Below are 57,671 nucleotides of genomic sequence, written 5' to 3'. Positions count from 1 at the left end.
CGAGAAGTTTTTTGAAAACCACCGATAAACTGCGCTTTTCAGGATATTTCTTTGATAATGAAACTTCTCGGATAATGCTTTTTATTTCAGTTCTGACATAAAGAGTTATACCGAAAAGTGCCTTATCCCGATATTTACGAAAGAGTCTCCAAATACAAGCTGTTCTAAAGAATATTTCGGGATAATATTTATTCATCTGTCTTGAAGTGCTATACAAAAAATTCGGGATAATATTTTTTTAGTTCGCATATATTTATCACATTTTGACGATTTTGATTGCCAGATTCTCATTTAGCTATAAAAATAAAAATTTTGTTCTTGTAGATTGAAACAAGAAAAATCTTATCCCGAATTTTTGTAGGCTAGTTACCGTCTGTAAGAAAAAATCTTATCCCGAGTTTTTGAATGGCGAGTCTCGATTTTCAAGGACATCTGAAGAAAATTCGGTATAATCTACTTTTCGGTATAACTCTTGTTATCCCGAATTCGGGATAAAAAAAGCATTATCCGAGAAGTTTCATTATCAAAGAAACATCGTAAGAAGTGCAGTTTATAGGCGGTTTTCAAAAAACTTCTCAGATAATTACTTAAACCTTATACTGTAGATACAGCGTAAAAATAATGCTGAATGTATAAGGAGGACAACAATGATGTGCCAAAATAACAGTGTGCCGTTTGAGCAGGTAATCCAATCCTTAATGCAGCTTTTGGAAGGGCAGGGATACTGTGTAGCTGTATTAGCAAGGAATCGCCGGATTTCAGATGAGATGAGGGGATTTTTAAGGGAAAACAAATCTGACTTCTATACCGAAGATACCGGTAGGGCTTTTGTTGAGTTTTGCAAAACGCACGATGTGTCATCAGAAACAAAAAATAATGCTGCTCTATTCACCCAACGCCTGAATGCTATTTTAAGGGGAGAAAAACTCCCCATCTGCCTTATGCCGGAAGAAAATTACGTTCTTCCTGATGGTTTAAAGATCCTTTTGGATTATTACCATGCTGACTGTATGGTCAGAGGATTAAAGGAGATTACTGCCAGAATAAACATCCAGCAGAACAGGCGTTTTCTTTATCATCTTTCCTGCAATGGATGTACAGAAGCAGGCCAGATCAATTCAAAAGTGGTTGGAACAGCAATACTTGCTATGGGAAGCGGCTGTTACATTCCGAGGATAAAGACTTTTTTAAGATTCCTTTTTGAGCATGGACATACGGATAAAGATTTCTCTTACATAGTACCTGGCTACAGGATTCCACAGCCAGTTCCTTCTGTCTATTCTGAAGACGAACTGTCAAAAATAGAAGAAGCCGTCCTTTCAGGAAATCCTCTTGGCAGACGGGACTATGCAATCGTGTTGCTTGCCTCCCGTCTGGGTCTCCGCAGTGGCGATATTGCAACGCTCACTTTTGATTCGATTGATTATGACGCAAACCTTATCTGTATTATCCAACAAAAAACAGGTACGGGACTGGAACTTCCACTGCTTCCTGAAATCAGGGAGGCGATTGCTGCATATGCCAGTGAGGAACGCCCCATTTCCGACAGCCCCTATATATTCCTTACGCCGCGCGCACCATACCGGCATATTTCAGCCAAAGCGATAGGGAAACGGATTGCAAAGGCATTAGAGAGAACAGACATTGATATCGGAGGCCGTAAACATGGCGCACATTCTTTACGTGCCTCTCTTGCCAGTTCCATGGTAAATGAGGGCATTCCCTATGAAGCAGTCCGCAAGACCCTCGGGCATTCAGATTTGAACTCCACTAAATGCTATGCCCGTCTTGACTTAGAACAGCTGCGCCCTTATACGCTTTCCCCACCAGAGGCATCGGGGTTTTTCCTCGAATTCCTTATGGGAAGGAGGTGTGTTGAATGATGAAATTCAAGAGTGCTTTCAATCAGGAAATAAATGATTACCTTGCGCTTAGGGAACATACCGTATCCCATGGTACATACAAATGTGATTGCGTTACACTGCATTCTTTTGATGACTATCTCGCTGCAAATGGCATTTGCAACAAAGAAATCTCCAGTAAAGATGTTTACGGATGGATGCAGTTGCTGCACCCGGCTTATGCCAGAAGCACAGTCGTTGGAAAAGTCAGTAACTTAAGGAAGTTCCTTGAATATTTGCGCCATGTTGGATTTTCGGTATTTTTGCCAGACTGTCCGAAACTGCGTGATACATATATGCCATATATTTTCTCAGATGATGAACTGGATAAGATTTTCCGGGCTGCTGATTCAATCCAGATGACAAAAAACAGCATCCCCCATATACAGCTTGAAATCCCCATGCTTCTCAGGCTCCTGTATTGCTGTGGCCTCCGGGTAAATGAAGCGCTGACAATCCGCATAAAAGACATCCATTTTGAAAATGATGCTATTTTGATCCGCAATGCAAAAAACAAGAAGCAGCGGATTGTTCCCATAGGCGGGGAATTAACAGATATGTTGAAAAAATACTGTCTCTCAATAGACCTGTCAGGCAGTCCTGAAAACTTTCTGTTTCCAGGCCGTGTCCCGGAAAAACATATGTCAGAAAACACTGCTATGCGCCGGTTCAAGGCAATCCTGAAAGAAACTGACATTTATATAGAGCCTGTGCCGCATACCCGTGGACAGTGCCTTCATTGTTTCCGCCATCTGTTTGCCATCAGGTCGTTTGCGCAGGCAGAGCGCAACGGCCGGCTTACGGACGATTCTGTGCCATACCTGTCCTTATATCTGGGGCATGACGACATGAACGGCACAGAAAAATATCTGAAATTCAGCAGCGATATGTTCCCTGAATACAACGACCTGTTTGAGTCTTATGCCGGGGATGTTTTTTCGGAGGTGTCGTATGAGGAATAAAACAGAAACATTCATGGAAATATTACAGAGCTTTTTTGATATTTATATGCCCTATTCAGCCGGACTGTCTGACAATACAATCCATTCTTATAAATATGCATTCCGTCTGCTGTTGGAATACATGTTTGTCAAGCGTGGGATTCCAGCAGACAAAGTTACTTTTAAACTTTTGGATTACAATACGGTCAACAGTTTCCTTATCTGGCTGGAAGAAGAAAGGGGATGCACAGCTTCCACCCGCAATCAACGGCTGGCGGCTTTATCATCATTTGCGGCGTATGCACAAAACCAGGATCTTGAGGCTGCGTCCGTATTCATGCATAATTTAAAGAAGATACCAGTAAAAAAGCAAAAATCAGGCCCACGCACGGTATTTTCCTTAAATGAAGTCACTGTCCTGCTACAGATTCCAGACGAAAGGAAATATACTGGCAGACGGGACAAAGTCCTCCTAAACTTCATGTATGCCAGTGGTGCCAGGGCACAGGAGATCTGCGATTTAAGGGTTCGTGACATGCAGAAACAGAAAGATCAGGTTCGGATTACCCTCATCGGAAAAGGGAATAAATCCCGGCGAATTATAATAGCAAAGCAATGTGGAGAGATACTTTGCCAGTATTTGTCATACCGGAAAATTGAAAACAGGCCTAACAGCCATGTTTTCTCAAGTCAAACTCATGAGCAAATGACAATTTCCTGCATTGAAGGGATTTTCAAAAAATACGTCCAGGCAGCAAAACAGCAGAATCCGGACATGTTCCTTGAAGCGCATTATTCGCCGCATACTATGAGGCATACTACCGCTACCCACATGCTAGAAGCTGGCATTCCAATCATCGCAATAAAGAATTTTCTGGGGCATACGTCGGTTGCAACTACTCAACGATATGCGGAGCTTTCACAAGGAACGGTGAACAAGCATATCAAAGAATGGAATGAAAAGTGGTTCCCGAAACAGAATGTTGTCACCCAAAAGTCTGATAATGAAAATATTATGCCTGATTTCTTGAATTAGTACTGTATGAACATACATATATTATCCGAGAAGTTTTTTGAAAACCGCCTATAAACTGCACTTCTTACGATGTTTCTTTGATAATGAAACTTCTCGGATAATGCCCTTTATTTCAGTTCTGACATAAAGGGCAAGTTTCGCCAGAGTAACTCCAAACCCACTTCGTGGATTTTGCTTACCTGACAAACTTGATGGAGGATTCCGCTCCCCATACCCTCGGTTCTGGCATATTTCCCCAATATGCAGGTTGGCTCCTATTGAAAATAGTCGCAGCGTGATTATCCCAATCACGGAGAAACCTAAATATTTCTATAAAAATCTCTCTTTCGTTTCCCATTGACGTTCCCTAATCGGCTTTATTATAAGAACTCTTTTTTATCCTTATAATAAGGGAAGTTCACTTTTACACTTTTAACAGAAAGGAACTATACAATGGCAAGACCAAAGAAGGACAGGGAACTACGACACAAACACCAAATTATGCTCCGCCTTACTGATACGGAATATGAAATCGTTTCTGAAAACGCAAAGGCTACACATCTTCCAACGGCTGAATATGTTCGGAAACAGATTATGAAGCAGAAGGTCACAGCGAATTATGAGATTGTTGCAGACCTGCCGGAGTTGAAAAAGCTGGTTGCAGAGTTTGGGAAAATCGGGAGCAACTTAAACCAAATTGCAAGGCATTTTAACAGCGGCGGCATCCACTCACAAGAAATGCGTAAGGCAATCGACCAGAGCGTGGCCAGAATTTATGAAATGAAGTATGAAGTCTTAAAGATGGCGGGAGATTTCCACTCTGCCGCCGGAGGTAGTTTGGATGGCAATACTGAAACATATAGCAAGTAAAAATGCCGACTATGGGGAAGCACAACGGTATCTCTTATTCCAGTATGATGAAAGTACGAACAAACCGATACTTGATGAAAATGGTGAATTGATCCCACGAAAGGAATATATCATGGACGGCATAAACTGTGATCCGTTCACGTTCGACATGGAGTGCAGGGAACTAAATGCCCTATACCACAAAAATGAATCCTATGATGAAATCAAATCCCACCATTACATCATCAGCTTCGATCCAAAGGACGCAATAGAAAATGGATTGACCGGGGAATGGGCACAGCAGATTGGAATGGAATATGCAAAGAAAAACTTTCCCGGCCATCAGGCTCTTGTCTGTACCCACATGGATGGGCATAATGAAAGCGGCAACATCCATGTGCATATCGTAATCAACAGCTTACGGAAATATGATGTGGAACGTCAGGACTTTATGGAACGGGCCTGCGATTCCCGTGCCGGGTATAAGCATCATGTATCTAAAGATTATCTGATTCACTTAAAGCAGTCACTTATGGATATATGCCGCCGGGAGCATCTGCACCAGGTAGACCTCCTTGCTCCTGCAGAAAAGAAAATCACAGACCGGGAATACCATGCGAAGCGCAGAGGGCAGAAGAAATTGGATGAACGTAACAGACAGCTCCGTGCAGACGGGCTGACACCACGTAAAACAGAATTTCAGACACAGAAAGAATTTCTACGGTCTGCAATCGAAGATGCCGCAGCCGTTTCCTGCAGCCAGGAAGATTTTCAGAACTTGCTTTTGGAAAAATACAATGTCAAATTGAAGGTCAGCCGGGGCAGGTTCAGCTACCTCCACCCGGAACGAAACAAATATATCACCGGAAGGATGCTCGGCACACATTATGTAGAAGATTATCTTCTGGAGCTGTTTAAGGAAAATGCAGAGCATAAGGAAAACAAAAAGCAAACAGTTGATATGGGGAAATATAATATGGAATCGAAGAAATCTGCAACCAGCCCATCCAATCTACTGCAAGAGGAAACTGTATCAGTCCTGTTTATCAAATCAGATCTGCGTCTGGTGGTCGATCTGCAAGCTTGCGTAAAGGCACAGCAGAATGCCGCTTACGCTAACAAAGTAAAACTTTCCAACCTGAAAGAAATGGCTAAAACAGTTGCTTATATACAAGAGCATGGATATAATACAAGGGATTCCCTGGAAGATTCTTTTTCAGAGATTAAGAGCCATGCTTCCATTTCCAGAAAAGAATTGAAGTCTGTAGAAGATAATCTCCGGAAGGTAAATGAGCAGATCCACTATACAGGTCAGTATCTTGCCAATAAATCTGTCTACCAAAAGTTTGTGAAAGCAAAGAATAAAGGGCAGTTCCGGCAGGAGCATCCGATGGAAATCGCACTCTATGAAGCCGCACGGAAATTTCTGAAAGAGCAGTCCGAAAATGGGAAGCTCCCCTCCATGAAGTTATTGAAAGCAGAAAAGGAAAAGCTGCTCCAACAGAAAAAAGAGGCACAGAAAACTTACCATTACTTCCGGGATTACCAAAAAGAATTAAATACCGTCTGCTTCAATGTCGATAAGATTTTAGGACAGACGCACACCCGACAGCCGGAAAAACAGAAAAGCACCGATATTTCTTAATCTTACTGGCAGAAAAACAGCCGCATGATTCCTTTATCAAATCTTTGCGGCTGTTATGATTCCAATGAAACAAATAGGTTTAAAAAATATCTTCCACTTTAGGGATTATTCCGCTAATGCCTTCGCTTTTCTCTCTCATGATACGACACATTTCATCCAGTTTTCTCTCCACATATTTCTGCATTTCCTCCCGTGCCGCTTCTGTTGGTTCAAAGGAAAAATAGAGCGGCTTCTCCCATTCCGCTTGGAACGGGTAGGGGAAAACATATAATTTCTTCACTTCCGGCATATCCGTGAACAACTGGAAAATCTCATAGGGCAGGATTTCCCCGCATACCAGGATGGAGCCTGTATCTACATAATAAACCTGTCCCTGGTACGTCGGCATACCTTGAGCCGCAAGCTGCTTCAAAGCATTCATCCGTATCGGTTCTATCTGGGTTCCTTGCCCCACACGCCATCTTGTCTGTGGGGCAAGCTCCCTGTAAATCCGTTCAGCTTCTTCATCCTTCCGGATATTATCGTCATAGTCATACCTGTAATTTTCTACCTGTATCTGCCCGTATGCAATCAGGCTTGTGAAAAGCGCAAGGGAATCCAGGTCAACATATACTGATTGATGTCCCCTGCCCTGATAAGAGCATAGAATATCCTCTAATGCGTCCATGATTTTCTTCATGGTTTCATACTTTTTTTCAGATTCTTTTTCCATTCCTTCTCCCCATTTTACGCTCCGCTTCTGCTGTCAGAAATATTTACTGGCATATCTTGTGTCTTATCCGATATTTCAGCCTGGTTTGCAGCTGCCGCTTTCTCCATCTTTTCTTTCTTCAACTGCTCTGTCCGTCCTAAATCCACATAGTGTGTCGCATATGCTTTTTCAATCTCCGGATTTCCGCTTTTGCTGAACCGCAGGGGGATTACCGGCTTATGTCCATGCCTTTTCTTCACACCCCACCGCTTGTAATAACAGAAAGACGGTTTCAGGTTCGTTTTCTTTGCATAGGACCGGATCTGTTTCATAATAAAGGAGAGCTTCTTTAAATTACACGTACACACCGCTTCCAGATACCGTACTTTCCCGAATCTCCAGTCCTCATACTTCTGCTTAGGCAGGACACCTATATCAACCAGCACATCAGCAGGGGCGGCATATCCCCTTTGCTGGCACTGGTGGTAGACAGCAGAATGTACTTTCCCTATCAGTTCTGATTCCTTCACTTTATCCTCCATGTGAATAACCCCGGCTGTATTCATTTGCAGCCGGGGATTCTATATACTTTTCTTTTTGTATCTGCCTGCCACCAAGTATTATATCGTTTGGAGCAGCCCTTTTTCAATTTCTCGAATGTCTTCCACAGACAATTCAGGAAAACAGCCTGCAATTTCTTCTGCCGACATTTTCCCCAACTTTAACATATTTTCTACTCCACCCCTTACTGCCTCCTTTGCAGCCTCACGTCTTTCACTTGCTATATGGGTACGCATGATCTTCTCTTCATCAAACAAAGCCATCATAATAGATATAACCTCCTTTTCTCTGCCTGCCAAAAACTTCCGAAGCACATCCCTGTCTTTACAGATACGGATGGTTTCCGTGACAGCCTCCCGGCTCCTTCCATACTGTTTCACCTGTTCATTATATACTTTTGTAAACGCAACATACTGGCTGATAATGTCATTCCCTTTATCTCCGTAAAGCACTTTAACCTTTACTTCAATAGCACATTCTTTCCCGCCGAAAAATTCTTTGGAAAGTGAGATTGTTTCCGGTCTGCTGGCACGCTCTCCTGTAAAAATCATGTATAATTCTGGTTCTGGAACATGAACCTTCTTGCTCCCATATAAATCTGCATCCTGTTCCTCAAAATAGTCATGGTAAATCTGCACTAAATACATCAGCACACGTATAATAATATTCATCGTCCATGAAGATTGATGCTCGACCAGAAACATGACTTTATCCCCAACCCTGAAAGCTAGATCGTTATAAATTCCATTCGTGAGGACGTTCCTTATGGTAATATCCATAAGCGCATCTTCCGTCGTCTCCGTATCCTCCGGATGGAGCGCACGGTATAACTGTATCAGATATTTCTTATCCTGAAAGAGCGTTGAAAAAACACTGTCTTTCGCCGTATATTTTGCAAACGCATTCTTTTTCTCCGCTGTTTTCTCTTTTGGTTCTTCCTGTAATGTTTCACCCTGCATCATATCACCTCGGTTCCAGATTTTGCCAATCAGTCCGGCAAATCGGCTATGCCCTGCCTTATAGTTTTATTATACAGAGAAACTCCCGATTGTTCAAGACATAAAAAGGGAGAAGCATCCGGCAGCATTCGCCAGACACTTCTCCTTTTCTTACTTCCGTCTGCGCTCCATATCCTCTGCCATTTCCATCTGCTGTGCCGGTTTTACACTCCGCTTTGCAATCTCTGCCTGTTTGCGGCGCAGCTTTGCCAGGACGGATACCCTGCCATTTTTCCCTTTTGGGGACATATTATTCCGCCTGCCGTCGATCATGTTGTAATTCTGTTCTTCATCTATCTCGGAACTTCGAAGATACTCCCCATTCTCCATATATTTCTGCCAGTTTTCAAGAGGCGGCTTATCCATAGCATTGCTGGACTGCATCTGGATATGCCCACCGGATATTTCCTGATTTTGCGGCTCTGCGGTAAGCTGTGGCGGATTAAGGTAATCCTTGATCTGCTGCTGCACCGACTGGTCAAATCCATGATATGCATGGTCTACAACCAGCTTCCCTTCTTCATCCAGCACAACCCATGCCACTTCCTTCCCATAAGTTTCATGCTCCATCAGAAAGAACTGCCTGCCTTCTATGATAATGCTGTCAAAGGCAAGCCATTTCCCCTCCTTCCCCTTGATGTGGAAATCTGTTATATCAAGAGACACAAGTGTGCCGGACGAACTTATCCGGATAAACCCAGCTATGACAGTAAACCCATCTTTTTCAACATAGTAAGAAGTCACGACACCGCCCTTATTCAGCACAAGCACATCGCTGACGCTGATCGAATGCCCGTGGAATGTCCTTGGCAGCTTCTCATTGAAACGCTTGCGAATTTCTCCTGGCTCGTCCTCCGGCTGCATCCGTGCCAAATACACCTGCTCATAATCCTCATACTGTATCTGGATTCCCTTCTCCTGCAGCGCACTGTAAGGCCGGAACCGTATCTGCCTGTTTTCCGGGATATTTTTAAGCTGATAAACAGCAAATTGGTTCACATCCATCATTCGTCCTCCACCAGTTCCTCTTTGTACGGTTCCAAATCCATGTTTAAAAATGCTTCATCCGTAAGGAACCACAGCTTTTCCAGTGTGCTGTTAATAAGTGCAAGCATTTCTTCATCCCTGCCTATGTAGGGGATCACATTATATATTTCCTCTATGGTTGCCTGCCTGCTTTCCTTCTGGAACATTGCCATCAGGAAATATTCATTTTCCTCAAACCTCACCATCATAATTCCGGTTCTCCTTTCTTCTTTGCCTGTGCCTTCTGCCCCTGTTTTTCCTGTCCCTGTTTTTCCTTCTCCTGCGCTTTCATTCTTGCCTGCCGTTCCCGGAGGGCATTTAAGACAGACTGCTTCTTGCTGCCGCCGGATATGGCTCTGTCTGTTCTGGGGGCATTTTCAGCCGCTTTTTTCAGTTCTGCAGGCTGCTTTTCCGATACCTCTGTATCTCCAACAGATTTCCGTACCTCTGTGGCTGGATTCCTGTTTTCTTCCATCTGAACAGCTTTTCCTTCCTTTACCTCTGGCATTGTCTGTTGCGGAAGCGCTGCTTTCTCTTCCGGAGCTGATACTTCCTGCCCCGTCCTTTGTTCCAAAAGCATTGCTTCCATATCCGCAATCGCTTTCTGCACCAGCGGGCTTTCTCTGTAATGAGGAATTTCATTGATAAACTCTGTCTGAATTTCACCCGCTACCATAAGGTCATAAGTCGTACCATCATAAATGCTGTCATCTTCTAATTGAATACCAATACTTTTTATGCCATTTAGCCTGTCCGCAGGGATTTTTTCATATAATTCCATTGCTTCCTGCAATGTCTCCAGACGCTCATGAAATTCCCCCAATATATGAAATTCTGAACACTCTGCCACATAAAATGTTATAGACTGTTTCCGGTCTGCCCGCCCATTACTTTCAGGAATCTCCATATAGCCTTGCTTTTCATCCAGATATTTCTCCGCATTTTCCAGATATTCCTCCAATGTCCCCGTCTTTTCCGTAGAGATTGGATTGATGTCAACCGGGATTCCTGCTATCTTTAATCCATCCTCATGGAGCGCACTGAAAAAAGCATCCTCCTTCAGATTGCCGCTGTAAGACACCACAACATCTATATCCGAGCCTTCATGGTACAGCCCTTCTCTGGTTCGGCTCCCATATACCCTTGCACCAAGCAGCTCCACTTCCTCCGACAGCCCCATTTCATCAATCTGCGCCTGGGCATAACAGAGTACGGTTTCCTCAGTCCCTGCCCGGCTCTGACTGTTTAATGCAGGCTCCGGCTCTGTCATATCAGAAACCAGCGGCAGCTTCCCCTTCTCCGTTTCTTTCGCCTGTGCCTTCTGCAGATCTTCCTGTGCGGCTGCTTCTGCCTTCTCCTGCAATTCCTCATAATCCATAACCTTACATGCCGTCATGGAGATTCCTTCATCAGAAAGGATTGCTTCCATCGCTTCACCGATGGATATATCTGGGTTATCATACACGCCTCCGTCAATCTCCCGGAAATCTTTGCCATAAATCGTATAATCATAGCCGTCTGAAACCGTCTGGATGGAAAAATAGCCTTTTCCTGTCTGGTATGCAATTTCAGCATCATAATTGTCGAGATATTCTTTTGCTTTCTGTAATGCCGACATCGTTTCCTCACGCACCCATTTTCCACTCAGGGAATATTTTTCTATGTCTGTGAGTGTTTCGATTCCATTCCTGCACTCAATCAGGGACATCCTGGAGGGCGGCTGCTCGCTGCTCTCCATGCCAAGCCGCTTGTCCACATGGTTTGGGATCTCATGATAAGCAGTAACTGCCGTATCCATATCTGAAAAATACTGATATGCCCTTTCCGCTTTGCCGCCCTCGGCATTCTGTATGACATAGTATTGTGCAATGAATGGCGGTTCCGGCTTCATCTCTATTCCTTTTTCCGAAAAATACTCGCCAATGGCTTCCATTGCCCCCTGGTCAAATCCATGCTCCAAGTCCTCTGCCACCAGCTCCCCATTCTGATTGACGATAATAGAGGCAACGGAATCCCCATATTCCTCATGCTCCATCCGGTAAAACAGCTCGCCGCTGATCTCCTTTGCTTCTACCGTATGCCATGTGCCGAAATGCCCGGTTGCAATAAACCCTTTCGTTTCCTCATTAATCTGCACGTTTTCTTCCATCACTAATTCCTGTTCCCTTATCGCATCCCTTGCCAGCCCGATAAACCCGTCCAGTACCGCCGGGTGGCTGTTTACCACATAGTCAGCGTTCATGTCCATCCCCCGGTTTATGTTTTCCGGTATCCCATATCCCTTTGCCCATGCCTTATTCCCAATAGAAAACCGCCCGTCATATTCCAAATGTTGTACGGTATTCGCAAGGATGAATACCACACGTTCCGCACCGTATTCTTCAATGATCTCCTTAGCGGCGTCATACGCCAGATGCAGCCCGTCAAAGTTCTTCCGGATCGCGTCCTCAATGGCATTTTTGCAGTCCAGGTTCCGTTTTCTTGATTCCAGGTAATCATCCGCCCGGCCATGCTCCATTGCATAGGGAAGCGTATGCGTATAAAGCGGCGGGTAGGCTTCTTCCTCAAAATACTGCGCTGCCTCTTTCCTTATCCTCTGTTCCCTCTGGCTTACAAAATCCGGCAGTTCCGTAAATCCAAAGCTGTCTACAAAGTGCGCCGACACATGCCCTCCACGGTTCAGGACCACAATATCACTCACCGAAAGGGAATGCCCTGTATATCCTTTGGGATGATTGAGATTGAATTTCTCATAAATAGTGTCCAGGTCGTCCTGTTGCCCCAGCCTTCCGCCATAGAGCAGCGCATAATCGCCTCCCTCCACTTCCATCCCGCTTTTCTTTATAAAATCCATATTGAAAAACAGGTATTCCCTGCCTTTCCCCTTTTCATCAATCTGAAAAATGCCATACCAGTCATTGGTATCCGTATAGAGCAGTTCTTCATTGGAACGGATCACCGCATCATGCATCTGTCCTTCCAATACAGAAACATCTAAGCCTGTGAGGGATTGCCGGAATTGCCCCGGCGTAGACATCCCTCCCACAAAATTCAGCTCCTCTCCCAAATTTAAAAATCCCCTTTCCGGGATTGGGATTGGCTGTATGGCAAGGACGGTTCCTGCATGGTTCACGACTACGTGATTCTCCAGCACGGCCGGATCTCCGGGATCATCGCCAGACCCCCGCAAGTCATAGCGGTAAAATCCCTTCGGCACGTCCCCCTCCGCTATCCGTCCGTTAGAAAACAAAGCCGGTACTTCAAATACTTCTACTTCCTGATATTCCTCGTCCATTTCCCTTTCTTCCTTCTCCTTATGCACAGATTCCATCACCAGGTGGCTTTCCCATGCCCTGGCGTCAACGCCGAATATCCCGCCAGTCTCTAAAATGTCCTGTTCCGTATTCATTAATGTGGAACTCCCATCTTCATGCAGACTATATATAGGAAGCCCGGCATTATGTAAGGCAGCCGCCCGTTCTACCGTAAGCGGCAGTACTGAATCATTCCGATAGCCAAAGTCATGCATCTGCAAAAGACCGATCTGGTTATCCGGCAGGAAGTCAATCTCCGCCTGTGCCTCCTCCATAATCCGCCCGATGTCCCGGCTTCCCGGATTTTCTGCCGCTTCTATCATTTCCCCGACCAACCTTTTTGTTTCCCTCAGATCATCCAGTTTATAAGCATAGCGGACAGCCAGGTTATGTCCCTCCCTTCCCAATGCCTCACGCCCATACTCCGCACGGCTGATGATAAGCTCCACTTGTATCAGTGTGGGAGATTTTGACGCATCTATGATATGCCCTGCATCTATATACAGGACATCATAGAAATCCGGCATATTTTCATTCCTTTCCGGATTTTCAGAATCCTTCCATAAATCCAGATGCACGCCATGCTCTTTTAAGAACTGTTCCGGGCTTCCGTTTTCTCCCTTTTGCTCTGCAAATGTCTGTAACAGCCTTAGAAAATCCACCCTGCCTACATTGTCTACAAGGTAAAAGCGCTTTGCGTCCTCACCGGAAAGGGCAACCTGGAATACCAGATCATCCTCCCCCAGCTCCCTCTCAGCCTCTTTTTCTTTCTGAAGCTTCTGGATATTCTCAACCATGCTGTCAATGAAAGAGCCTGCCGTTTTCCGGATAAAATCCATAGAGCTGCGCAACTCTTTCATCTCCATGCTGCTGGCCCATCCCGCCAGATACGGAAAGGAGTAGTCTGACACATCATCTAAACCGAAGAAACTACAGACCGTAAAAGCCACGCTCTCGGCCTCCGTTTCTATGGTCATCTTGTTTTTCTTCTCCCCAAGTTCCTCCATCACGTCCCGGTCATGGCACATGGCATGTGTCACTTCATGGAGGGCTGTTTTCATGGTCTGCTTCTCGCTCATGCCATCCCGGATTACGATTTCTTTATTCACATTGCTGTAATACCCTTTAGTATCCCCTTCAATCTTTGCATAGCGCATAGGGGCCGGGGACACCATCCGGATCGCCTCCATGAAAATGTCAAAGTTCTCCACACTCCCCATCAGTTCCGGCGCATCCAGCTCCGGGAGCGGATCACCTTGCGTTTGCGAAATGTCAAATACCGTAGATACACGGAACCGTGGGATGATATGCTCCACTTCCTCCGTTTCCGGCTGTCCGTCCGGGCGCAGCACTGGCTCGTTTGTCTCCGGGTCAAATTTCTCCACTTCTTCCTTTTCCCTGATCGGCACAGGGGCAATAATCTTGATCCCCTTCTCCCCACGCTTCACCTGACGGTGAAATTTTTTGCTCCATGTGCCGTAGCCTGCCACCAAGGTTGACTCCGGCTTTTGCATCGCTATCAAAAGCGTGTTGTTAAAGCTGTAATTATGGAACTGCGACATCGTTTTCAGGTATTCCGTGTATTTTTCCGAAGTAAATAAATCCTTCACGCCCTGTTCCAGCCGTTCCGTAATCTCCTTTAACTGTTCTTCCCGTTTTCCGGCCATAAATTTCCTCCATTCCCTGCCGGGACACCTATGTGGAATCCCGGCAGATACGATATAAATAGAAAACGCCATCCCATCATCTGCTGACAGTATGGCCTCCTGCTTATAATTCCTGTTCTTTTTTCTTTGCTAATTTCTGACTGCCCTTATGGTTTCCGGCAAGCCTGTCTTTTGCCTCTTTCAACTTTCCAAGCACGGAAGGCTTTCTTGCCCCATCTGCAATCCGGGAAGCATCCGACACCCGGCCTGCATAGCTGACAGCTTTCCTCGGACGGTCTGCCACTTCCTGTACATCTTCCTCCATGCCAAGCGCCTCTGACGGCCCTTTGTCGTCCATGTTAAGCAAAGCATTTAATTCTGACAGCCGTTCAATCTTCTCTGCCAGTTCGTCCTCCTTTGCAAACGGCTTCTCCACTTCCTCCCTTGCCGTGGCAAGCTGCTGTTGCACGGTTTCCAGTTTCACTTCCGATTCCGTCAGTTTTTTCTCAATCCCGGAAAGTGCATTGCTGATACGCTGCAGGTTCCCTAACGGGTCTTTCCCCACTTCAATCTGGTAGCTGCACTGCCGTTTGATGGTAAGCTGGTAGGTCTGATTAAAGCTGTCAAAATTAGCGGAAAGGGTAAAGCCGTGGAACTCCCCAATCTGACCGGCTGTTTTCACTGCTTTCAATCCGGCGCAGGCGGCAATCAGCGCCGTTCCTGCTTCTTTCCGGTCTGTGTACGCTTTCCCGCCGATGACCATAGAAAAATCATCTTTTTCCTTATCTTTCTCCAAAAGCGGCTTCACTGCCTCCGCATCTGCTTTTAAGCCTGCAATCCGCTCTTTCAGCGCTGTGATCTTCACTGGGTAATTCCTTGCGATCTCCGTTTCCAGGCGGTACTTTTGGCTGGTATGGTTTGCCTTCAAAAGTTTCAGCTTGCTCACCTGGATGTCGAGATCCATCTTCTCTTTGATGTAGGGATTGCCCGTAGCCAGGGCTTTGATCTCTGCATAACTTAACGCCGTATCGTCCACGTCCTCACAGGCTCGTACCGGGGATTTACTGGTCATGATCTGGCTGATGAACTTCTGCTTGTTCTCCAAAATCTGCCACATGTACGCATCGAATGTATTTTCGGTAACGTACCGGTAGATCTGTACCTTGTCATTCTGGTTCCCTTGCCTAAGAATACGGCCCTCCTGCTGCTCCAAATCGGCCGGTTTCCAAGGCGCATCCAGGTGGTGTAGGGCAACAAGCCTGTCTTGGATATTTGTCCCTGCGCCTAACTTCGGTGTAGAACCGAGCAGAATACGCACCTGCCCGGAGCGCACCTTTGAAAATAATTCCGCTTTTTTCGTTTCCGTCCCGGCTTCATGGATAAACGCCACTTCCTCTCTGGGGATTCCTTTTGCCACCAGCTTTTCCCGCACATCGTCATAGACATTGAACGTGCCGTCGTTTTTCGGCGTAGACAGGTCGCAAAAAATTAATTGTGTCCCTTTGTCTGCAGAAGTCTTTTCCCAAATGCCAAACGCATTATCCACACAGCGGTTGACCTTGCTTTCCTCCGCATCCGGCAGCATATCGTTAATCAGACGCTGATCCAGGGCGCATTTCCTCCCGTCGTTGGTGATTTTCAGCATGTTATCCCTTGACGGGTCTACATTCCCGGAACGGACAGCCTCTGCCCGTTCCGCAAAGGAGCTGACCAAATCCTGCTGTTCCTCGCTCGGTTTCAGCACTTCGTTGATATATTCCGCTTCGGGAACTGGAAGGTCAAGCATATCCGCTGTCTGGATGTCGGCGCTCTCCTTAAATAATGCGATCAGTTCTGGGAGATTAAAAAACCGGGCAAACCTTGTCTTTGCCCGGTATCCTGTGCCTTCAGGACTTAACTCTATACTTGTGACAGTCTCGCCAAAAGCTGCCGCCCAGGAATCAAAATGCCCCAGACCCATCCTCTGTATGGTGTCATACTGCAGATAGCGCATGATCGTATATAGCTCTACCATGCTATTCGATACGGGAGTCCCGGTTGCAAAAGTGACGCCCTTCCCTCCGGTAATCTCGTCCAGGTACTGGCACTTCATGAACATATCGGAGCTTTTCTGTGCGTCCGTCTGGGAAATCCCGGCAACATTGCGCATCTTTGTGTATAAAAACATATTTTTATAGTTGTGGCTCTCATCTACGAACAGCCGATCCACGCCTAACTGCTCGAACGTCACAACATCATCCTTCCGGCTCTGGTCATTCAGCTTTGCAAGCCTTGTTTCCAGTGTTTTCCTCGTCTTTTCCATCTGTTTAATGGTGTAGCGTGTGCCATCTTCCGCCGCAAGCTCTTCAATGGCTGACGTGATGTCGTTCATCTGCCGCTCTATGGCTGCAATCTGCCGTTCCCTGGAAAGGGGAATGCGCTCAAACTGGCTGTGCCCGATAATGATGGCGTCATAATCCCCGGTTGCGATACGGGAGCAGAACTTCTTCCGGTTGGCAGGCTCAAAATCCTTCTTCGTTGCGACTAAGACATTTGCGCCCGGATACAGGCGCAGGAAATCGCTGCCCCACTGTTCGGTCAGATGGTTCGGCACGACATAGAGGTTCTTCTGTGCCAGCCCAAGCCTCCGGCTCTCCATCCCGGCCGCAATCATCTGGAAGGTCTTGCCGGCCCCCACACAATGCGCAAGCAGCGTGTTGTTTCCATATAATATATGCGCCACCGCATTTTTCTGGTGTGGCATCAGGGTAATTTCTGGCGTCATGCCTGCAAACTGGATATGGCTCCCATCATATTCACGGGGACGGATGCTGTTAAATAAATCGTTATATTTCCTGCACAAATCCTCCCTGCGGTCAATGTCCCGGAAGATCCACTCCTTGAAGGCTTCCTTTATCATCTCCTGCTTTTGTTGTGCGATCATGGTTTCTTTTTTGTTCAGGACACGCTTTTCCTTGCCGTCCTCCACAACCGTATCAAAGATTTTTGTGTCTTTGAGATTCAGCGCATCTTCTAACAGACGGTAGCCGCTTGCCCTTGGTGTCCCGTAAGTGGCTGTGACAAGGGAATTTCCACGGGAATCCGCACCTTTCCCGGAAATGTTCCACTGGCCGTTGACTTTCGCATACTTCACGTCAATCTGGTTCCCCAATAAATGGCCCGGCGTATGGAACAGCTCCCCCATGAACTCTGTGATATAAGCCGGGTCTACCCAGGTTGCCCCAAGACGCACCTCAATCTCCGATGCCTCCAGGTCTTTCGGCTGCACACGCTCCAATGCCTGCACATTGATCCCGTATTCCGGATTATTTTCTGCAAATTGTTTTGCGACCGTAAGTTTCTCCCGGACATTGCCGGATAAATACTCATCCGAAGATTCCCACTGGTCTGTCAAAGGATTTTTAAAGATCACCCCCGCCAGTTCCTCCGTAACTTCGGATTCTGCCCTGCCGGATAACTCTGCCATAAACGGCACGTCCACCTTTGCCCGCTCCCCGATGGAAACGGCCAGGGCTTCACTGGCGGTATCCACGCTTGTCACCGGCACAGCCTTTCGGATGGTACGTTTCGTAAAAATATCCGCCTTCCGTTTCAGCTTCCCTTCCTCGTCCACCAATTCCAACGACGATAACAGGCAATAGCTGCTGTCCTGGGAAAATGCCCTCCGGTTGGCATTGCTGCTGATCAGTCCATACTGTGCGGTAAAACGATCATACTGCGTGTTCAATTCCTTCTGCAGCACGGCAACTTCCGCATCGCTGCCGTCCTCCATCTGGCACTGCAGAAGTGTCTGCGTCAAATTCCGCAGTTCAATCATCCCCAGCACACGCTCTGTTGTTAAAGCGGGAAGCTCCATCAAATTCATAACGGAATTTTCCCGGTAATACACTTTCCCATCCACATTTGCAAAACTGAAATTCTTGATGGAAGGGTCTGCCGGGATGGATGATGCCGTTTCCTCTAGTTCTGAATCTTCCAGCTCCATTTCCGTAATCGTCCCCTGGATGTGCTTCACCGCTTCTTTCAGCTGCTCCGAAAGGACTGCTCCCTCTATCGGCTTCACCGTGGTTTCCTGCTTGCCATACTGTGTACTTTCCGTGGTAAACTCCCCAAGCACCATCTCAGGGTGGTTTGCAAAATAGGAATTGACCGTATGGCCTTCTGGCGTTGTGCCAAGTTCCACCCAATCCGGCTGCTCCAAAGACGCCCGGTCACGCTTCTGAAAAAACAGAATATCCGCAACAACGCCCGTCCCGGCATTTCTTTGGAACGCATTATTGGGGAGACGGATCGCCCCAATCAGGTCTGCACGGTTGGCGATGTACTGGCGCACGGATGCGCTTTGCTTATCCATCGTGCCGCTTGACGTCACCACCGCCACCACACCGCCTGGACGCACCAGGTCTAAGGATTTTGCGATGAAATAATCATGTATCATAAAGTTATGGCGGTCATACCTGCGGTCTGCCACCTTATAAGCGCCGAACGGCACATTGCCGATTACGCAGTCAAAGAAGCTGTCCGGGTATGCAGCGGTTTCAAACCCCTGCACGGAGATATTATTTTTCTGGTAAAGCTGTTTCGCTATCTTCCCGGAAATGCTGTCAAGCTCCACGCCGTACATATTCAGCCCGTCCATAGGCTCCGGCACTAATCCCATAAAATTTCCGATTCCGCAGGACGGCTCCAGCACATTCCCCCGCTGTAACCCCATGTTTCCCAGGGCTTCATACATCGCTTTAATTACCGTAGGGGAAGTATAGAACGCATTTAAGGTAGATGCCCTTGCCTCCCGGTATTCCTCCGGCGTCAGCGCCGCTTTCAGTTCCGCATATTCTGCCGCCCACGCTTCATTCTTATCGTCAAACGCCGCAGGGATGCCGCCCCATCCGACGAAATGTGATAAGGTTTCCTGTTCCTCCGGCGTGGCAAGGCGGTTTTCATACTCCAATGCTTTCAGGATGAGGATTGCGTCCATGTTGGCACGGAACTTCTGCTTTGGGCCTCCTGCGCCCAGGTCATCGTCGGTGATATGAAAATTTATCTTCTCCCGGCGTTCCAGCCCCGGTGACGGTTCTCCTGTCCCGTTATCCCTTCTGGACTGCCCGGAAGCCTGCCGGGTACTGCCGTTTCCGATCCCTCCAGCTCCCTCTATCCCATCTGCGGCAACAGGCTCTAAGGGGAGCCTGCGGTCTTTGCGGATATAGTTGATTTCCTCCGGATTCATCACGTGGCTTGTCAATAGATTGATCTCATTCCCAAATGCAGCCTGTTCATTGGCTGCCATCCGCTCCATCACGTCAGCAATCAGCTGCATCTGCTCCGGAGGGAACTCCGGGTTCAGCATAGGCACAAGGTTCAAACCTTTTTCAGCAGCTTCATAGATAACATCCACCTGCTCCGGTGAAAAATCATCCAGATATACGTCTGCTTCCTCCATTGCAAGGAACAGCCTGTTTTCAATCAGACCGTATTCCTCAGTGTCCGGTTCCTCCTGCAATTCTTCCAGATTAGGAGCCGCTGCGCCCGTCTGAGGCAGCTCCGCTTCTTCTTCCTGCGTCTCCTGCTGTATAAAAGGGATAAATTCCCCCACATACTCAAACAGCTCATTCTCCCCTGGGAGATAATTCTTCCCCGTTTCCACGCACCGGAAAACATCTGCGGTTTTGTCTGTGCTTGCTTCATAAAAGCTGCTGTGCGAATACGGATGCTGCCCATCTTCATAATCAGATATGCCAAGTTCGTTATGCGATCTGGTATTCAGGATAATGTCCTGTGCGTTGAAGTTTTCCTGCAGTTTCCCAACAGCTTCAAAATGGAATCCCCCATACTCAAATATGCCGGGTTCTCTTTGCATAAGATCCGGTTCTGCGGATTTTGCGAAATCTACGGTTTCTGCTTCTGCCGCCGTTTCCGCTTCCCGCAAATTTTCCTTTGCTTCTTCTGGAAATGCCGCAATCTCCTGTAACTCTGCATCCACCGCCATGCCTTTTGCCCACTCCGGCGCATCCGGGTCATTTTCATGCAAGGCAATGGCGTCCCGGCTGTCCACAAGGTAATCCTGGTACGTCCTCTGGAAAATATCTTCCGCCATCCAGTCCCGGAAGTTATCCCAGTTCCCATAGGCTTCTGCCATAACGGGGGCGTTTTCCCTGTTGCGCACCATTAAATTGTCCAATTCTTCCTGGACAATATCATACGCCATATCTTCATCTACGTCCCTGGAACGGATGACATCATAGACTGCGCTGCTTTTAATGGCGGCAAGCGCAGTATACAGACATTCTTTGTAAATAGCCCGGCTGTCCCTCCCTAATGCATTTCCGCCAATCAGCAGATGCCGGTTCAGTTCCGGGCAGACATCTAATCTCCCATCATACGAATCAAGAAAGATTATACTTTCTTGATGGTCTGGATGTTCCATATCCTTTACCGATATGTGCTGATTCTTAATTTCTGTAATACGGTGTAACTTATCCGTATCCAGATATATAAAGTTCCCTACTGCGTAAGTGTACTTCCCGGTTTCGCCGGAGCCGCTGCTATCTTCTATCGGTTCCGCACTCTTAATTCCTGATTCTTCCTTTTTTTGCGGTTCTTTTGTTTCTTCCTGCTTTTCTGGCGTCATTTCTGGAGCCATGAAATCAAAGAGGGATAACTGTCCTCCATTTTCAATCTGTACTTCTTCCCTTTTCCTTTCCGGGAAAATCGTATATGTCCCTTCCACATATCCGTGAAGATCGGTAAGGATTTGTACCTTTTTCTCATAATCTTCAAAATCTAATGGCAATTCCGCTATTGCTTCATCCATATGCCGCAATAAGCCTTCCTGACCTTCTGGATTGTTCAGAAGACTCACCACATCGTCCCGGTGGGTAAACATATCTGGATTTCCCGCCCAGGGACGTATCATATGGTCTGGAAGATGATGATAGAAATTGGCAACACGCCCCGCCATCCTTTCCCGTTCATAAACAGGCATACGGGAATAATCGGACGGTTTCAGGTAATTGCCGTTTTCAATCAAAGCCGCTACCCGTTTTGCCACTTTCGGCCATCTCAATAAGAGTTCCACATCCGGCTCACTATAAGAGCCTCTCGCTAGCTTCAACCCCTTCCCGCTGTAATCTGCATGGGAATTGTCAGCGCCGGACAGCGCATGGCTCCGTCCGCCTATCCCATAGCTTTCCTTAATAAAATCCGTTTTTTCCTTATCAGTCTTATCCTGTATAAAAAATGCGTAAGTGGAAAGCCGCCCGTCCGAATATGCGCCCCCTCCCTGCAGAAATGCGTCAATCTCATCCTCTGTGATGAAAACCGGATGTTCTTCCCATGCAAACCCTTCTCTTGCCTGGTAAGGTACCGCCTCCTTTGCAAACTTCTGGAACTGTGCAAGAATCCGTGTAGGATTATATAATTGGAATCGCATGACCCCATGATCTTCTTCATACGCTTCCGCAAGCCCTTCCAGCCGTTCTATCAGGTCATAGAGATATTCCGGCTGTGCGATCAGCTCTGACAGCCGTTCCACTTTATCAGGGAATCCGCCATAGAATACCTCCACATCTTCAAATACAAGCTCCGCAACGCCCTCTGCCATATCCTGATACATATAGGCAAGTGCGTTGGCGTGTTCCTTCAAAGCGTTATCCCTTGCGGCATCCAATACCACCTGCGGCGCATACTCCCCCTGTTTTAAAAGCTGGTGGATACGTCCGCACACATCTTCCCAGGATAAAAATACCTTATCCAGAATCCGGTCTGTCACCGTATGTCCTACGGCAATCTGCATCCCCAGCTCATCATACCAGACAGAATATTCCTTGCCGTCTATGATAAGCCCGATGCCGCCTTTGCCATACTCCCTCCGGACAAATTCCGTATATTCCTCCGGCATCTGGTCTATCATAAAATTATAGATGATCCGGAGCTGGCTCCCATTCCTGTTGCCGCCGCTGCGCAGGACTTCATCTATCACCTCTGGAGAAATCGCAACCTCCCCGGCATAGAGCGCCTGCATCCGTCCCTCAATCTCCCTCTTCTGCTGTTCCACAGTCGGAAAATCGGGCAAAGATAAAGCAGAGGCTTCTTTCTCCTCTGCTTCACTCAAATCCTGTTCTGTTGTTTCCTCATTTAGCTGTATACCAATTCCTTCAAGATGCTCTCTTCCGCCATTGCCGTCAGTCCATTCATGTGCGCCGCCCACGCCATCTGGTCTTTCTCCTTGTCCGGGGCCGGGTATTTCAGAAGCAGCCCTTTCATCAGGACTTCCATCCTCTCCGTCGCTGCCTGCTCGATCTCCATCAAGTGCCTGTCCAGTTTCCCCGACAGCATCATGCTCTGATACCATCCCTTCCGGTTCTCTTTCAGGTATGTCCGGCGCAGCATCCCGTACTTCCCGATTGCCGCCTCTGGTTTCTCTATGGTCAGGTTCGGGAACAGGTAATCCCCTTTGCGGTGGTAAGTCAGTTCCATGCTCATTTCCTCCTTCTTTGTTTTTGCTTTCGCGCTTTAAAGCGTTAAATTCATTATAGCTGATTCCATTCTCTTTTGCAACCGTTTTCTGGGATTCTTCTATGAGAATCTTACGCACTGTCCGTCCAATATCCACAAGGACAGGCTCCACAAGCTGGCTTGTGGCATTTCCCAGGAAGGTAAGCACAGGCAGCGCATTGTAATCGGTGATTGCCGAAAAATCTTCTTCCTCCAGATACTCCATCGGGTCAAGGCCGCAGCGGACAGCCAGCGTATAAAAAGCGCTGTTCATCAAAAGCCGCCGGAACTCCACACGGATCGTGTCCTCGTCCAGCCCCTCTAAAAATGTCCCCTCTGTTTCATACAGAAGGCCGTCCATCACTTCCTCTAAGTTTTCTTCCGTCAACTGCCGGGAAATTTCGGATAAGGCAGACGGCAGGTCTGCGCTGTCTGTCTCTGACAGTCCGTAAGCGTCCGCCAGATGGTCAAGGATATCCTTTTTCTGTGCATCCTCAATCTTCCACAGGTTTGGCGTCCTGCCGCCACGCACCATATGCGTGTCGGAAATATCGAATACATACCGCAGCCTCCGTGTCGGCCCGGTATCGTCAATCAGTGCAATCCCCTTTGCCCCACGGTTCACCCACCGGTTCATCTTCCCATTCCACAGCTCCAGCGACGCACAGGCAGTCGCATCCGGGCGCTGTGCATGGATCAAAAGCGTATCTGGGAAGGAATAACGGTACAGCTTCGCCGCCGTGTCCAGATATCCCATCCAGTCCCGTGGGGAACTGGTGACAGCCTTTGCCTCATACTCCGCAAGCCCACGGATTTCATTTAACATTGCCATATAAAACCTCCATATAAAATACCGCCCCTGTGCCTGAAAGTTTTTTATCCAACAATACTTTTCCAGACACAAAAGCGGCATGTACCCTTATTCTGCTTTTTATTTCTGTTTTCCACTGCCTTTGCCGGATTTCCCGCTTCCCTTTTTCTTCGGAAATTCCAGGCTGAAATTCGCACGTCCATCCTCTGCCGTCATCAACAGGTCTGCCGCAAAGGTTCTCCCTGTTTTCTGTGAATAGAGATCCTTCACATGGGTACGCCCCTTCTCCAGCAGCTCTGCCGCCATCTTCTTATCCACCAGTTTTTTCATACCGGATAGATAGCGGTTCTCCTTCCACAAGGAGAAAGCACATTCCCGGTTACTGCAGTAAAAGTTCTTCTTTCCCTCATACACAGGATTCCCGCATACCGGGCAGATTCCAACACTTTCCCTCTGATGGAAACGGCCCTGTTCTTCCCCGGATATGGCGCTGCAGCCTGCAATCATCGTATCAATCAAATCTGTAATCTCCCGCAAAAACTCCCGGCTGTCCATCTGCCCTTTCTCCATCAGGAGCAGTTTATTTTCCCATTCCGCAGTCATAGATGCAGACTTTAGGTAATCCGGCAGCACCGCAATCAGTTCCTTCCCGTCTGCAGTCGGGAGGATCTGCTTCCCGTTCCGCTTTGCATAGCCGGAGGAAACCAGCTTTTCCAGAATGGATGCCCTGGTTGCAGGCGTGCCAAGTCCCTTTTTCTCTGTATCTTCATCAAAATCCTGATTCCCGGCCCGTTCCATCGCTAAAAGCAGTGTGTCCTCGCTGTACGGCTTCGGAGCTGATGTGAAATGCCTGCTCTTCTCTGCACGGACTTCTGCAATCTCCATCCCTTCCCGCAATCCTCCCGGAATGGAGAATGTGTCATCTGTTTTGCCTTTATCCGCTGGCTTTCCTTTTTGCACAGCATTACGGAAGGCTTCTTCAATGCCTTTAAACCCTGGCTGGACTGTTGCCTTCCCTTTTGCGGAGAACTCATGCCCCTCACACAATGCTGTGACTGTTGTTTCCTCATAAATGCATTCTTCGGATACTGCCTGTGCCAGACGCTGCCCGATCAGACGGAAGATATTCCGCTGCCGTTCTGATAATTCTTCAAAATCCTGCCCTAGCGCCTCTTTTGTCGGTAACAGTGCATGGTGGTCGGAAACTTTATCATTATTGATAATGCGCCCTATATTCTCCCCGATAGATTCTCCCTGTAAGAAAGGCAGTAACTCAGGTAACAGCTCTAACAATTCTAAAGCTGTCTGCTCCATATCTGCTGTAATGTACTGGCTGTCCGTCCGGGGATAGGTGACTAACTTTGCTTCATACAGTTCCTGCAGCTCCCTTAATGTTTCCTGCGCCGTATATCCAAAGAAACGGTTTGCCTCCCTCTGCAGCGTGGTAAGGTCATAGAGTTTCGGCGGCTGGCTCTTCTTCTGGATTTTCTCCACTTTGCGGATAACTGCGGATTTCCCATTGCATTTTTCAGCCAGGGCAATGCTTTCCGCTTCATCCTTAATAGATTCTGATATGACACGAATCCCATCCCCCTCAACCGCCACCTTGTAATAGGCTTCCTTCACAAACCCGTCAATGGCATCCTGCCGCTCCACCAGCATTGCCAGCGTGGGTGTCTGGACACGCCCCACCGTCAATCGCTTATAATATTTTGTGGTAAATGCCCTGGTTGCGTTCATCCCGATCAGCCAGTCCGCTTTTGCCCTGCATATGGAGGCTTCGCAAAGGTTCTTGTATTCCGCCCCATCTTTCAGATTGGCAAACCCTTCCTGAATTGCGCTGTCCTCCATAGAGCTAATCCACAGCCGCCTGACCGGGATTTTGCTGCCCGACAGGTCATAGACACGCTTGAAAATCAGTTCCCCTTCCCGGCCTGCGTCACAGGCATTGACAACGTAATCCAGGTCATTCCGGTTCAGCAGTTTTTTTAAGACCGCAAACTGTTTTTTCTTATCTTTTGCAACGTCTAACTCCCACTGCCCTGGCACAATGGGTAGGTCTGCAAACTCCCATTTCCCATATCTGGAATCATAATAATCAGGGGAAGCATACTCGGCCAGATGCCCCAGGCACCAGCTTACAATACAGTCTTCCCCTGACAGATAGCCGTCCTCCCGTTCCGTAACGGAAAGAATCCTGGCCAGGCTCTGTGATACGCTCGGTTTTTCGGCAATGACCAAAAACATTATTCATCATCCTCCTCTTCTTCCTCAGAATCGTCCTGCTCCTCATTGACATATGCACCGCCGTAAAATTCCAAATCCTCATTGTCCTCTTCATCCTCTTCCTGCCTTGGTTTCACCACTTTAAAATAATAATATCCGCCGATGCCGCCAGCCAAAAGCACAATCACCGCAAGCAGGGCGCCCGTATTCGTGCCGCCTTCCTTTTCTTCCGGCTCTGTCTCCATTTCTGGTTCTTCCGGTACAGACGGCTTTTCTGTTTCCGGGATGATTACGGAAGGCTGCTCCTGCTTTGGGTCTTCCTTTGTGTCCCCAATAAATTCTGCCAGGTCATTTTCATCAATCATGGACAGCATATAGACATTCTCTGTATTGTTGGAGCGGTCTAACACCATGAAAAAGGTATTGCCGTTCTTAGTCTGCACAGTTAAAAACTGCTTGCTTTCATCGTCTGCCATATCGTCCACCAACTGCCCGTTCCCAGGCACAGAAAACGGCGTCCCCTGCACCCTGCCCTGTGATTCTTCCTCTTCTGGTTCTTCTGTGTCTGACGGTTCCTCTGCAATCGGCGCATCCTCCGGATCTCCGTTTTCCACGCTGCTATTTCCTGTCGCTGTCCCAACATTTGTGGTGTCGGCTTCCGTCTGCCCTGCACTGCCCGTATAGGCAAATGCAGGCATGGCCGCAGAGAACATCATCCCCACGACCATCGTAATTACCATCAGATATTTTTTAATCTTATCTTTCATTATATAAATCCTCCCTCCGTTGCCGCATCCTCCGGCAGTCCCTGTCCTGCAGATAACTCCCCTGCTATGTTTTCTGTTGTTTCTGCCGCATTCTCCGTTGTTTCCGTCATGCTTTCTGCTGATCCGGCCAGTTTCTCCGATTCCATGCTTTCTTCGCTACCAGAATCCATATCTGTTCCCGGCTTCTCGGAAAATACCACCGTCCCCTGCTGTATGCCCTCCAGGACAGACAGCAGTTCCCAGCTTCCAAGCCGCATGGAATGGACGCTCTTTAATATCTCCGCATCCTCCAGCATTTCCCTCTGGACGTTCAGCTCTCCCAAATGCTCCTGCCATGCGGCAATCTTCTTTTCCGTTTTCTGGATTTCGTCCAGGACACGCCGCAGCTTTTTGTTCATATCGCCACCCCATTTTCTTTATCAAATATAATTGTCATTGTTCATGCGTTTTTATCAAACTTTATTGTCTCTCCAAAACTGTATTTTTAAGGCAGCCTTCCAAATCCGAGTAGATGTTGCTGCCAGTATGCAGAACTTATGTTTGTATATTGGATTGGGTCGCCGCAGTGGATCATCATGTTGTTGCCAACATAAATCCCCACATGGCTTGCTCCAGATGTCGGGTAGGTGTTCTGAAAGAATATCAGATCCCCCGGTTTTGCCTGTGAAGATGGTACATGGGCACAGCACCCACGCAATCCTTCCGCCGTCTGCCTCCCTACGTTCCATCCATTCCCACAGTTATTGATGACCCAACTGACAAACCCGGAACAGTCAAACCCGGTACTTGGCGAAGCTCCGCCCCAAACATAAGGACGGCCTAAATATTTTTCCGCCTCATGGATCATCCTTGCAAACTTTTCATCCGACAATGCTTCGGATGGAATCTCATAACCATATCCATCCGCACCGCCGCCACCGGGCAGGCTCCCCACGTCAAATAAGTAATTCCGGTTGCCGTAAGTCCCGTTGTAAAGGTCATACCGCTTTTCCTCATTTTCATCCATACGGCTCCGCAGGACGACATCCAGATTGTGGTTCGTAAGCGTCACTTCCAGGCGGTTGATTACTTCCGTCGTGGTCACTTCCACTTCCTGATTGCCGTTATCGTCCGCAATAAACGCTTCCCAGGTCTGATGCCCATGTGCGGACGCAGCGGAATGGCTGTCATAATAAACATCAAACTGCACCCCATACCGGGCAAACGCCCCTGTGTCCTCCACCACATACTCCACGCCGTTCATCACGACCTTCGTACCCATCGGCACAAAGGGATTGGCGGCATCCACCGCTATCGTATGGTTTGCCGTTGGATATACGCCGCTGGCCGTCGGCCCTCCTGACCATACACCGCAACAGATGGAACAGTTACAATACCCACTCGTCACCACCTGTCCCAGGGATTCCCCGACACGCACGGTTTTTGTCTCCGTCACCGTATCGTTGACTTCGTCCACATACAGGCTGTACTGTTCCCGGAAAATCTCTTCCACCTCGTCTTTTACCTGTTCATAAGTAAACTCCCCGTATTTCGCAGTGAAATAGGAAATCAGATGGTAGGGATTGTGGGAAAGCTCGTCTACCTGGTACCAGTATTCGTCATATCCCGGATGTGTGGATTCCATGTTGTTAATCTGTCTGTTTAAGCCAGCTTCCAATGCCGCATACGCATTTTCCGTCTCATAAATATCTTCATCCGTGCTTGGATAGGTAGAGCCAATAATACTGGAAGATGTTCCCTCAATCATAGCGCTGCAGCTTGACAAGCCTGCAGAAAGCATCAAAAAAAGCAGCCCTAAGACTGCCGCTGCCCCAAATATCCCTTTATTATTTTTTAAGACGGACGTCGCCTTACTTTTTATTTTGTCAAATACGGATTGTGTGGCTTTTGCCGCCTCCGCTGTTGTTTTCTCACCCCTCTTTGCCGCCTGGTAGGATTTTTTAATCCGCTGTTTCTGCCAGAATTTTTTTCGGATTGTTTTCTCTGCCTGCCCCGTTTCTGCCAACTGCTTCCCCGCCGATTCTGCCGTTTCCTGTGAAGCTTCAAACTGCAGGCGGATTTTCACCCCTTCCCCTTCCGGGGATTCCCTCCACCGGGAGAGCTTCCGCTGCACCATCCGGCGGGAGGTACGCATGGCATTCCGCAAAGAATGTTCCGCCATGACCTCTGCCCGGTGTGCCCCCTCTGCCGCAGAATTATCCTGCTCCGCTTCATGCACCTTCCCGTGTGCATAGGCTGACATGGAATGTGATGCCGCAGACGCAGCTTTTCTACCGATCCCCATACCTGCACCATGCACCATAACGCTTTCATCGTCACCGAAGGAAATCCTGGATTCCTGCTTTTTCTGCTCATTATGCAGCCGCTCCCGCTTCTGCTTTTTCTTAATATTTTCACGGACAGACTCTAAGGTTTTCCCTGCATCTTCCGGCGTCTCCCTGTAATGGGCATCATTTTTCCGAGAATCCTTACTGCCTGCTTCGCCGCCTGCCTGCTGTCCATCCCCTTTACGGAACTGCGCCTGCACCTGCTTTTTCTTCCGGCTGTGGCTTGTCTCTGCCACAGCTTCCACATAGTTCCTTCCGCTGGACGGATGCCCCCGGATACTCTCCATGCGTGAGGAATGTCCCGATAATCCCCTGGCTGATTCTGTCTCCGGGATTTCCGGTTCTGTATCTCCGTTGCCGTCCGGCTCCTGTGCGAAATATGTATGGTTTTCCGGCTGCACGGGCAATCCGGATAACGGATCGCCTGCCTGCTCAGACAAAGGATTCTTTGTATGTGCTTCATACAGCCGCCGCTTTTTTGCGGACTGCCTTTGCTGCCTGCTTGCCTTTGAGGGATTTTCCGCACTGGAAGAAATGCTGTCCTTCTGCCCCCGTCCAATAGAATACGCTTTTTCCCTTTGGAAATTGACAGAATCTGCCGCCTGCCCCGGCAGTGTCAGATTATCCAATTCCCTCTGGCTTATCCGGACAGAATCTTTCTTCTGCAGATTTTCCTCAACCAAACCGTCACGGCTCATTTTATTGACTGTCTTATCTCTTGCTTTAAACTCTTGTTCCCGCATATCGCTGTTCCTTTCACCATCCAAGTTTGCGACACGGTGTCGCAAAGTATCAGGATCTACCAATCTGTTTCTTACTGGCTGATTTTTTTCGCCATTACCACAACCCTTCCGTTCCTCTGGGAATACTCACAGGTGGATAACGTCAGCAGCTTATCCCCGAAAACTGCTGAAATTCCTGTATCGTACAACGCACGTTCCTTAACTTCTTTGATATATTCCCGATAATCTGCCGCATCCTCCGCCTTTGTAAATGTATAATAGGGAAAATCATTTCCTGTATATACCGGCGTACAGAATACAGCGAAAACCTGATACGTTTCACTGCCATGCAATGTGTCATAGGAAATCAATGGATGTTCCAGATAAAATGCGCTGTCCTTGTACTGTTCCAGTGCCGCAAACATCTTCCCGCTGTTCATATGGTGTCCGTAGATAATCAAGTTATCACTTGTAGCTGGATTGCACAGCTCGGAAAGAAACAGACAGCCGTTTGCAGAATACTCCCCATTAAAATCCCGATGGAGATAATAGTTTTCTTCCGATGGACGGTACATAACCGGATAATCAATCACTGTACCCTCTATCTGAATCCATCCGATACAATCTGGATTTTCCCTGTGCAGCGCAAGCAGGCCCGGATGAACCGGAGAAGAATCTCCCCCGGTATCCCTACCTCCATCATTTGTTTCTTCCTCTGATAACCCTTCCGTCTCCCCATTGCCAGACTTTTCATATATTTCTTTCAACTGCTCTTGCAATGCATCATCCTTCCTCTCCTGCATAAGCATATCTGCGAGAAAATACCCACTGATGCTTAGCAGGAGCAGGGAGCAGAGCAATATTTTTCTTGCAATCCATTGTTTCATGCTTCGCCTTTCTGATCTCTGGCAGGCCGTTTTTCCCGGCTTTCCTCCAAATCCGACAATTTTGTTGTCATCAAAGCATAGAGGCGTAACGACTTATCGAATTTATCTTTAAAAGGGATTATGGTACTCCCGTAAAAAATCAGTCCTTCACCTTCTCCACTGTTCGTCACATAAGATAACTGATGTGGGGAAATATTGAGCTGCTTCGCCAGTATCTGCCTGTCCCCCGCCGCCTGGTTCAACATATAAATAAAGTCCGAGTTTTCAAAAATGTTCTCAATTTCCCGGCTTGACAGCAAATCTTTTATGTTCTGTGTTATTCCCGTCGGAATGCCGCCCCATTTCCTAAAACGCTTCCAGATCTCCACTGAATAAGCCGCCGTCTGTTCTTCTTTTAAAAGCAGATGGAATTCGTCAACATAGTATCTGGTGGATTTTCGTGCAGCACGGTTGACCGTCACCCGGTTCCACACCTGATCCTGGACAATGAGCATCCCCAGCTTCTTCAACTGTTTCCCCAAGTCCTTAATGTCAAAGCAGATGATGCGGTTCTCCAATTCCACGTTTGTCCTATGGTTGAATACTTTCAGGGAACCGTTCACATAGATTTCAAGCGCTGTTGCAATCCGCTGTGCCTGCACTTCCTTCTGTTCCCGGAGACACTGGTATAAATCCCCAAGTACCGGCATATTCTCCGGCACGGGATGTTCAAAATATTTCTGGTACACGATTGGCAGACAGCGGTCAATCACCGATTTTTCCTCCGCTTCAATGCCGTTCCTTGCCCCCATGATCAGCTCACACAAGGATAAGATAAAATCACTCTTTACGCCTAGTGGGTTATCATCATCCGAATAGTCCATATTGATGTCCATCGGATTAATATAGTCCCGGCTTGTGGCTGAAATATGGATCACCTGCCCGCCTAACGCATGGACAAGTGGATAATACTCGCCCTCCGGATCTCCAATAATGATGTCGTCCTGGGTGGCAAAGAAAGCATTGGTAATTTCCCGTTTCGCTGAAAAAGATTTTCCAGAGCCGGGCGTACCAAGTATCAGCCCATTCGGGTTTTTCAGCTTCTTCCGGTCTACCATAATCATGTTGTTGCTCAGCGCATTTAAGCCATAATATAACGATTCCCCTGCCATAAATAATTCCTGTGTGGTGAACGGGACAAAAATTGCCGTGGATGTGGTAGTCAACGCACGTTTGATAGGGATTAGATTCAATCCCAGTGGGACGCTGCTCATCAATCCCTGCTCCTGCATATAATCTAACCGGCGTAATGAGCAATTGTATTTCTGTGCAATACCTGCCGTCTGGAATACGGCATTATCTAATTCCTGCTTTGTCTTTGCTGTATTTAAAAACAGCACGGTCACAAGGAACATCCTTTCATTCCTGGACTGCAGATCCTCCAACAGCCGCTTCGCTTCCCCGCCATAGGTATTGAGGTCGGAAGGGATAATGTCCATATCGTACCCAGAACGCACTGCCTTCTTCTGCTCCTCAATCTTCATCCGGTTAATGTCCGTTACCTTGCTTTTCACCAGCTTGATTGCCTTCATCTGGTCTAAGGACTGGATATGCAGATTCACCATCAGGTTCCTGTCCATATCCAGAAATTCCGCAAGCATCTTGTCCGTCAGCTCCGGGGCAAGTATCTGTAAGTAGGATGCCACCCCAAGGGTATCCCCCATCTGGAAGTCCTTCCCATTCTTAAATACGAAGCTGGTGGGCGCAATGAAATCCTTCGTCCCCATCCCGGTACGCAGCACGTTATCATAAGAAAATTGAAACGGCGTTTTTTCCTCCGGGTTAAAAGTTTCATACAGCACCTGCAGGCGTTCCTCCCCATTCAGGGGATAGGCCGATACGCCAAGCACCTTAAAGTTATTCAGAATATCCGCTTCAATCCGTTCCAGCTTTGGCTTTGCTTCCCGGATGTTGTCCGCTTCAATCCCAAACGTAATATACTTCGTGCGGACAAGCCCGTTGTTGCCCTTCGCAAGCTGGTTTTTCAGCATCTGCGCATACTCCATCCGTACATCGTCAAAATCGTCGTTTTGCGGCTTGATCTGGATAATGGATTCAAACTCTTTCATGTTGCTGTAATGGTTCACGAACGACAACTGAAAATGGATGGTACTGTCGAAGTAGTTGAGGAAGTCGCACCAGTTCTCAAAAATAGCGTTCTTGTCCTCATTCTGCGCCAACTGGTAATTGATGTCATAGAAACGGATGGTTTTGGAATAATATTTATCCTGCACTCGGCAGATCCCGTCCTTCGCCATCTCCCGGTAGGGGATTGACTGCTGTGCAGAAATCTGTTTCTCTTTTGCTTTTTTCGCTTTTGCCGTATCCCTGCCTTTATGTGCTGCCGTATTTCCTGTACTGGATTTCTGTGCCGACGATGCCGGATGTGGTTTTTTCTTAGAAGCGGCTTTCTTTTTCTCCGCTTTCTGCCTTGCCGCCTCCCTCTTTGCCTCTTTCTCTGCTTCACGGGCGGCTTTCAATTCTGCTTTCCGGTCTGCTTCCTCCTGGATCTTCCTTAACTTCTCTGCCTCCTTCGCCGCTTTCTCCATCGCCTTTTTCTCACGTCGGGTGAGTTTCCTGTTGATTCCTGTGCTGCCGCCCGTCCCGGTATAAGCGGGATTGTTCTCAAAATCTATGTAATCATCCTCCGGCTCGTCCAGCCAGTCATCCAGATTGATTGCATCCTCCTTACCCGTCACCCGGACCGGCTGCCTATTTTCTCTTTTTCTTCCCATGCGTCCCTCCCCCTTTCTTTTGTTTTGTCCCTATTTTTCTTTCCTCCATCTCGTAGATATTTTTTGTTTCATACCTCCGGACTGCCGGCTTTTTCAGCTTCACATTGATGATATTCAAAAGAACCTTCTCCAGCGGCATCCCGTCTTTCTCATACATGGCGAACAAAAATGCCGGGAGCATGAAAAGCACCATGCCCGTTGCCGCATTACTTGTCCCGATATAATTTTTCGTGAGGAAATAAAAAGGCAGCCCTACAGCCGCCGCAGCCACAAGGCAGACAAGCTGCCTCTTTGTAAGGTTTAAGACCACTTTATTCTTAATCTTCGTCAAATCTTTCGGCACACTGACAAATGCCATCTAAACAGCCTCCTTCCTGCCTGCGGCATAATCCGCAAAATCCTTTACTGTATAAAATATCCGCTTGTTGTTCACCCAGCGCTGAAGCTGACGGGTAATTTTCGGCGCACTTGGACGGTCATAAACCATCACATATGGCGAAAATCCCATATCACGCAAGGTTTCCACACGGTATAAATCCTGCTCATGGCTGCTCCCATAATTCGTAAGCACGTAGACCTGCCGCTTCCGTTTATCCTTCACTGCCGTCAGTTCCAAAAATCTCTGGAAATATCCTGTCAGATCCTCGTCCGGGTTATCCCATGCAAAATGCACCATCTTTGTGCGTACTTGATTCAGCAGGGAAACATTGTCCGGGTTTATCAGGCGGATGTCCAGCCCCTGGGAGAAATCCACCCAGGCACGGCTTTCTGCAAGCTGCTGTATCAGCTTTTCATGTTCCGGGCAGGCCAGGAGGTTCGCATCCATCAGTTTTATCTCTTTCTGCCCATCCCAAAATTCAGAAAGATCAGCGACCTGTACACTCCTTCTCCCTTCCTTGCCGCTGACAATACAAAATCCGCAGTTCCGGGGGCATCCACGGCTTAAAAAGCCATACGCCGTATCGGGAAACTGCGGATATAAACTGTAATCCGGGTAACTATGCTCGACAGCATCCGGCAGATTTTCTTTCAAACCATAGCCTGTGCCGCCCCTGATTACTTCCCCGGCGTTTTCAACCATAAATGTATCTTTGGAATATATGTCTGTAAATACCCTGCTTTTATAAACCACATCATACCAGCCTTCGGGCTTCCACCATTCCACAGAATCTCCCTGCGCCTTATGGTAAGCCGATAACTTCATCAGACACAGGTTCGGCCAGTTATGGGAATCCACGTCTATCAGTCCAATCTTCAAAAAATCCTCCTTCCTGCTGTCTAATGCGCATTGAACACTGCCTTGCTTAGTCCGCTTGTTTTCATCAGGCTGAAGCATAGGATTACGGTATATGCCGCCACCCCGAACAGCGCCGAGTGCATGTTGTCTGAAATCTGAATGGTTGACACCAGCACCGCATAAATGCCGACGCACACCATCATAAAGAACCCCTGGAACCCAAGCGCCAGAAGCCCACGGAAATAGTTGTTCCCCACCTGCCCCCATTCCCGGTTGGAGAAGGTGGCAAAAGGGATTGGCGCAACCGAAGTGTAAAGGTAGATCTCTATCATACGCCCATACAGAAGCACCGTGATAAGCACGGACATAATCTTCATGCACAGGCTGACCAGCATGGTTTCCAGGGCCAGCACTACAAGCTCCCCGATCTCCATAGATTCCATCGCCGTTTCCATTGCCTCTATCATGGTATCTATGTTGATGGCGGTCTGTGCGTTGATGGCGCCGCCTGCGGCGCTCACCACATGCTGCCCCACGTCAAAGACCGCCATCGCTATGGTAAAGGTATTGCTGACCAGATACACAGCCACCCACATCTTGAAAAAATACTTGAAAAACATCCATGTATCTATTTCATGCATACTGTTTTTCTCCGTCAGCATGGAGATCAGCTCATAGCAGAGGACAAACGTGATAATCATGCCTGCAATCGGCACGATCACCGAATTTGAAAGATTCTGTATCAGGCTGAAAATACTCCCGTTCCATCCCTGCGGCGTCTGTCCAACCTGTGCGGCAATCTCCCCGGTTTTCTCATTGACATCCGAAAACATTTCCGTCAAGTTGGACGTTACCATCCCGGTCAAAAGCTCCCTCATCCACTCCTCGATTGCCTCAAAAATGCCATCGAACATGAATGAATCCCCTTTCCTTTATTAGCTGAACAGATTTCCAAGAAGAGGGATCAACTGTGTACCAATGAGGACAACCCCGCCTCCGGCCATAAGTTGCTTGATCCCTTGCGATTTTGCGCCAGGGTTATCATTACCATAACCTTCCAGAAGGTTAATCACGCCCCAAACTGCAAGCCCGGCTCCGATCGCCACGACCAATGTTTTTAAGATTCCGATTGCTGATGTAAAAAATGCCATATTATACCTGAAACCAAAATCAGAATTTCACGGATTTTACCGTTTTGCACAAACAAAAAAACCGCCAGTATCTCCTGACGGTTCGCCCTTTCCAATTTGGTTTATCCTTTCTTTTTTATTGTTGTATTATTTTCTTTGTGCAATGGGCTGTTTTCCCCAATCATAGGCTCTGCCCGGATTGGCTGCAGGATATGTTCCTGACCTACTGCCTTAATAGTAAAAACCATTATCTCCCCTTTCTGACTTTGCGACACGATGTCGCAAACTTTCTCTTCTGGATATGCTTCATACCTGCGCCTTACAAAATCCACTTTACGACACCGTGTCGTAAACTTTTTTGTATGCTTCAAAATCTACCTTGCGACATCGTGTCGTAAAGTTTTCTTCTGCCAAGTTTCAAACGAATATTTCTGCATGGAACCCACTTTGCGACATCGTGTCGCAAAGTTCAAGCCTAACATACAGCAAAAAGAATAGCTTCCCTGTCTATGCCCCCTGCCGATCCCCGTCTGCTGGCTCCGTTGTTCCCTCTGCAGTTTCCTCACTTCCGTCTACTTCATATAGATCAAATTCCTCCTTCATCCTGATTTTTAACTGGTGTTTCATATACGCCTCCACATCAAAGGCATTCTTCTTGTCATAATCCGATAACTGCTTGTACCGCTTATGCCTGGTAATATCGAACTTGTCACTCAGGAACGGGCGCACCCCACGCAGCTGTAGGATGCACTTATTCCCGTCCATAACGGCAAGCTCATCTCTGCTCATCAATTCTTTTCCTGTTTTTTGATAATTTAATCCATAAGAACGGCTCTGCCCACGGGTATCCGAGGTGTTGTAAAGGTCTATCGTCTCCTTCCCTAAATTTTCAGAAATCTCCTTTAAGGTAGAGCCTTCCTTGCCCCCAAGGAATAACATGGTGTCGCAATTACCTAAAATTGTCTCGGCTGCATCTTTATAGATGGTTTTCAACTGGCTCTGCGACTGTAAAATAATAGACGCTGATATTTCCCTGCTCCTTATCGTTGCGATCAGCTTGTCAAACTTTGGGATCTGCCCGATATTGCTGAACTCATCCAACAACAGCCTTACATGGTAAGGAAGCCTGCCGCCATGCACATCGTCCGCCCTGTCACACAATAAATTAAATAGCTGGGTATACATGATTGCCACAAGGAAATTGAAGGTATCGTCCGTGTCGGAGATGATAATAAACATTGCCGTGCGCTGATCCCCGATCATATCCAGTTCCATTTCATCATAAGAAGTCAGCTCCCGCAGTTCCGCAATGTCAAATGGTGCTAATCTGGCTCCGCACGAAATAAGTATGCTTTTTGAGGTTTTGCCCGCCGCAAGCTTGAATTTCTTATATTGCCGTACCGCAAAGTGTTCCGGCTTCTCCTGTTCCAGTTCCTCAAACAGTTCGTCCACAGCATTTTTAAATTCTTCATCGTCCTCCCTCGTCTCCGAAGCATTGATAAACTCCAGTAACGTAGAGAAGTTCTGTTCTTCCTCTGGCGCTTCATAATAGATGTAGCCAATCAATGCACAGTACAAAAGCCGCTCTGCTTTCGTCCAGAAATCTTCGGAAGATTTTTCTCCTTCCCCCTTCGTATTTGCAATAATAGTGTTCACCAACTTCAAAATATCTTTCTCCGAGCGGATATACCGGAACGGATTGTAATGCATACTTTTGTTGAAATTGATGGTATTTAAAACCTTGATCTTATACGGTTCATAAACAACTTTTCCATCCTTATCCCGTACCGCTTTCCCGTCTTTCATTTTCGGTGTGCCACGCCTCAGCATCTCCCCACATTCGACCAGGATTGTGCCTTTTGGATCAGTGACACAATAGCTGACATTCGGCGTCATCTGCATGAGCTGCGGCTTCACATAGAACCGTGTCTTGCCGCTTCCACTTCCTCCGATAATGATTACATTTTTATTCCTGGCATACTTTGGCTGCTTCGGCCTGCTGTTCATGGTAAGGCGTTCCGTCTGCGTTAAAAGGATGTTATTCTCAAAGACCGGATCTATATATGGGGCAATGTCTTTCGGCGTTCCCCATCTTGCAGATCCATACTCCACTCCCTGCCGGTACTTCTTTGCATTTCTGCCTTTCAGATATACCATGACCTTTACTGCCACAGCTCCGATTACTCCGGCCAGCAGATCACCCCCATGAATACTCGGAACCGGATTCTCAAACGCCAGTTGAAAATTTAAGAACAGCGCCATCGACTTTTCTATCAGGGAATCCCCTACACAATGGCGGTACAGCCACGCTAATTTATCCACCAGATAAAACACAATTCCATAGGGGATATTCAGCATTACCAGACGTTTCGTATCTACAGGCGGCATTTTCTCCCAGATCATGCTTTTTAATTTTCCGGACAACAGCACAGATTTTTTCTCTGCTGCAGGTTTCTTTTTCTGTCTCCCACTCAATGCTCCGGCCCCCGTTCCTTCTGTTTCGTCTTTTCGCGCTCCCTGTGCTTTGCCGTCCGCTCCTTCGCCAGCTCCAGCTTCCTGCGGACGGATGGTTTCTTGCTTTTATTCAGCGACTTCCCGGTATACTCCTTAAATGCCGCCGTCATGACATCCACATCCTTTGCCTTGAAAAATACAAAATAACGGGGCGGGGAGATGGATGTGTCTTTTTTCAAGCTGAAATCAATGCTGTATTTCCGGGCACATTTCTCAAAGGATTTGATATTGCCGTCCGTCACTTCAATATTGGAAAGCTGGCATCCCTGATTCATCAGCTTCTCCATGCTCTGCTTCCCGTGGCTTTTAGCGGCTCCCTTTTCCGCCTTCTGCACTGCCTGTTTCTCCATTTTTTTCTGCTTCCCGTTCCGCTTCTCCTGTTCCATCTTTGCTAACGCTTTCAGCATGGCGGCTTTCAGAATCCTTGCGGAGATCTTGCCGCCATTGACGCACAGCGATACGGTTTTCTCATTTACCTCGTCCTGCAAGGCGTTCCCCCTCCTTTCCTGCGGATTGTTTTTTCTCCCCCATCTCCCGTAAAATTTTTTTCAGACAGTAACCGATGCATGGGGAATGCCTGCCGTATGGACATCCTTGACAGCCGCCACCGCCATTTCCGCTAAATTCCTGTGGCAGAGGATTTTCGGAAACATCCGCTGATCCCGAACCTTCCTCCAGAAGAAGGTAATAACATTCCTCCTGGCTGCAGCCTTTCCGCTTTCCTTTCCAGAAATAGCAGTGCTTACAGTCACCCGGCCTGTCTGCCGCATATCTCCTGTTATCTCTCGCCCGGTTCCGGCTGTCTGCCTTTCCTGCCTGCATCCCATTCCCCTCTCCGCCTCATTTCCTCCATCCGCCTGTCTTCCTGCGCCCCTGCCCGGATGCATGAGTACAGCGTAACCGCCGCAAATACGCCTGCGGCGGCAATGATTCCTTTCATTCTGCTTCACTCCTTTCCATATGGGGAACTGCCATACATCATTTTCTGTTTGGATACATTCCCATTTAAACCCCGCAATGGACGGCTCCCCATATACAGGCAAAAAAACGCTTACAGATTCTTTCTGCAAACGCTCATATGCCTTATTAAATTATTATTGTGTTGCAATGAGCGTTTTCCTGGATTGCTCCAAACGCTGTCAGTCTTTTTTCCTTTTTCTGCAGAATATAATCACAGAGCTTGCTATCCCGCAGACTGCAATCCCGGCTAATGCAAGCCATAACCAGAACGGCCTGTCGTCCCCGGTTTTCGGTGTCCCGGCAGACGGTGTTTCCGGTTTCGGCGTTTCCTTCGGCTGATCCGGCTTTGCCTCATCCTTCATCACAACCTTCTGGATTTCCTTGGTATCCTTGACTTCAAACTCCACATCCTCCGCCACAAGATAGCCATCCGGGGCGCTTTCCTCATGCAGCGTGTATTCCCCGATTGGCAGCATTTCTATATAATGCGGCTTATTCCCGGAAGTCCAGCTCTCCACTGTTTTCCCGTCTTTATCCAGGATAGTCAACTTCGCTCCCGGCAGTTCCTTCCCAGCTATGTCCGTTTTGGAAATCTCCACCTTTGTCACATCATCCTTCATTTCCACCTTCTGAACTTCGCCTGTATTCTCCACGGTAAACTCAATGCTTTCTGCAGTTACATAGCCGTCTGCAGGCTGTGTCTCTGTCATGGTATACTTCTTGCCGACAACTAATTCTTTTATGATGTGCGGTTCTTTGCCGGAAACCCATTCATCCACAAGATTTCCATCCTCATCCGTCACCTTAAGCTTCGCGCCCTCTACCTCTTTTCCATCTGTAAGGGATGTTTTGGTAAACTCAAATACCGTAGGCACGTTTTCAAAAGCAAACTCATAGGAAATGCTTTGTTGTTCCGCATCTTCATAGGTGAAGTCAAATTCCTGTGTTTCGCCCTCACTGGTAAATCCCGGAGCCGGGGCGGTTTCCTTCACATAATAAGGGAACCCGATCGGAAGGTCAGCCGCAAATGACAGCTTGCCGTCTTTGTCCGTGGCTTTTTCTTCGATTACCGTATCCGCTTCGATGATCACCTCGCCGTCTTTATTGGTGATGTCCTCTTTCGCACAAAGGGCAAATACCGTCCCTTCCACCGCACGGTCAGAATCCTTCTCGGTTTTAACTACATTGACTTCCGCTTTCTGGCGGTTATTCTGCCAGTCCGTAGAGAAGGTGACAACCGATGTGTCCTGGTCGCGGTAAGTCAGGTCAATCTCCCGGATTTCCCCATCCAGGACATAACCCTCCGCCGTTTCCTTCTCCTTCACATAATATTTCCCAAGAGGTAAATTTTCCAGTTTTGCTATCCCGGTATCGTCCGTAATGATCGTGTCTACCAGTTCATCTTTTTTGTAGTAATCGTCACTCTCACCGTCTGCCGCCTTTATATCCTCTAAGGCATACACTTCAAAGGCAACGTCTTTCAGTGAACCAGTGACATATTCAAACAGATGCGTGATCCATCCGCCGATGCTGTCCAGCAAAGATACATTTTCTAAAAATTCCCCCTCTTTGTTAATCAGGAGCGTGCCTGTCGGCACATCATCCTTCATCTCCACTTTCTGAATTTCAGCGGTATCCTCCACAGTAAACGTGATTTCCTCCGCTTTCAAATATCCATAAGGCGCTGATTCCTCCCGGAGCGTATAAATTTCTCCGACGGTCAGTCGCTTAATGATATGTTCCTCTCCTTTGACGGATTTCCATGTGTCTACGGTATTCCCGTCTTTATCAAGAACAGTCAGTGTTGCCCCTTCCAGTTCCACGCCTGTTGCAAGGTCTGTCTTTTTGATGGAAACGGCAGTCGGCTCATTCTCAAATTCAGAAACATATTCTGCCACTTTCACATCCTGCCCCTGGTATGCTGCAGATACTCCGATGGTTTCATCCGAAGATACATAACCTGCTGGGGCTTGTTCTTCCCGGATATAATATTCCCCAAAAGGTAAGTCCAGATTAAAGACTGCCTTTCCATCTTCCCCGGTCATGGCTTCCCCAAGCAGCGTATCCGCTTTTACAATCACTTCCCCATGTGCCGGAATGTCAGCTTTGGCATACAGCCCAAAGACTGCGCCTTCCACTGTTGCGCCATTCTCTGCATCTTCTTTCACCACTGCAATCTCCACCTTCTGGCGGTCATTTTCAAATGTGGCTGTCTGTTCAATGATTGGCGTATTCTGGTCTGCGTAAGCAAAGGTAATGGCCTGCGCCTCCCCATTCAGCACAAATCCTTCCGGGGCTTTTGTTTCTTCCACCCGGTACGTGCCAAGCGGTAAATCCTGAATGTTTGCCTTACCTTCCTTATCCGTCACCAGTGTTTCTACCAATGCGCCGGAAGCATATTCAAGAATCCGGTTCCCGTTTTCATCTTTCTGAAAATCTGCGGTATAAATGTCCTCTGCCGCATAGACTTTGAACTCTGCGCCCTCCAGGTTCTCAGTTTCATATCGGAAATCTTTATCATCATACCGGTTCAACACTTCGCCCTTTTTCACGATATGCAGTTCGCCTTTTACCGGATGGTTTTCATAAACAGCATCAATGATAACGTCCCCCGACACATCGTCCATCTGGTACAGCGTATCGGAATCCACGGACACTTCATAATAATTCTCATTCAGCGTATAGCCGAATGGGGCGTTGACTTCCTCAATGCGGTAATGCCCAATTTTCAGGTTCTGCGGCAAAATCAGATAACCTTCGCTGTCCGTAAAATAAGACTTATGCGTTACCACGGTCGGGTAGGTTGTCACCTGCTCCACATATTTTTCATTGTCCAGGTCATATACCTTGAACTCTGTATTCTTTGCTAGCACAGCCTTTTTCGTTTCATCGTCCTGCTTCACGATCTTCAGCTTCGCCTCAAATTCATCATCCAGAAGCACCCGCCACACCTGCGGCGTATTTGGCTTATTCTCTGTGACATGCACAAGGAAGTCCTTGACCGGCGTGTAATTATGCGGCGTAGTTGTTTCTCTGACAATGTACGTCCCAAACGGTAGCGGGATGCTGCAGGCATAGCCCCTTTCATCAGTGAAGATTTCTGTTGCCCCGTTTTCCCCGATTGCCACAGGTTCAGCGGAATCAAAATCATATCCGCCATTTTCCTTTGTGTCCAGGGAAGATACCAGCCATGCCGTAAACCCTGCGCCGGACAATAAATCTGCATCGGTCTTCCCATTGTCTGCCGCCTTGATGATCTGGAACGGCTGCTTTTTCACCTGTTCCGGGGATGTGCAGTCATGCTCTACCGTAGCAACTAAATCTCCCTCATAGTTACAAACTAAGTCATACTCCGTTTCATCTGCCAGATAACCCGCAGGCGGCGTGACCTCCTTCACAAAATACTCCCCAAGGTATAAATCTGTGATCTCCGCCTTGCCCTCTTTATCCGTGGTCAGCGTCCCCACCTGCTCCCCGGCTTTATAAAGGACGCCTGTCTTTTTATCCGGGTGTAGGATGTCATTCCTTGCATATAAGCCGTAAACGGCATGTTCCAGCGTTGCGTCCCCCTGCGGGATATTTTTATTAGTTTCCTTATCCTTCTTCTGCAGTCGGATCGTGGCATTGACACGCTCATTGGCAAAGGTATGGGAAAACGTCACTTTCGCCTCCCGGTCATTGGTGTAACCAAACCGGAAAGAATACACATCTTCCGTATTCCTAAGATACCCCTCCGGAGCCTGGATTTCTTTTATCTCATACCCAGACCCAACTGGAAGGTCTGCCGAAAATGCCGCATTGCCATCACCATCCGTCATGGCTTTGTCTATCAATGCGCCTTTTGATACGACAACATTCCCATCTGCATTGGTGATATTTTCTGAAGCATACAGCCCGAAAATTCCTCCTGCAAGGCCATTTCCCGTATCCTTATCGTTCTTTACCACACGCACATCCGCTTTCTGCCTGTCATTTAAGAATGTGATATCGGAAAATGCCGCCTCTGCCATCTGCCCTGCATAGGCAATCGCCACATCCTTTGTTTCCCCTTTATTATAGAAATTCTTCGGGGCCTGCATTTCTTTTACCCGGTACGTGCCAAGATGCAGATTTTTCAGCGTTACAGAGCCGTTATCCCCGGTCACAAGGTTTTCCGCCACCAGCTCCCCGGCTTTATAGACTACCGAGCCATACGGCGTGGTAATATCCTTTGCCGCATAGACATTAAATACCGCCCCTTTTTGCCTACGGCTCTCGTAGCGGAATGTTGTGCCGTTTTCATTGGAATCCGCACCCGTCAAAACCTCTCCTTCCTTATAGATAGTAAGGTTCCCAAGCTGTTCCACATCCGGGACAGTCGTGGAAGCCGTCTGATTCGCTGCCAGCGTTACTCGGTAAGCAGTCGCATTATAGCGGTATCCTGCCGGGGCAGTAATCTCCTTTAAATACACCGTATCCTGCGTCATGACAATCTCTGCTTCCGATGCACCGTTACTGTCTGTTGCAGGCATCCGGGTAATCAGATCCGTACACTCTTTATCCCGGTAAACGCCGAATACGGCTCCGGAAAGTTTTGCGTTGGCAATGGAATCCACCTTTACCACTTTCACCCTTGCCCGTTCCAGCCAATCCACGGAAAGGCTCACGGAATTGCCGCTTTCTTCCTCATAATAACTTCCAATATCCTGTGTGGCGCTCCCTGTCGGAACGACGAGCGCCTTCCATATCACCCGGATGCTGCCTTTCATCGCTCCGGTATTCCAGTCCCCATTGACCGTCACAGGGGCGGTAAAATAAAAACTTGTCCCACCGGAAACATGGACGTTTCCACCAGTCTGCTTGCTCCCGTCTGTCTTATTATGGAACGTCACATCTTTTGGCAGCTCGATGGTGATGGAATTTCTGGAATCGCCGTTCAGCTTCGTTGTCCCTGTCACCTGCTTTGAGCCATCATAGGTTGCTTTCAAATCAGTCTTGCTCAAACTGATCTGCGGATCAGGCGGCGCAGGCAGGTTTTCCAGATAATTGATCCATCCAAGCACCCCGCACTCCCGTAAATCATCCATCGTGCATCCGGCAAACCCATCCATGCCGCAGTAAAAATAACTGGCTGCAATGTGGGTAAACACATATTTTAAATCCTCCCCAAAGGACGGCATATAGCTTGCGGTCACATCCCCTGTGCCGCCGTAGCCATAATAAAGCGCTTTCTGCAGGTTCGGATTCCCATCTATGATCTGGGCGGCGTAGCTCCCTGTATCCGGGGAACCCTTTGCAGACTCCAGGCAGTATGCGATCTTCCCATTTACCGTGAAATAACAGGTAGAGTAATTTCCCAGGTTGCCGGGATAATAAATTTTCCTTCCCTTTACCATTGTTGCAGAACCGGAAGCCCTTGCCGCCTGCCTGTTCTCAGCAAACAGAAGGATGCCTTCCTCCTCTGCGATCATTTCCGCATCCTGTCTTGTACCTTCTGCCTGTTCCATGCCCTCTATGACCGCTTCCATCTCGGCATCTGTCATGGATTCCTTTGGGATTTCTTCCACATCTGCCGTCTGCCCCGGCAAATCTCCTTCCCCATCTGCTTCCGTTCCTTCTGAATCATCAGAATGGCTGTTTTCGCTTCCTTCTCCATCTGCCGCCTGCTTACCAGAAGATGGTGAAGACGCTTTTTCCTTTACAATGATGTTCCTGCTGACATGGTAGGATGGACTTTTACTGGCCGGCTCTACAAAATAAACCGCTTTATAAGTCCCCGCCTTCCCGATATCAAACTTTCCCCCGCCTTTATCCTTTGCCTCATGAAATGTGATTTTTACTTTATCCGGCGAGAACTCTATGCCGGAGAAATCATGTTCCACGTCAAAGCTGCTGTCAATCTCCACAGTATGATCTCCTGCAGCCGCAATTTCATCCGCATCCAGTTTTTCTTTCACCTTCTCCAAAGCCGGGTACTCCGCTTCATAAGCCGCAGGCTCCGGCTCCGCCGCATAAGTCCCCACTGGCTGTAAGAAAGCCGACAAGACCGTGACCGCCGACAGCAGGCCGGATACAATCCTCTTTACGTTTCCTTTCAATATAGTTTTTCCCTCGCTTTCTTCGTTGCGCAGCTTCATAACTGCCATCATCCTGTCTTTTCCGCTTATTTCCTATCTTCCCATATGCCTGTCTCCCTTCGTTTTATTTGCACTGCCAGCCGATAACAGCACATCAATACAGGAAAACCCCTGCCCCGGCATATTCAAACACACCGGAACAAAAAGGCTTCCCTGCATGGCATCTGCTGTTATCCAGCCCGGTTCCCCGGACTGGTCATATTTATTGAGCGTTTTCCTGTGTTCCTCCCAGACCCGTTCCCTGTCCCGGCTTCTCTTTCCTGGGGCGTTTTCTCCGGCAAGGCGCGCTAAGATGCACACTCAATGCCGGGTATCAATCTGGGCAGGCTATGAAATTTTCAAGGTACGAGTGAAAGGGAAATCTTTGAATTGTGATAGTTGGAAATTTTTCAGAAATGTTACCCTTTCACTAATAGCAGACTGGAGAGGGCAAAAAGTAAGTAGTTTTGGAAAAATTTTTAAAAATTTGCAGGAAAATCATATAAAATAGAAATGTTAGTTAGATTATGGTAAGATAATCCATAGAAAAACCAACAGAGGGCAGTTCCATCAAAATCAGGCTCTTAAAACATGGTAAAGGTTCGTTTTATGATTTGCCATTGATACGAAAAGAGGTGGAAGGGATGGATGATATGAAATGGCATAAATACAGCTCTATCATTATGTTCGTCAGTGCTTTAGTCTGTATTTATTCCGGGCATAAGATAGCTAAAAGAAAAAACAGAAAATAAAAAGCAGGAGGCACCCGGCAGCCTTTAAACCGCCCGTATGCTTCCTGCGTCCTTCCATGCAGGCGTTCCCTATGCCTGCATAGACAGCTCTTTCAATAAAGAAAACAGATCCAGCGCCCCTTGCCGATAAGCCATCTTCCCATACTCCGCAGCATTGTCATTGTTTTCCGCAAGCGCTGCATCTATGGCTTCCCATTGCTCCGGCGTGAAATCCTTCCTGTCCAGCCGTTTTTCAATCCTACTGTTTTTAGGATTCTGTTTCTGGAATTTTTCATCTTTCCTCAACGCCTCTTCCAGCGCAGTCCCCATCCTGGTCTGTATGAACTGGTGTAAAACAGATTCTTCTGGCTGGCTGCTGTCCATCCCATCCTTACCGATAAAAAAATCCCCTGGATGGAACCCCCTGCCTTTGCCGTACGCCGGTTCTAAGTTTTTCATTAGCTGGATTCCTGTAAAGAAACCCACCTCAAAATACACATCATCATGGATTTCCGCAAAATCTGAAACAATGTCAAAAAAGCGGTTGTCTTCCCCGTCAACCTCCCCATACAGAGTTTTCAGCTTTTCGGTAAATACCTCAAAAGAATTTTTAATCTTTTCCCCATAATCTTCCGCTGTATCTTTCAGTGAATCCCCGCCATACATAAGCGTATGGATAAGCCTTTCCAGTTTCAGCTTGCTTAATAATTCTATCGAACCCGTCATTGTTCCTCCCCCTTTGGCTCTGTTTTAGCATCTCCCAGCCGTCCCAAAATCTCACACGCCTTTTTTATGTCCGCATCCCCTGCGGATTCCCTACTCAAAATCTCCAGCGCCTTCTTTATCTCCTTCTCCATAATGCGGCTCTTTATAATATCTTCGTCATCCGCATCCCCCCTGCATTCGCACTGGATGTTTTTCATCATGTCGGCAATCAGAAGGAAACCAGCCTGTATGCCAATCTCCAAGTATACACAGGCATTCTCGCAGGTCATATCATTTGCTGTTGACAATAAATCGGAGGCATTGTCAGGATCATACTTTAAGGCAATCCGTTCAAATGCGTCATACGTTTCATCCAGGCGCGCTTTATAGTCTCTTTCATCAGGTTCCGGCGGCAGGCCGTAGATCAGATAATCCGCCAGTCCCCTTACCGTCGCTTTTTCAAATATTTTTGCTGCAATCTTCATAAGCAACCTTCCTTTCCTATATGCTCGGTTTTCCGTACACATAGAATTATACTCGGATATTCGTACATTTTCAATATCCGACCATAATATTACACTGATAAAAACGACAGGAGTACAGAACATGATCAGCTATGAGCCGCTTTTCAGGACTATGAAGGAGAAACAGACCACATCATACGCACTTTTTAAGCAAGGTTTCCCAAAAGCAACCTATTATTCCATACGCCAGGGGAACAGCGTCAGCACAAACACCATCAACCACTTATGCAGGCTATTGAAATGCCCCGTTTCAGATGTGATGGAATATATTGAAGATGAAACTGAATCATTCTCTTAGGTATGTGTGGGTTTTCGTACATACCCAATATCCGACCATACTGGTATGATAGCAGCAAGAGGTGTGTGCATGATTAGTTATGATCCATTATTCCAAACCATGAAAGAAAAACATATCAGCTCCTACGGATTAGAAAAACGTGGTTTCCCACGTTCCACTTATTATGCAATCAAACATGGAAAGGGCATCACCACAAATTCCATCAACCAGCTCTGCTCCATCCTCCGCTGCGGCGTATCCGATGTGGTGGAATATATTGAGGACAGCCAGGACCCCTCCTCTAAAGGGAAATAGTGAAAAGCTATACAGAAAGCTGTCCGCTGACAGCTGTTTTGCATACTATTACATTTTTGCTGTGGCTGTTCCCACTTTGCGACACGATGTCGCAAAGTGAAAGCAGTCTTTTATTGGCTTAAAAATATCCCCCTTGTATGCCTTGTCCCCGTAAAATACAGCCTAATTCCTCCAATATCCGTCTGCGGCGGTTCTGTACGGTCTTTCTGCTGCAATTACACATCTTTGCTGCATCTGTCACAGTGGCTTCCTTAAAATATAACAGGTCGATCAGCCGGGCATCCTGCTCTGGCAGTTTCCCTAATGCCTCCCTTACTTTATCCCGGAAGATATTCCGCAGAGCCGTTTCCTCCAATCCGTCACGGACACAGAACGGCATCCCCCGGCAGTCCCCCTTTTCCTCCATCTCATCCAGGCTGTAAACGCCATGTTTCCGGTTTTTCTCTTTCTGGTAACGCTCCCGCCTCCGGGACTGATACCATTCCAGATAGACCTCCCGGCCCACCTCAACCAGCGTCCCGTCCTCCATCCGCAGCACATAGCCATCCCTTTCCTTTGGTTTCCGTCCCCTCATTGCGCCGCCCCGCTTCCTGCTATGCCGTAACTAAAGCCGGGACTGCTTAACGGATACTTTTTTCGGATTTTGCTGACCGCATGGAAAAGGGAATCCCTCACTGCATGGCGGCTGATCCCTAATTCTTCCGCAATCTGCCCCTGCGTTTTTTCCTGCAGATAATACCCACAGATCACCCTTTTCTGCTTTTCCGTAAGCATCTGCATGATCTCTTCCACGGTTTCCTGCCTTGCCAGCTGCTCTATAGCAGGTTCCGCCAAATCTTCCATCACTGCCCATTCCTCGGATACTGCGCTGTAAGAGACATTCCAGCACCGCTCCCTTTCCTCACAGTTCCGGTTCAGCCTGTCCTCCCCCTCCAGCACAAGCCGCAGATACCATTTCTCCCTTTCAAAAAACTGCTCCGACAAATGTACGGTATTCCCGTCCGATATGTAAAAATAATCCCCGCATGAATGTATAGGGAATACCGTAGAATATTTTCCTGTCTGGTAAATCACAAAACCATCCTGGTACACAGATATTTCTGTCTCCCCTCCAAACCGCTCCTTTGTGATTACCACCCCTGATTCCCGGAGTTGTCTTGCAGTTGGAAGTTTCCCCTGGTTCCCCGGTATATCCGTAATCTGTTTCAATTCCTGCAATGTCAGCATTTATGGCCGCCTTTCTGCCCGAAGGCTGCGGGCGGCCTGGAAAGCTGGCATCACAGAAATTGTCCGATACAGCAGGAAGGCAGTAAAAGAACGCTCCCGGCTCGCCCGTTTTTTTTAACGGGAGCCTGAAACTCCTTTTACTGCCCTTGCCAGCCCATATCTTTATCCCTGCATTTTCCTGATAATTCTGGCTTTTTTAGCTGCTTAACTTCTATCCCCCTTCCATCACCGTTTTTCCTGTGGCTGCTTTCTTTTGATGTATCCAGTGTAACAGCCGGCTCTTCCATTTACCCCAACATATATGTGGAGATTTTTGGAAAAGTCAACATATTTGTGGAACTTCAAGAACTGTGGTAAATCACATCACCTGCATTGCCGCAGTCCATCGACCAGTGTCTCCATCGTCTGTAAAACCACCGTCTGCTCACTCTGCTTCAGATGCCGGATGCGGCAGAACATCTCCCGGCACTGCCCATCCTCCTTCGCCTGGCCGCTTACGCCAAGAAGCTCGTTCGCATCCACGCCGAGTATCTGCACCATTTTTATAAATATCTCTATGGACATCGCAGACTGCCCGCCCTCAATGCGGCTGACGGTGTTGGCGCTGATCCCTGCCTGTTCCGCTACCTTCTCCTGTGACATGCTGATCTCATTCCTCCGTTCACGGATACGGTTGCCTAATTCAATCAAGTCCTGCGACCCTGCACGGTTGCCCAATCTGCACCTCCTTCCCGGTCAGAATCTTCTCCCGGAACTTTGCGGCATCGTGCCGTAAAGTGCAGAATCCACTTTACGCCCGCCATTCCGTTAAGCCCTATCCCCCGGCTTTGCGACACCGTGTCGCAAAGCCGGGCAACAAAAAAACAGCCGTGTATCAAGCTGTTTTTACGGATTGTTATTCATTTTACGCCTGTATTGCCTGCCTTTTTTTGTTTCACCCATTAGCTCGTCATGCCCTGCAGGGCTTTCCAGCCAGCTTTCTCACTGTCCGGTTGACTATCGCCGCCATCGTTTTCACCAAATATGCTGCCGCTGCTAACAGCCTCCATGCAAGAACGGTTCCCCCGATCACGCCGCCCACAAGGACATTGAGAAACAGGATGCCCACCGTACTGCCAATATCATGGCCTTTTGGGATAATCCAGAAAAACATCCGGTGAATCCCGAATGGAATCCCCATAAACCACCAAAGGCTTAGATAATCGCACTCCCCATTCTCCATGCACAGCGGACGGAACAAAGCCGCCAAAAACACTGCCGATGCAGCCGGAATTACCACACACTTTATAAATTCACTTGCTTTCATGCCTGCCTCCATTCTGTGCGTGGTTCGTATACCACGCCTTTCTGCCAAATAATTTCATACACTGTAATTTCTTAATTTCCCTCACCCACTCCCATACAGGTCATGGTTCACCTCTGCCGTATAATAATTGCTTATGGTCATCGGAGCATTATACAGCGTTGTCAGAAGATACGCCTTGATATTGCCCACTTTCGTTGTGTTAGCGCCAAGGCAGGTAAGGATATACTCGATATGCTCATGGTTCAGCTTCATAAACCGGTTTTTGACAACCGCCACTGGCTTTTCTACCCCCGCAATCCGCACTGTGCCATTGTCCGGCAGCATCATCACTTCCACCATCAGCTCAACAAGCTCATCCACATCCTCCCTCCGGTGGCAGCGTCCATCCTGAAAACACTCGTAAGATATGTGTTCCCGGATAATGTCACGGTATGCATCCATCTCATCAATCACATCCGGCGCTATGTCGGAGATAGATGGATTAGACTGGATGGGATTGGGATGGATTGGAGCAGACACACCAGATTCAGTATCGTTAAGATCTGTCTTGCTATATTCTGTTTCACTAAATTCAGTATCACTAAAATCAGTATTGTTAATATCAATATCATTAGATTTTGAAAATCGAAGTTCTTGTCTTTTGATTTTCACTATTCTTGAATTATGATTTTCAAAATCCTTGTTTTTTGATTCTGGAAATTCTGGATTTTCGATTTTCAAAACTCCTGATTTTTGATTTTCAAAATTCTGGATTTTTGATTCTGGAAACTCTGGATTTTCGATTTTCAAAATTCTTGAATTTTGATTTTGGAAAGACTGTGTGCTTCCGCCTGTTTCTTCTATTCCCTGTTCTGGTTTTGTCCCGGTTTCTTGCAGATTTTCTGGTAATTCATCGAACTCTGGCGATGGCTCAACCTCTTTAATCAAAAAATTCTTCACATAAATAACATTTGGTTTTCCAAGTCCTAAGCGCTTCTTTTCTATCAATCCTATCCCACCGTCAGAATCTAATTCTTTCATCAGCTTTACCGCTTTCTGTGTTTTGCAGCACATGAGTTCCATAATCTCTTCTACTGTGAAAATAATATACACTCTGTCCTCCTCGTCAAACCAACGGTTCTTTATGCTAAGGCTCATACGGTCTAACAATAGACCGTATAAAACCTTTGCTTCACAAGAGAGGGACTTAAAGCATTCTGCAGTGAACAGAACCTTTGGAATCCGGTAGAACGTGTACTGCTCCGCTTCCATGCCCCGGTAATAATCAAACTGTAATTCCTGCATCTGTTGTCCCTCCCTCCTTCTGCTTCCATTCCTCCAGAAGCGTGTAGATCACATCCTCAATCTGTTCTTTGGAATACTCTTTCGGGAAATAATTGCTGATTTTCTTTGCGGAGATTGTAACATTGACATTTTCCTTCTCTTTCCGCACTAAAACCGCATATACCTTTCCTTCCGTCAATTCCCCTGCCTCACTGCCTGCTTTTAACTGCTCTGCCTGCGCCTTTGATGGGAATATGCCGCTGTTGCCGATGGCATCCACAACCCATGCCTGTTCTTCCGTTTTCAGGTAAGACAATTTCTCCCCAGCCACCATAGGGATTTTATTTTCATCCACATAATCCATCAGTTCTTCCACCAGTTCCGACAGCCGGATATAACGCTGCACTGTCCTCCCGCTGTCCCCGGCGGCTTCCCCGATGGCATCCGCGGTATATTTCTCCCCTTTGCTGCCTTGGTGCTTCATTGCTTCGTATTTCATCCGGTATGCCTTCGCCTTCTCACTTGGCAGGATGTCCTCCCTCTGGATATTCGTATCCACCATCAGGACTACCGCTGTATCATCATCCATTTCCCGGATAATGACAGGCATTTCCATAAGCCCGGCAAGCTCGCAGGCCCGCCACCGTCTATGCCCTGCAATAACCTCATAGCCGCCTTCCGGATGCGGGCGCACAATCCCCGGCATCAACACGCCGTACTGCTTTACGCTTTCCACTGTCTCCTGCATCTTTTCATCGTCCTGCACCCGGAATGGATGGCCTTTAAACGTATGCAGTTCACTTAGGGGAACGGAAGTGACCGTTTCCCCCGTTTCATCTATGCCAAATAAATCATCAAAGCTGTTCAGCCTTACCTTCTCTGCGCTCTTACTTTTCATCCGCAAGCACCTCCTGTGTCAGTGAATGGTAGCCGCCTGCCACAATCCCCTTCGGATCATGGAGATAGATGCTTTTCCCCTCTGCCGTGGTTTCCGCAGCCTTTACGGACAATGGGATGCAGTTCTCAAAAATATGTACCCGGTTCCCATAAACCTCCCGGATCTGCGCTGAAATGTCCCTCGCGAAGTTTGTCCTGCGGTCTACCTTTGTCAGCAGAATCCCCATAATGTCAAGCGCCGGATTCAGCTTTCTGTGAACCCTTCCAATCGTCTTTATAAGCTGCTGTAACCCCTTGACCGGAAGATATGCCGCCTCTACCGGGATTAGTACGCTGTCGGCCGCTACAAGGGCATTTATCGTAATCATGCCAAGCGAGGGCATACAATCAATAATTGCAAAGTCATACTCCCCTTTTATGCTGTTCAGATACTGGCGCAATATCATTTCCCTGCTCATAACATTTACCAGAGCCGTTTCCAGTCCTGCTAGTTCAATATTTGCCGGAATAAAATCAATCCCTTCCTCATGGTGGATGATCCCCTCACCAGGCTCAACATCTTCATCATTGATGACCTTTTCCATGATGTTCACCAATGTCACATCCAGCTCATCCGGCTCTGTTATCCCCAGGCTCACCGCCATGCTTCCCTGTGCGTCTGCCTCCACCAACAATACTTTTTTGCCTGCCCTTGCAAGCCCAATCCCTAAATTCACACACGTTGTTGTTTTTCCGACTCCGCCTTTCTGGTTTGCCACTGCAATCACTCTGCACATAGATACTTTCCTCCTGATTCTCTAATCTATTTCTCTGTTCTTTCCACTTCCGTATATACACGGAAATATTTATTAGTCCCTTTATTTGCAAACGGTTCCGACACCGATTTTACATCCACGTCTTCCTGACGCTCCAAAAGCCGCCGGAACCAGTGAAGGTCTTTCTTTGTTCCCTGCATCCTAATCTTAAGCATATAAATCCTCCATATCCACGTAAAAACAGTATTCCGGATAACGAATCTTCACAGCTTCCCAAAAATATCTGGCATAGCCGCAGCAGAATAAATCTTCCACCGTATAACAACGGAACTCCTTTAATTGTTCCTCCACATCCTCTGTGTCATAAACACTTGGCGTTCCATTACAATAAAGGTTAAATGCCATCCGTACAATCCTTGCGCTGCCACTGGTCTGCCAGCCTTCATGCAGGCACTCTGTTTTTACGCATCCTGTTTTAAAATCATAAATCCTATTCACATTTATCCTTGTATCCCGGTCAATCCCCAAGCAGTATACTAATGCTTTGTGGTACACATCCTGGTATCCGCATTTCTGCAGATACTCTTTATAAAAATCTTTATGTTTATCGTTCTTGAAAGTAATTGTGCGAGTATCTTTGTTTCCTGCACCTTTCGCTGTATTTGCTGCCATAACTTGTCCTCCTTATCTTATCTGCTTAATATTTTTTATATTCTTGGGAGCTACACTCCCAAACCCTTGTGGATTCGTGCTGCCAGTTACCCAAAATACGGCTAACTGTCAACCCGAATTTGCTTTCGCCCCGGAGAACGGTTTTTCACTCCTGACCTTAACGCTGTGTCTGCCATTTCCTTTTCCTCCAATTCAAATTTATTTTTTGACCATAACAAAAAAGGACACTTCCCTAAAATTTCTTTTAGAAAAATGTCCTTAAAGTGCTTACTGTATTAAGTTGACTCATGTACCAATCAACGCATTATCAGGCATTATCCCGCATTATGCGTTGCAAATTTGTTGCAATTTTGTTGCAAAATCTGAATCGAAGTACCGCAAACCCTTGAAAACACTGGCTTTATTTGTCTAATGACTTCATCGTCGGGAATAGCAAAACATCCCGAATCGCCGCTGAATCCGTCAGCAGCATACACATCCTGTCAATCCCGAATCCAATCCCCCCAGTCGGAGGCATACCAATCTCCAGGGCATTCAGGAAATCTTCATCCGTCGTATTCGCCTCTTCATCTCCCTGCGCCAGCAATTCCTCCTGCGCCTTGAAACGCTCCCTCTGGTCAATCGGGTCATTCAGCTCAGAATACGCATTCGCCATCTCCCAGCCATTCATGAACAACTCGAACCGCTCCACATATTCCGGATTCTCCGGCTTCTTCTTCGTAAGCGGGGAAATCTCAATCGGGTGATCCATCACGAACGTAGGCTGAATCAAATGCTCCTCAACAAACTCCTCAAAGAACAAGCTCAGAATATCGCCCTTCTTATGCCTGTCCTCAAACTCCACATGATGCTCCTTCGCAAGCTCCCTCGCCTGCTCAAGAGTCTTCACCTCATTCCAGTCAACGCCTGTATATTTCTTCACGGCATCCACCATCGTAATCCGCACGAACGGCTTGCCAAGATCCATCTCTACGCCATTATAAGCAATCACAGCCGTCCCAAGAACCTCCTGCGCCACATGGCGGTACAGATCCTCCGTCAGATCCATCATCCCATTATAATCCGTATACGCCTGATACAGCTCCATCAGTGTAAACTCCGGATTATGCCTGGTATCCAGCCCCTCATTCCGGAACACACGTCCAATCTCATACACTCGTTCCAGTCCGCCCACAATCAGACGCTTCAGATACAGCTCCAGAGAAATGCGCAGCTTAAAATCCTCATTCAATGCATTGAAATGAGTCTCAAAGGGTCTTGCCGCCGCCCCGCCCGCATTGCTCACCAGCATCGGCGTCTCCACCTCAAGGAAGCCTTGCTCATCCAGATGCCTCCGGATAGCGCTGATAATCTTAGAACGCTTGATAAATGTATCCCTTACCTCCGGGTTCATAATCAAATCCACATATCTCTGACGGTAACGCATATCCGTATTCGTCAGGCCATGGAACTTCTCCGGCAAAATCTGAAGACTCTTGGATAATAATTTTACAGAAGAAGCATGGACGGAAATCTCACCCGTCTTTGTCTTGAACACTTCTCCCTCCACGCCGACGATATCTCCGATATCCATCTTCTTGAAATCCTTGTATGCCTCCTCGCCGATGCTGTCCCTAGCCACATAAGACTGGATATCCCCGCTCTGGTCGAGAACATTACAGAAAGATGCCTTCCCCATGACACGCTTCTGCATAATACGCCCCGCCAGCGTGACCTGCGCCCCTTCCAGTTCCTCAAAATGCTCTTTAATATCCATGGCATGGCATGTCACGTCAAACTTTGTAATCTCAAACGGATTTTTCCCGTTGCTTTGTAAATCTGCCAGTTTCTCACGGCGGACCTTCCTTAACTGGTTAATGTCCTGATCCTGTACTTTCTCCTGCTGCTTTGCCACGTTTTCCTCTCCTTTCCTTTTGCAAGGAACTGTATCGGTTTCTCCACACAATTCCTTCTACAATGACCGGCTGATATGCAATACCTCATATTCCATAACCCCGGCCTGAGTCTCCACCTGTACCTGGTCGCCAACTTTACAGCCAATAAGCGCCTGTCCGACCGGAGACTCGTTGGAAATCTTCCCTTCCAGGCTGTTCGCCTCTGTAGAACCGACCAGTTTGAACTCCATTTCCTCGTCAAATGTCTTGTCGTAGACCTTTACCGTACAACCTACGTTAATCTTATCAAAATCTACCTCATCCTCAACTACGACTTCCGCATTTTTCAGGATGCCTTCCAGCTCTTCAATACGCGCCTCGATATCCCGCTGCTCATCCTTTGCAGCGTCATACTCCGCATTCTCTGACAAGTCTCCCTGCTCCCTCGCCTCTTTAATCTTGCCGGCAACCTCTTTCCGCTTTACGACTTTCAAATGTTCCAGCTCGTCCTCCAGTGCTTTCAAGCCTGCATAAGTAAGTAATTTCTTCTTTGCTTCCATGTGTCTTACTTCCTTTCCTATTACTCTCTTCACTATCTTCAAAAAATCTATTTGTTATTTAAAAGATTAAAGAAACTTTCACAATTTCATTATTATACCCAAATGGAAAAGTTATGTCAATAATTTTGGCCTTGAAATTCGCCCGTTACAGTATATGCACAATCCTTGTCTTTCATACAGCCAATTCTTCACATATGGGCATCCAAAAGTTTCTCCAATTCCGCATACGACTCCACCCGGTTAATCGCCTCCCTAAGCTTCGCCGCGCCTTCCATCCCCTTCGTATACCATGCCACATGCTTACGCATTTCACGGATACCGATAAAATCCCCCTTGAACTCCATCTGCAGTCTTGCATGCCGCAGCATCGCGGCCTTTACCGTTTCCGCACAAGGACGCTTTGGTTTTATTCCCGTCCCGCCATATTCTGCAAGTTCACGGAATATCCATGGGTTTCCTTGCGCGCCGCGCCCAATCATCACGCCGTCGCATCCCGTCTGCCGCATCATAGCCAGCGCCGTTTCCTCGGAAATCACATCGCCGTTCCCAATCACAGGAATTGACACCGCCTCCTTCACCTGCCTGATAATCTCCCAGTCCGCCTTCCCGGAATAATACTGCTCCCGTGTCCTTCCATGTACGGCAATTGCCGCCGCGCCTGACGCTTCCACTACCTTCGCAATCTCCACAGCATTGACATGGGCGTCGTCAAACCCCTTCCGTATCTTCACAGTGACCGGTTTCTGGATTGCCCGCACAGTCTTGCTGACAATCTCCCCCACCAACTGAGGATCCTTCATCAGCGCAGAACCCTCCCCATTCCTTACCACCTTAGGAACCGGACAGCCCATGTTGATATCCAGGATCTGGAAGGGAAGCTCTTCAATCTGTTTCGCCATCTCGCTGATAATATCCGGCTCCGCTCCAAATAGCTGCAGCGACACGGGATATTCCTCAGGATGGATGGCAAGCAGCGCCTTCGTGTTCTTATTCTTATACTGTAACGCCTTCGCGCTGATCATCTCCATACATAAA

At 47.6% G+C, this 57,671-nt stretch carries 45 protein-coding genes and 1 pseudogene (1 of these 46 running past the window's edge); 7 read left to right on the top strand and 39 right to left on the bottom strand.

The window, feature by feature from the left end; translation table 11 throughout:
* Positions 1–647 precede the first annotated feature (647 nt).
* From AC6I3O_RS01680 to AC6I3O_RS01660, 5 genes are all read left to right on the top strand, one after another.
* The gene (locus AC6I3O_RS01680; RefSeq protein ID WP_290451271.1) at positions 648–1,883 is read left to right on the top strand and encodes a site-specific integrase; all 1,236 of its coding nucleotides are present in this window, start codon (positions 648–650) and stop codon (positions 1,881–1,883) included.
* A complete protein-coding gene (locus AC6I3O_RS01675) occupies positions 1,880–2,863 on the top strand; it encodes a tyrosine-type recombinase/integrase (protein ID WP_004074395.1) in 984 nt (327 codons plus the stop codon). The genes AC6I3O_RS01680 and AC6I3O_RS01675 overlap by 4 nt, the downstream gene beginning before the upstream one ends.
* Positions 2,853–3,878, top strand: a complete 1,026-nt coding sequence (locus AC6I3O_RS01670) for a tyrosine-type recombinase/integrase (protein ID WP_172538080.1) — start codon at positions 2,853–2,855, stop codon at positions 3,876–3,878. The genes AC6I3O_RS01675 and AC6I3O_RS01670 overlap by 11 nt, the downstream gene beginning before the upstream one ends.
* A 432-nt stretch (positions 3,879–4,310) precedes the next feature.
* The gene (locus tag AC6I3O_RS01665) at positions 4,311–4,727 is read left to right on the top strand and encodes a plasmid mobilization protein (protein WP_004074407.1); all 417 of its coding nucleotides are present in this window, start codon (positions 4,311–4,313) and stop codon (positions 4,725–4,727) included.
* The gene (locus AC6I3O_RS01660) at positions 4,699–6,351 is read left to right on the top strand and encodes a relaxase/mobilization nuclease domain-containing protein (protein ID WP_135975719.1); all 1,653 of its coding nucleotides are present in this window, start codon (positions 4,699–4,701) and stop codon (positions 6,349–6,351) included. Before AC6I3O_RS01665 ends, AC6I3O_RS01660 begins: the two co-directional genes overlap by 29 nt.
* 79 nt (positions 6,352–6,430) lie before the next feature.
* On the opposite strand, the gene AC6I3O_RS01655 is transcribed toward AC6I3O_RS01660, so the two are convergent.
* The 26 genes from AC6I3O_RS01655 to AC6I3O_RS01530 form a co-directional block, all read right to left on the bottom strand.
* Positions 6,431–7,063 carry a hypothetical protein gene (locus tag AC6I3O_RS01655; protein WP_004083166.1) on the bottom strand — a complete coding sequence of 211 codons (633 nt, stop codon included), beginning with the start codon at positions 7,061–7,063 and terminating at the stop codon, positions 6,431–6,433.
* A gap of 14 nt (positions 7,064–7,077) precedes the next feature.
* Positions 7,078–7,572, bottom strand: coding sequence for a hypothetical protein (locus AC6I3O_RS01650; RefSeq protein ID WP_330571583.1), 495 nt, complete (start codon positions 7,570–7,572; stop codon positions 7,078–7,080).
* A 90-nt stretch (positions 7,573–7,662) separates the two neighbouring features.
* Positions 7,663–8,562 (bottom strand): RpnC/YadD family protein, encoded by a 900-nt coding sequence (locus tag AC6I3O_RS01645; RefSeq protein ID WP_016221413.1) that lies wholly within the window; start codon positions 8,560–8,562, stop codon positions 7,663–7,665.
* Positions 8,563–8,712: 150 nt separating this feature from the next.
* Positions 8,713–9,606 carry a YodL domain-containing protein gene (locus tag AC6I3O_RS01640; protein WP_065547587.1) on the bottom strand — a complete coding sequence of 298 codons (894 nt, stop codon included), beginning with the start codon at positions 9,604–9,606 and terminating at the stop codon, positions 8,713–8,715.
* Positions 9,606–9,836, bottom strand: coding sequence for a transposon-transfer assisting family protein (locus AC6I3O_RS01635; protein ID WP_004083174.1), 231 nt, complete (start codon positions 9,834–9,836; stop codon positions 9,606–9,608). The genes AC6I3O_RS01640 and AC6I3O_RS01635 overlap by 1 nt, the downstream gene beginning before the upstream one ends.
* On the bottom strand, positions 9,833–14,608 hold the full coding sequence (locus tag AC6I3O_RS01630; protein WP_004083175.1) for a DUF3849 domain-containing protein: 4,776 nt from the start codon (positions 14,606–14,608) through the stop codon (positions 9,833–9,835). Before AC6I3O_RS01630 ends, AC6I3O_RS01635 begins: the two co-directional genes overlap by 4 nt.
* 103 nt (positions 14,609–14,711) lie before the next feature.
* Entirely contained in the window at positions 14,712–23,912 is a 9,201-nt protein-coding gene (locus AC6I3O_RS01625; RefSeq protein WP_004083176.1) for a helicase-like domain-containing protein, read from the bottom strand.
* 99 nt (positions 23,913–24,011) lie between these two features.
* Positions 24,012–26,138 (bottom strand): DNA topoisomerase III, encoded by a 2,127-nt coding sequence (topB, locus tag AC6I3O_RS01620; RefSeq protein WP_004083178.1) that lies wholly within the window; start codon positions 26,136–26,138, stop codon positions 24,012–24,014.
* Complete coding sequence (locus AC6I3O_RS01615) at positions 26,138–26,884, bottom strand: CD1107 family mobile element protein (RefSeq protein ID WP_004083180.1); 747 nt, start codon at positions 26,882–26,884, stop codon at positions 26,138–26,140. The genes topB and AC6I3O_RS01615 overlap by 1 nt, the downstream gene beginning before the upstream one ends.
* Entirely contained in the window at positions 26,884–27,282 is a 399-nt protein-coding gene (locus tag AC6I3O_RS01610) for a DUF4315 family protein (protein WP_004083182.1), read from the bottom strand. The genes AC6I3O_RS01615 and AC6I3O_RS01610 overlap by 1 nt, the downstream gene beginning before the upstream one ends.
* 86 nt (positions 27,283–27,368) lie before the next feature.
* Complete coding sequence (locus AC6I3O_RS01605) at positions 27,369–29,954, bottom strand: C40 family peptidase (protein WP_004083184.1); 2,586 nt, start codon at positions 29,952–29,954, stop codon at positions 27,369–27,371.
* 71 nt (positions 29,955–30,025) lie between these two features.
* Positions 30,026–30,820: a class B sortase gene (locus tag AC6I3O_RS01600; RefSeq protein WP_004083190.1), complete on the bottom strand. Its 795-nt coding sequence runs from the start codon at positions 30,818–30,820 to the stop codon at positions 30,026–30,028.
* Positions 30,817–33,594 (bottom strand): VirB4-like conjugal transfer ATPase, CD1110 family, encoded by a 2,778-nt coding sequence (locus tag AC6I3O_RS01595; protein ID WP_300809705.1) that lies wholly within the window; start codon positions 33,592–33,594, stop codon positions 30,817–30,819. Before AC6I3O_RS01595 ends, AC6I3O_RS01600 begins: the two co-directional genes overlap by 4 nt.
* On the bottom strand, positions 33,572–33,952 hold the full coding sequence (locus tag AC6I3O_RS01590; protein WP_004083194.1) for a PrgI family protein: 381 nt from the start codon (positions 33,950–33,952) through the stop codon (positions 33,572–33,574). Before AC6I3O_RS01590 ends, AC6I3O_RS01595 begins: the two co-directional genes overlap by 23 nt.
* Positions 33,953–34,852: a radical SAM protein gene (locus AC6I3O_RS01585; RefSeq protein WP_004083196.1), complete on the bottom strand. Its 900-nt coding sequence runs from the start codon at positions 34,850–34,852 to the stop codon at positions 33,953–33,955.
* A gap of 20 nt (positions 34,853–34,872) precedes the next feature.
* Complete coding sequence (locus tag AC6I3O_RS01580; protein WP_004083199.1) at positions 34,873–35,745, bottom strand: VirB6/TrbL-like conjugal transfer protein, CD1112 family; 873 nt, start codon at positions 35,743–35,745, stop codon at positions 34,873–34,875.
* A 21-nt stretch (positions 35,746–35,766) separates the two neighbouring features.
* Positions 35,767–35,982 carry a Maff2 family mobile element protein gene (locus AC6I3O_RS01575; protein ID WP_004083202.1) on the bottom strand — a complete coding sequence of 72 codons (216 nt, stop codon included), beginning with the start codon at positions 35,980–35,982 and terminating at the stop codon, positions 35,767–35,769.
* 101 nt (positions 35,983–36,083) lie between these two features.
* On the bottom strand, positions 36,084–36,332 hold the full coding sequence (locus tag AC6I3O_RS01570) for a hypothetical protein (protein WP_044991253.1): 249 nt from the start codon (positions 36,330–36,332) through the stop codon (positions 36,084–36,086).
* 136 nt (positions 36,333–36,468) lie between these two features.
* Positions 36,469–38,364 carry a VirD4-like conjugal transfer protein, CD1115 family gene (locus AC6I3O_RS01565; RefSeq protein WP_044991285.1) on the bottom strand — a complete coding sequence of 632 codons (1,896 nt, stop codon included), beginning with the start codon at positions 38,362–38,364 and terminating at the stop codon, positions 36,469–36,471.
* A 68-nt stretch (positions 38,365–38,432) separates the two neighbouring features.
* Entirely contained in the window at positions 38,433–38,963 is a 531-nt protein-coding gene (locus tag AC6I3O_RS01560) for a PcfB family protein (protein ID WP_004083205.1), read from the bottom strand.
* A gap of 60 nt (positions 38,964–39,023) precedes the next feature.
* Positions 39,024–39,302 (bottom strand): hypothetical protein, encoded by a 279-nt coding sequence (locus AC6I3O_RS01555; RefSeq protein WP_158526557.1) that lies wholly within the window; start codon positions 39,300–39,302, stop codon positions 39,024–39,026.
* The gene (locus AC6I3O_RS01550; RefSeq protein WP_004083207.1) at positions 39,254–39,415 is read right to left on the bottom strand and encodes a hypothetical protein; all 162 of its coding nucleotides are present in this window, start codon (positions 39,413–39,415) and stop codon (positions 39,254–39,256) included. The genes AC6I3O_RS01555 and AC6I3O_RS01550 overlap by 49 nt, the downstream gene beginning before the upstream one ends.
* A gap of 199 nt (positions 39,416–39,614) precedes the next feature.
* The gene (locus AC6I3O_RS01545; RefSeq protein ID WP_236945911.1) at positions 39,615–45,563 is read right to left on the bottom strand and encodes a SpaA isopeptide-forming pilin-related protein; all 5,949 of its coding nucleotides are present in this window, start codon (positions 45,561–45,563) and stop codon (positions 39,615–39,617) included.
* Positions 45,564–45,584: 21 nt separating this feature from the next.
* A complete protein-coding gene (locus AC6I3O_RS01540; RefSeq protein WP_044991255.1) occupies positions 45,585–45,851 on the bottom strand; it encodes a hypothetical protein in 267 nt (88 codons plus the stop codon).
* 500 nt (positions 45,852–46,351) lie between these two features.
* Positions 46,352–46,987, bottom strand: a complete 636-nt coding sequence (locus AC6I3O_RS01535) for a hypothetical protein (RefSeq protein WP_004083214.1) — start codon at positions 46,985–46,987, stop codon at positions 46,352–46,354.
* A complete protein-coding gene (locus AC6I3O_RS01530) occupies positions 46,984–47,451 on the bottom strand; it encodes a hypothetical protein (RefSeq protein ID WP_004083216.1) in 468 nt (155 codons plus the stop codon). Before AC6I3O_RS01530 ends, AC6I3O_RS01535 begins: the two co-directional genes overlap by 4 nt.
* A gap of 121 nt (positions 47,452–47,572) precedes the next feature.
* Between AC6I3O_RS01530 and AC6I3O_RS01525 the strand changes: the two genes are divergently transcribed.
* Both AC6I3O_RS01525 and AC6I3O_RS01520 read left to right on the top strand, forming a co-directional pair.
* A complete protein-coding gene (locus tag AC6I3O_RS01525; protein ID WP_004083217.1) occupies positions 47,573–47,788 on the top strand; it encodes a helix-turn-helix domain-containing protein in 216 nt (71 codons plus the stop codon).
* Positions 47,789–47,857: 69 nt separating this feature from the next.
* Positions 47,858–48,082, top strand: a complete 225-nt coding sequence (locus AC6I3O_RS01520) for a helix-turn-helix domain-containing protein (RefSeq protein ID WP_004083218.1) — start codon at positions 47,858–47,860, stop codon at positions 48,080–48,082.
* 118 nt (positions 48,083–48,200) lie between these two features.
* Here the strand turns inward: AC6I3O_RS01520 and AC6I3O_RS01515 are convergent, their stop codons facing one another.
* From AC6I3O_RS01515 to dusB, 13 genes and pseudogenes are all read right to left on the bottom strand, one after another.
* Complete coding sequence (locus AC6I3O_RS01515) at positions 48,201–48,656, bottom strand: RNA polymerase sigma factor (protein ID WP_004083220.1); 456 nt, start codon at positions 48,654–48,656, stop codon at positions 48,201–48,203.
* A complete protein-coding gene (locus AC6I3O_RS01510) occupies positions 48,653–49,309 on the bottom strand; it encodes a sigma-70 family RNA polymerase sigma factor (protein WP_004083221.1) in 657 nt (218 codons plus the stop codon). Before AC6I3O_RS01510 ends, AC6I3O_RS01515 begins: the two co-directional genes overlap by 4 nt.
* A 137-nt stretch (positions 49,310–49,446) precedes the next feature.
* Positions 49,447–49,596: a hypothetical protein gene (locus tag AC6I3O_RS01505; protein ID WP_157404359.1), complete on the bottom strand. Its 150-nt coding sequence runs from the start codon at positions 49,594–49,596 to the stop codon at positions 49,447–49,449.
* 76 nt (positions 49,597–49,672) lie between these two features.
* Positions 49,673–50,026: a helix-turn-helix domain-containing protein gene (locus AC6I3O_RS01500; RefSeq protein WP_004083222.1), complete on the bottom strand. Its 354-nt coding sequence runs from the start codon at positions 50,024–50,026 to the stop codon at positions 49,673–49,675.
* A 232-nt stretch (positions 50,027–50,258) separates the two neighbouring features.
* Positions 50,259–50,615, bottom strand: coding sequence for a DUF6050 family protein (locus AC6I3O_RS01495; protein WP_004083224.1), 357 nt, complete (start codon positions 50,613–50,615; stop codon positions 50,259–50,261).
* 81 nt (positions 50,616–50,696) lie between these two features.
* Positions 50,697–51,899: a replication initiator protein A gene (locus AC6I3O_RS01490; protein WP_004083226.1), complete on the bottom strand. Its 1,203-nt coding sequence runs from the start codon at positions 51,897–51,899 to the stop codon at positions 50,697–50,699.
* Complete coding sequence (locus AC6I3O_RS01485; protein WP_004083228.1) at positions 51,880–52,776, bottom strand: ParB/RepB/Spo0J family partition protein; 897 nt, start codon at positions 52,774–52,776, stop codon at positions 51,880–51,882. Before AC6I3O_RS01485 ends, AC6I3O_RS01490 begins: the two co-directional genes overlap by 20 nt.
* Positions 52,766–53,551 (bottom strand): ParA family protein, encoded by a 786-nt coding sequence (locus AC6I3O_RS01480; protein WP_004083230.1) that lies wholly within the window; start codon positions 53,549–53,551, stop codon positions 52,766–52,768. Before AC6I3O_RS01480 ends, AC6I3O_RS01485 begins: the two co-directional genes overlap by 11 nt.
* Before the next feature lie 26 nt (positions 53,552–53,577).
* Positions 53,578–53,745, bottom strand: coding sequence for a hypothetical protein (locus tag AC6I3O_RS01475; protein WP_004083232.1), 168 nt, complete (start codon positions 53,743–53,745; stop codon positions 53,578–53,580).
* Positions 53,738–54,202, bottom strand: coding sequence for a DUF6075 family protein (locus tag AC6I3O_RS01470; RefSeq protein ID WP_497849464.1), 465 nt, complete (start codon positions 54,200–54,202; stop codon positions 53,738–53,740). The genes AC6I3O_RS01475 and AC6I3O_RS01470 overlap by 8 nt, the downstream gene beginning before the upstream one ends.
* A 409-nt stretch (positions 54,203–54,611) precedes the next feature.
* Positions 54,612–56,096 (bottom strand): annotated as a pseudogene (gene lysS, locus AC6I3O_RS01465) (lysine--tRNA ligase); the annotation flags it as partial.
* A gap of 57 nt (positions 56,097–56,153) precedes the next feature.
* Entirely contained in the window at positions 56,154–56,636 is a 483-nt protein-coding gene (gene greA / locus AC6I3O_RS01460) for a transcription elongation factor GreA (RefSeq protein WP_159749784.1), read from the bottom strand.
* Between the two features lie 188 nt (positions 56,637–56,824).
* Positions 56,825–57,671: the 3' portion of a tRNA dihydrouridine synthase DusB gene (dusB, locus tag AC6I3O_RS01455; RefSeq protein WP_497849463.1), read on the bottom strand. Its footprint extends 107 nt past the window's final position; 847 of the gene's 954 nt are visible here — the last part of the coding sequence; the start codon falls outside the window, past its right edge — the gene reads right to left on this strand; the stop codon is at positions 56,825–56,827.

The sequence above is a fragment of the Sporofaciens sp. St.21A7 genome (assembly GCF_059728535.1).
Note: the sequence above shows the minus strand (reverse complement) of the source record. Positions and strands in the feature narration are given on the sequence as shown.

Coding starts and splice junctions, on each gene's coding strand:
- AC6I3O_RS01680 (WP_290451271.1), top strand. CDS start 648: ATGATGTGCCAAAATAACAGTGTGCCGTTTGAGCAGGTAATCCAATCC.
- AC6I3O_RS01675 (WP_004074395.1), top strand. CDS start 1,880: ATGATGAAATTCAAGAGTGCTTTCAATCAGGAAATAAATGATTACCTT.
- AC6I3O_RS01670 (WP_172538080.1), top strand. CDS start 2,853: ATGAGGAATAAAACAGAAACATTCATGGAAATATTACAGAGCTTTTTT.
- AC6I3O_RS01665 (WP_004074407.1), top strand. CDS start 4,311: ATGGCAAGACCAAAGAAGGACAGGGAACTACGACACAAACACCAAATT.
- AC6I3O_RS01660 (WP_135975719.1), top strand. CDS start 4,699: ATGGCAATACTGAAACATATAGCAAGTAAAAATGCCGACTATGGGGAA.
- AC6I3O_RS01655 (WP_004083166.1), bottom strand. CDS start 7,063: ATGGAAAAAGAATCTGAAAAAAAGTATGAAACCATGAAGAAAATCATG.
- AC6I3O_RS01645 (WP_016221413.1), bottom strand. CDS start 8,562: ATGCAGGGTGAAACATTACAGGAAGAACCAAAAGAGAAAACAGCGGAG.
- AC6I3O_RS01640 (WP_065547587.1), bottom strand. CDS start 9,606: ATGGATGTGAACCAATTTGCTGTTTATCAGCTTAAAAATATCCCGGAA.
- AC6I3O_RS01635 (WP_004083174.1), bottom strand. CDS start 9,836: ATGATGGTGAGGTTTGAGGAAAATGAATATTTCCTGATGGCAATGTTC.
- AC6I3O_RS01630 (WP_004083175.1), bottom strand. CDS start 14,608: ATGGCCGGAAAACGGGAAGAACAGTTAAAGGAGATTACGGAACGGCTG.
- AC6I3O_RS01625 (WP_004083176.1), bottom strand. CDS start 23,912: ATGGCAATGTTAAATGAAATCCGTGGGCTTGCGGAGTATGAGGCAAAG.
- topB (WP_004083178.1), bottom strand. CDS start 26,138: ATGTTTTTGGTCATTGCCGAAAAACCGAGCGTATCACAGAGCCTGGCC.
- AC6I3O_RS01615 (WP_004083180.1), bottom strand. CDS start 26,884: ATGAAAGATAAGATTAAAAAATATCTGATGGTAATTACGATGGTCGTG.
- AC6I3O_RS01610 (WP_004083182.1), bottom strand. CDS start 27,282: ATGAACAAAAAGCTGCGGCGTGTCCTGGACGAAATCCAGAAAACGGAA.
- AC6I3O_RS01605 (WP_004083184.1), bottom strand. CDS start 29,954: ATGCGGGAACAAGAGTTTAAAGCAAGAGATAAGACAGTCAATAAAATG.
- AC6I3O_RS01600 (WP_004083190.1), bottom strand. CDS start 30,820: ATGAAACAATGGATTGCAAGAAAAATATTGCTCTGCTCCCTGCTCCTG.
- AC6I3O_RS01595 (WP_300809705.1), bottom strand. CDS start 33,594: ATGGGAAGAAAAAGAGAAAATAGGCAGCCGGTCCGGGTGACGGGTAAG.
- AC6I3O_RS01590 (WP_004083194.1), bottom strand. CDS start 33,952: ATGGCATTTGTCAGTGTGCCGAAAGATTTGACGAAGATTAAGAATAAA.
- AC6I3O_RS01580 (WP_004083199.1), bottom strand. CDS start 35,745: ATGTTCGATGGCATTTTTGAGGCAATCGAGGAGTGGATGAGGGAGCTT.
- AC6I3O_RS01575 (WP_004083202.1), bottom strand. CDS start 35,982: ATGGCATTTTTTACATCAGCAATCGGAATCTTAAAAACATTGGTCGTG.
- AC6I3O_RS01565 (WP_044991285.1), bottom strand. CDS start 38,364: ATGATCTGGGAGAAAATGCCGCCTGTAGATACGAAACGTCTGGTAATG.
- AC6I3O_RS01555 (WP_158526557.1), bottom strand. CDS start 39,302: ATGGGATGCAGGCAGGAAAGGCAGACAGCCGGAACCGGGCGAGAGATA.
- AC6I3O_RS01550 (WP_004083207.1), bottom strand. CDS start 39,415: ATGAAAGGAATCATTGCCGCCGCAGGCGTATTTGCGGCGGTTACGCTG.
- AC6I3O_RS01545 (WP_236945911.1), bottom strand. CDS start 45,563: ATGATGGCAGTTATGAAGCTGCGCAACGAAGAAAGCGAGGGAAAAACT.
- AC6I3O_RS01535 (WP_004083214.1), bottom strand. CDS start 46,987: ATGACGGGTTCGATAGAATTATTAAGCAAGCTGAAACTGGAAAGGCTT.
- AC6I3O_RS01530 (WP_004083216.1), bottom strand. CDS start 47,451: ATGAAGATTGCAGCAAAAATATTTGAAAAAGCGACGGTAAGGGGACTG.
- AC6I3O_RS01525 (WP_004083217.1), top strand. CDS start 47,573: ATGATCAGCTATGAGCCGCTTTTCAGGACTATGAAGGAGAAACAGACC.
- AC6I3O_RS01520 (WP_004083218.1), top strand. CDS start 47,858: ATGATTAGTTATGATCCATTATTCCAAACCATGAAAGAAAAACATATC.
- AC6I3O_RS01515 (WP_004083220.1), bottom strand. CDS start 48,656: ATGAGGGGACGGAAACCAAAGGAAAGGGATGGCTATGTGCTGCGGATG.
- AC6I3O_RS01510 (WP_004083221.1), bottom strand. CDS start 49,309: ATGCTGACATTGCAGGAATTGAAACAGATTACGGATATACCGGGGAAC.
- AC6I3O_RS01505 (WP_157404359.1), bottom strand. CDS start 49,596: ATGGAAGAGCCGGCTGTTACACTGGATACATCAAAAGAAAGCAGCCAC.
- AC6I3O_RS01495 (WP_004083224.1), bottom strand. CDS start 50,615: ATGAAAGCAAGTGAATTTATAAAGTGTGTGGTAATTCCGGCTGCATCG.
- AC6I3O_RS01490 (WP_004083226.1), bottom strand. CDS start 51,899: ATGCAGGAATTACAGTTTGATTATTACCGGGGCATGGAAGCGGAGCAG.
- AC6I3O_RS01485 (WP_004083228.1), bottom strand. CDS start 52,776: ATGAAAAGTAAGAGCGCAGAGAAGGTAAGGCTGAACAGCTTTGATGAT.
- AC6I3O_RS01480 (WP_004083230.1), bottom strand. CDS start 53,551: ATGTGCAGAGTGATTGCAGTGGCAAACCAGAAAGGCGGAGTCGGAAAA.
- AC6I3O_RS01475 (WP_004083232.1), bottom strand. CDS start 53,745: ATGCTTAAGATTAGGATGCAGGGAACAAAGAAAGACCTTCACTGGTTC.
- AC6I3O_RS01470 (WP_497849464.1), bottom strand. CDS start 54,202: ATGGCAGCAAATACAGCGAAAGGTGCAGGAAACAAAGATACTCGCACA.
- greA (WP_159749784.1), bottom strand. CDS start 56,636: ATGGAAGCAAAGAAGAAATTACTTACTTATGCAGGCTTGAAAGCACTG.